51 protein-coding genes are annotated in these 50,553 nt (G+C 45.6%); 30 read left to right on the top strand and 21 right to left on the bottom strand.

Going from position 1 to position 50,553, the window contains the following annotated elements:
* The 3 genes from QHH00_05780 to QHH00_05770 form a co-directional block, all read left to right on the top strand.
* Nucleotides 1-704: uroporphyrinogen decarboxylase family protein (locus QHH00_05780; protein MDH7508891.1), on the top strand; the 704-nt coding region annotated here is incomplete at its 5' end.
* 294 nt (nucleotides 705-998) lie between these two features.
* Complete coding sequence (locus QHH00_05775; protein MDH7508890.1) at nucleotides 999-2,660, top strand: methylamine methyltransferase corrinoid protein reductive activase; 1,662 nt, start codon at nucleotides 999-1,001, stop codon at nucleotides 2,658-2,660.
* Entirely contained in the window at nucleotides 2,651-3,508 is an 858-nt protein-coding gene (locus QHH00_05770; GenBank protein MDH7508889.1) for an MBL fold metallo-hydrolase, read from the top strand. The genes QHH00_05775 and QHH00_05770 overlap by 10 nt, the downstream gene beginning before the upstream one ends.
* Before the next feature lie 118 nt (nucleotides 3,509-3,626).
* On the opposite strand, the gene mtrH is transcribed toward QHH00_05770, so the two are convergent.
* Nucleotides 3,627-4,517 carry a tetrahydromethanopterin S-methyltransferase subunit H gene (gene mtrH, locus QHH00_05765; GenBank protein ID MDH7508888.1) on the bottom strand — a complete coding sequence of 297 codons (891 nt, stop codon included), beginning with the start codon at nucleotides 4,515-4,517 and terminating at the stop codon, nucleotides 3,627-3,629.
* 1 nt (nucleotide 4,518) lies between these two features.
* A complete protein-coding gene (locus QHH00_05760; protein ID MDH7508887.1) occupies nucleotides 4,519-5,289 on the bottom strand; it encodes a hypothetical protein in 771 nt (256 codons plus the stop codon).
* Nucleotides 5,290-5,569: 280 nt separating this feature from the next.
* Between QHH00_05760 and QHH00_05755 the strand changes: the two genes are divergently transcribed.
* From QHH00_05755 to QHH00_05715, 9 genes are all read left to right on the top strand, one after another.
* Nucleotides 5,570-6,271, top strand: a complete 702-nt coding sequence (locus QHH00_05755) for a DUF169 domain-containing protein (GenBank protein MDH7508886.1) — start codon at nucleotides 5,570-5,572, stop codon at nucleotides 6,269-6,271.
* A 361-nt stretch (nucleotides 6,272-6,632) separates the two neighbouring features.
* Nucleotides 6,633-7,103 (top strand): Lrp/AsnC family transcriptional regulator, encoded by a 471-nt coding sequence (locus QHH00_05750; GenBank protein MDH7508885.1) that lies wholly within the window; start codon nucleotides 6,633-6,635, stop codon nucleotides 7,101-7,103.
* A gap of 112 nt (nucleotides 7,104-7,215) precedes the next feature.
* Nucleotides 7,216-8,421 (top strand): YcaO-related McrA-glycine thioamidation protein, encoded by a 1,206-nt coding sequence (locus tag QHH00_05745; GenBank protein ID MDH7508884.1) that lies wholly within the window; start codon nucleotides 7,216-7,218, stop codon nucleotides 8,419-8,421.
* An 8-nt stretch (nucleotides 8,422-8,429) separates the two neighbouring features.
* Nucleotides 8,430-9,068: a TfuA-related McrA-glycine thioamidation protein gene (locus QHH00_05740; protein ID MDH7508883.1), complete on the top strand. Its 639-nt coding sequence runs from the start codon at nucleotides 8,430-8,432 to the stop codon at nucleotides 9,066-9,068.
* Between the two features lie 199 nt (nucleotides 9,069-9,267).
* On the top strand, nucleotides 9,268-10,596 hold the full coding sequence (gene mcrB / locus QHH00_05735; protein MDH7508882.1) for a coenzyme-B sulfoethylthiotransferase subunit beta: 1,329 nt from the start codon (nucleotides 9,268-9,270) through the stop codon (nucleotides 10,594-10,596).
* A gap of 2 nt (nucleotides 10,597-10,598) precedes the next feature.
* On the top strand, nucleotides 10,599-11,021 hold the full coding sequence (mcrD, locus tag QHH00_05730; GenBank protein ID MDH7508881.1) for a methyl-coenzyme M reductase operon protein D: 423 nt from the start codon (nucleotides 10,599-10,601) through the stop codon (nucleotides 11,019-11,021).
* Nucleotides 11,022-11,026: 5 nt separating this feature from the next.
* On the top strand, nucleotides 11,027-11,800 hold the full coding sequence (gene mcrG, locus QHH00_05725) for a coenzyme-B sulfoethylthiotransferase subunit gamma (protein MDH7508880.1): 774 nt from the start codon (nucleotides 11,027-11,029) through the stop codon (nucleotides 11,798-11,800).
* Nucleotides 11,801-11,803: 3 nt separating this feature from the next.
* Nucleotides 11,804-13,462, top strand: coding sequence for a coenzyme-B sulfoethylthiotransferase subunit alpha (gene mcrA, locus QHH00_05720; GenBank protein ID MDH7508879.1), 1,659 nt, complete (start codon nucleotides 11,804-11,806; stop codon nucleotides 13,460-13,462).
* Between the two features lie 4 nt (nucleotides 13,463-13,466).
* Nucleotides 13,467-13,742: a DUF2098 family protein gene (locus QHH00_05715; protein ID MDH7508878.1), complete on the top strand. Its 276-nt coding sequence runs from the start codon at nucleotides 13,467-13,469 to the stop codon at nucleotides 13,740-13,742.
* 169 nt (nucleotides 13,743-13,911) lie between these two features.
* Here the strand turns inward: QHH00_05715 and QHH00_05710 are convergent, their stop codons facing one another.
* A complete protein-coding gene (locus QHH00_05710) occupies nucleotides 13,912-14,478 on the bottom strand; it encodes a hypothetical protein (protein ID MDH7508877.1) in 567 nt (188 codons plus the stop codon).
* 51 nt (nucleotides 14,479-14,529) lie between these two features.
* Between QHH00_05710 and QHH00_05705 the strand changes: the two genes are divergently transcribed.
* Complete coding sequence (locus QHH00_05705) at nucleotides 14,530-14,838, top strand: carboxymuconolactone decarboxylase family protein (protein MDH7508876.1); 309 nt, start codon at nucleotides 14,530-14,532, stop codon at nucleotides 14,836-14,838.
* A 4-nt stretch (nucleotides 14,839-14,842) separates the two neighbouring features.
* On the opposite strand, the gene QHH00_05700 is transcribed toward QHH00_05705, so the two are convergent.
* Nucleotides 14,843-15,178, bottom strand: a complete 336-nt coding sequence (locus tag QHH00_05700; protein MDH7508875.1) for a hypothetical protein — start codon at nucleotides 15,176-15,178, stop codon at nucleotides 14,843-14,845.
* Between the two features lie 90 nt (nucleotides 15,179-15,268).
* Nucleotides 15,269-16,234, bottom strand: a complete 966-nt coding sequence (locus QHH00_05695) for a DUF2111 domain-containing protein (GenBank protein MDH7508874.1) — start codon at nucleotides 16,232-16,234, stop codon at nucleotides 15,269-15,271.
* A 127-nt stretch (nucleotides 16,235-16,361) separates the two neighbouring features.
* Between QHH00_05695 and atwA the strand changes: the two genes are divergently transcribed.
* The gene (atwA, locus tag QHH00_05690; protein ID MDH7508873.1) at nucleotides 16,362-17,987 is read left to right on the top strand and encodes a methyl coenzyme M reductase system, component A2; all 1,626 of its coding nucleotides are present in this window, start codon (nucleotides 16,362-16,364) and stop codon (nucleotides 17,985-17,987) included.
* On the top strand, nucleotides 17,984-18,658 hold the full coding sequence (mcrC, locus tag QHH00_05685; GenBank protein ID MDH7508872.1) for a methyl-coenzyme M reductase I operon protein C: 675 nt from the start codon (nucleotides 17,984-17,986) through the stop codon (nucleotides 18,656-18,658). The genes atwA and mcrC overlap by 4 nt, the downstream gene beginning before the upstream one ends.
* 5 nt (nucleotides 18,659-18,663) lie before the next feature.
* Here mcrC and QHH00_05680 read toward each other — a convergent pair whose 3' ends face one another.
* On the bottom strand, nucleotides 18,664-19,245 hold the full coding sequence (locus QHH00_05680; protein ID MDH7508871.1) for a hypothetical protein: 582 nt from the start codon (nucleotides 19,243-19,245) through the stop codon (nucleotides 18,664-18,666).
* A gap of 153 nt (nucleotides 19,246-19,398) precedes the next feature.
* On the opposite strand from QHH00_05680, the gene QHH00_05675 reads away from it, so the two are divergent.
* The 12 genes from QHH00_05675 (at nucleotide 19,399) to QHH00_05620 (ending at nucleotide 30,316) form a co-directional block, all read left to right on the top strand.
* Nucleotides 19,399-20,958, top strand: coding sequence for a methanogenesis marker 3 protein (locus tag QHH00_05675; protein ID MDH7508870.1), 1,560 nt, complete (start codon nucleotides 19,399-19,401; stop codon nucleotides 20,956-20,958).
* Nucleotide 20,959: 1 nt separating this feature from the next.
* A complete protein-coding gene (locus tag QHH00_05670) occupies nucleotides 20,960-21,385 on the top strand; it encodes a methanogenesis marker 6 protein (protein MDH7508869.1) in 426 nt (141 codons plus the stop codon).
* Nucleotides 21,382-21,816 carry a methanogenesis marker 5 protein gene (locus tag QHH00_05665; protein MDH7508868.1) on the top strand — a complete coding sequence of 145 codons (435 nt, stop codon included), beginning with the start codon at nucleotides 21,382-21,384 and terminating at the stop codon, nucleotides 21,814-21,816. Before QHH00_05670 ends, QHH00_05665 begins: the two co-directional genes overlap by 4 nt.
* The gene (locus QHH00_05660; protein ID MDH7508867.1) at nucleotides 21,813-23,039 is read left to right on the top strand and encodes a methanogenesis marker 15 protein; all 1,227 of its coding nucleotides are present in this window, start codon (nucleotides 21,813-21,815) and stop codon (nucleotides 23,037-23,039) included. Before QHH00_05665 ends, QHH00_05660 begins: the two co-directional genes overlap by 4 nt.
* 3 nt (nucleotides 23,040-23,042) lie before the next feature.
* Nucleotides 23,043-23,621 carry a methanogenesis marker 17 protein gene (locus QHH00_05655; GenBank protein MDH7508866.1) on the top strand — a complete coding sequence of 193 codons (579 nt, stop codon included), beginning with the start codon at nucleotides 23,043-23,045 and terminating at the stop codon, nucleotides 23,619-23,621.
* The gene (locus QHH00_05650; protein ID MDH7508865.1) at nucleotides 23,599-24,567 is read left to right on the top strand and encodes a methyl-coenzyme M reductase family protein; all 969 of its coding nucleotides are present in this window, start codon (nucleotides 23,599-23,601) and stop codon (nucleotides 24,565-24,567) included. Before QHH00_05655 ends, QHH00_05650 begins: the two co-directional genes overlap by 23 nt.
* Nucleotides 24,568-24,629: 62 nt before the next feature.
* A complete protein-coding gene (locus QHH00_05645) occupies nucleotides 24,630-25,031 on the top strand; it encodes a metalloregulator ArsR/SmtB family transcription factor (protein MDH7508864.1) in 402 nt (133 codons plus the stop codon).
* Between the two features lie 3 nt (nucleotides 25,032-25,034).
* A complete protein-coding gene (locus tag QHH00_05640) occupies nucleotides 25,035-25,493 on the top strand; it encodes a GIY-YIG nuclease family protein (protein ID MDH7508863.1) in 459 nt (152 codons plus the stop codon).
* 83 nt (nucleotides 25,494-25,576) lie between these two features.
* Entirely contained in the window at nucleotides 25,577-25,804 is a 228-nt protein-coding gene (locus tag QHH00_05635) for a hypothetical protein (protein ID MDH7508862.1), read from the top strand.
* Nucleotides 25,805-25,930: 126 nt separating this feature from the next.
* Entirely contained in the window at nucleotides 25,931-26,839 is a 909-nt protein-coding gene (gene moaA, locus QHH00_05630) for a GTP 3',8-cyclase MoaA (protein MDH7508861.1), read from the top strand.
* Nucleotides 26,814-27,563, top strand: coding sequence for a molybdopterin-guanine dinucleotide biosynthesis protein B (gene mobB / locus QHH00_05625; GenBank protein ID MDH7508860.1), 750 nt, complete (start codon nucleotides 26,814-26,816; stop codon nucleotides 27,561-27,563). The genes moaA and mobB overlap by 26 nt, the downstream gene beginning before the upstream one ends.
* Nucleotides 27,564-28,741: 1,178 nt before the next feature.
* Nucleotides 28,742-30,316 (top strand): FAD-binding oxidoreductase, encoded by a 1,575-nt coding sequence (locus QHH00_05620; GenBank protein ID MDH7508859.1) that lies wholly within the window; start codon nucleotides 28,742-28,744, stop codon nucleotides 30,314-30,316.
* A 10-nt stretch (nucleotides 30,317-30,326) separates the two neighbouring features.
* Here the strand turns inward: QHH00_05620 and QHH00_05615 are convergent, their stop codons facing one another.
* The 7 genes from QHH00_05615 to QHH00_05585 form a co-directional block, all read right to left on the bottom strand.
* Nucleotides 30,327-30,470: a YHS domain-containing protein gene (locus QHH00_05615; protein MDH7508858.1), complete on the bottom strand. Its 144-nt coding sequence runs from the start codon at nucleotides 30,468-30,470 to the stop codon at nucleotides 30,327-30,329.
* Nucleotides 30,471-30,474: 4 nt separating this feature from the next.
* Nucleotides 30,475-32,979, bottom strand: a complete 2,505-nt coding sequence (locus QHH00_05610; protein MDH7508857.1) for a heavy metal translocating P-type ATPase — start codon at nucleotides 32,977-32,979, stop codon at nucleotides 30,475-30,477.
* Between the two features lie 260 nt (nucleotides 32,980-33,239).
* Nucleotides 33,240-33,473, bottom strand: coding sequence for a hypothetical protein (locus tag QHH00_05605; protein MDH7508856.1), 234 nt, complete (start codon nucleotides 33,471-33,473; stop codon nucleotides 33,240-33,242).
* A 308-nt stretch (nucleotides 33,474-33,781) separates the two neighbouring features.
* Nucleotides 33,782-34,162, bottom strand: coding sequence for a Rid family detoxifying hydrolase (locus QHH00_05600; protein ID MDH7508855.1), 381 nt, complete (start codon nucleotides 34,160-34,162; stop codon nucleotides 33,782-33,784).
* Nucleotides 34,163-34,198: 36 nt separating this feature from the next.
* Entirely contained in the window at nucleotides 34,199-34,915 is a 717-nt protein-coding gene (locus QHH00_05595) for an HAD family hydrolase (protein ID MDH7508854.1), read from the bottom strand.
* Between the two features lie 129 nt (nucleotides 34,916-35,044).
* Complete coding sequence (locus QHH00_05590) at nucleotides 35,045-35,281, bottom strand: Lrp/AsnC ligand binding domain-containing protein (protein ID MDH7508853.1); 237 nt, start codon at nucleotides 35,279-35,281, stop codon at nucleotides 35,045-35,047.
* Nucleotides 35,282-35,383: 102 nt separating this feature from the next.
* A complete protein-coding gene (locus tag QHH00_05585) occupies nucleotides 35,384-36,376 on the bottom strand; it encodes an NAD-dependent epimerase/dehydratase family protein (protein ID MDH7508852.1) in 993 nt (330 codons plus the stop codon).
* Between the two features lie 188 nt (nucleotides 36,377-36,564).
* Between QHH00_05585 and QHH00_05580 the strand changes: the two genes are divergently transcribed.
* Nucleotides 36,565-36,861, top strand: coding sequence for a hypothetical protein (locus tag QHH00_05580; protein ID MDH7508851.1), 297 nt, complete (start codon nucleotides 36,565-36,567; stop codon nucleotides 36,859-36,861).
* A 48-nt stretch (nucleotides 36,862-36,909) separates the two neighbouring features.
* Here QHH00_05580 and QHH00_05575 read toward each other — a convergent pair whose 3' ends face one another.
* The 4 genes from QHH00_05575 to QHH00_05560 form a co-directional block, all read right to left on the bottom strand.
* Complete coding sequence (locus tag QHH00_05575) at nucleotides 36,910-39,654, bottom strand: tetratricopeptide repeat protein (protein ID MDH7508850.1); 2,745 nt, start codon at nucleotides 39,652-39,654, stop codon at nucleotides 36,910-36,912.
* A gap of 623 nt (nucleotides 39,655-40,277) precedes the next feature.
* Nucleotides 40,278-40,730: a DUF835 domain-containing protein gene (locus QHH00_05570; GenBank protein ID MDH7508849.1), complete on the bottom strand. Its 453-nt coding sequence runs from the start codon at nucleotides 40,728-40,730 to the stop codon at nucleotides 40,278-40,280.
* Between the two features lie 1,237 nt (nucleotides 40,731-41,967).
* On the bottom strand, nucleotides 41,968-43,287 hold the full coding sequence (locus QHH00_05565) for a TrpB-like pyridoxal phosphate-dependent enzyme (protein ID MDH7508848.1): 1,320 nt from the start codon (nucleotides 43,285-43,287) through the stop codon (nucleotides 41,968-41,970).
* Between the two features lie 493 nt (nucleotides 43,288-43,780).
* Nucleotides 43,781-45,586, bottom strand: a complete 1,806-nt coding sequence (locus QHH00_05560; GenBank protein ID MDH7508847.1) for an adenosylcobalamin-dependent ribonucleoside-diphosphate reductase — start codon at nucleotides 45,584-45,586, stop codon at nucleotides 43,781-43,783.
* Between the two features lie 166 nt (nucleotides 45,587-45,752).
* Here QHH00_05560 and QHH00_05555 point away from each other — a divergent pair, with 166 nt between their 5' ends.
* Both QHH00_05555 and QHH00_05550 read left to right on the top strand, forming a co-directional pair.
* The gene (locus tag QHH00_05555; GenBank protein MDH7508846.1) at nucleotides 45,753-45,992 is read left to right on the top strand and encodes a hypothetical protein; all 240 of its coding nucleotides are present in this window, start codon (nucleotides 45,753-45,755) and stop codon (nucleotides 45,990-45,992) included.
* Between the two features lie 52 nt (nucleotides 45,993-46,044).
* A complete protein-coding gene (locus QHH00_05550) occupies nucleotides 46,045-47,220 on the top strand; it encodes a UxaA family hydrolase (GenBank protein MDH7508845.1) in 1,176 nt (391 codons plus the stop codon).
* A gap of 74 nt (nucleotides 47,221-47,294) precedes the next feature.
* Here the strand turns inward: QHH00_05550 and QHH00_05545 are convergent, their stop codons facing one another.
* The 4 genes from QHH00_05545 to QHH00_05530 all read right to left on the bottom strand — a co-directional run bounded on the left by QHH00_05545 (nucleotide 47,295) and on the right by QHH00_05530 (nucleotide 50,490).
* Nucleotides 47,295-48,005, bottom strand: a complete 711-nt coding sequence (locus QHH00_05545) for a radical SAM protein (GenBank protein MDH7508844.1) — start codon at nucleotides 48,003-48,005, stop codon at nucleotides 47,295-47,297.
* Nucleotides 48,006-48,068: 63 nt separating this feature from the next.
* On the bottom strand, nucleotides 48,069-49,127 hold the full coding sequence (locus QHH00_05540) for a hypothetical protein (GenBank protein ID MDH7508843.1): 1,059 nt from the start codon (nucleotides 49,125-49,127) through the stop codon (nucleotides 48,069-48,071).
* Between the two features lie 56 nt (nucleotides 49,128-49,183).
* On the bottom strand, nucleotides 49,184-49,654 hold the full coding sequence (locus QHH00_05535) for a DUF835 domain-containing protein (GenBank protein ID MDH7508842.1): 471 nt from the start codon (nucleotides 49,652-49,654) through the stop codon (nucleotides 49,184-49,186).
* 506 nt (nucleotides 49,655-50,160) lie between these two features.
* Nucleotides 50,161-50,490 carry a cupin domain-containing protein gene (locus QHH00_05530; GenBank protein ID MDH7508841.1) on the bottom strand — a complete coding sequence of 110 codons (330 nt, stop codon included), beginning with the start codon at nucleotides 50,488-50,490 and terminating at the stop codon, nucleotides 50,161-50,163.
* Nucleotides 50,491-50,553 lie beyond the last annotated feature (63 nt).

Here is a 50,553-nt window from a genome sequence, read left to right as displayed (position 1 = left end):
CGTATGAAGCTTCCAGCGAGGTGGAAATTCCAAAGGATTTTGCGAGCCGTGGTCGTGCGAAAGTGGTTATCGAAGCGACAAAGATTTTGAAAAAGAAGGCCGAGGGTAAATTACCAGTCGTTGTTGGGACGACAGGGCCATTTACGATCGCCGGACATCTTGTCGGGACTGAGAACATCCTGTTGTGGATCATCACAGATCCTGACTCAGTTCACAAGTTCCTGAAAATCGCGGCCGAAATCGAACACCAATATGTCAAGGCCATTGCTGCCGCAGGTGCCGATGTCATCGTGATGAGCGATCCATCAGCGTCAACCGATATGCTCTCAGGCGAGATGTTCGATGAGTTTGCTGCACCTTACATCAAGCAAGCGTTTTCAGGGGTTGAGGCAAAGAGGGTTCTCCACATCTGTGGAGATACAACGATACTCTTGGAACACATGATGGCGACAGGCGTTGACGGCTTGAGCATTGAAGAGAAGGTTGTTCCAGAGAAGGCAGTCGAAATTGTGAATAACAAGGCAGCACTCATTGGGAATGTCGGCGTCGTGAAACCGTTGCTCCAAGGAACACCTGATGACGTGACAAGGGACGCCAAGAGAGTTGCGCAGGCAGGATTCCACCTTGTTGCTCCAGGTTGCGGCCTTGCCGCGCGGGTACCGAAAAACAATATTCAAGCCCTAGTAAATGCGGTAAAAGGTTAGAGCTGGAAGATGGGAATCCGGGATTCCCTTCTAAATTTTTTTATTATTCTATCTGGTCGATCTATAATGCAGATCGATGACTGCGCAATAAGAAGGATGATGTGGAGATTTATTGAAACGACATGGTCCGCTGATGAAACGATGTGGATATTTTTTCCCTATGCCCGGTAAAATCTTATTATAATTCTCCTGCGAATGCTTAAATATGCCAGATTTTTTGTTTATTTCGTTCGGCCAGAATCTCAGGATGTGCACTTTTAAATAGGGAAATCATAATTACCGGTGGTACTTCCTATGGCTTACGGAATAGCTCTTGATCTGGGAACTAGTGGTTACAGAACGCATCTAGTGGATTTATCGAATAAAGGAAAGATCATATCGACGGCCATTACGATGAGACATCCATTGCCAGGTGCCAATATAATGGATCACCTTCATTTTTGGATCGAAAATGGTGCTGAGGTGGGCCATAAGATTATTCTCGAGACTGTCGATAAACTCATAGCACTTCATGGCGTTGATTGCAAAGAGATTGTAAGGATTGCTGTTTGCGGAAATCCAGCCCAGCTCTCAATGTTTGAAGGCATTGAGATTCGGGACCTCGCATACGCTGGTGAATCGATTCTCAGGCGTTTCAATATAACAAGACCCAATAGAAGGGGACATACGACAACAGCTGGGGCGATTGGACTGACGGCTGTAGGGCCTGAGACGGAGGTCGCTATCCCGCCAGCGATCAGGCACGAGGTTGGCGCGGATGCCCTTGCAATGATCATTAAGTCAAAGATGCTGGAAAAGAAAGAGACATGTATGGTCACAGACTATGGTACGAACGCTGAGATGGGGCTATACCATGATGGTGAATTATACAGCGGGAGTGCCGCCGCAGGTCCCGCTATGGAGGGGCAGCATATCTCACATGGAATGCTTGCAGCGCCATATGCTATATCTGATCTCAGTGTAGAGAGTGATGGGTACTGGGCTAATTTTGTTCTCGACGAGCGTCTGGGCCCACGAAGAGCGTCATTGATTAACCCTTCAACTGGAGATTTTAAGAAACTCGACAATATAAAAGCAAGAGGAATTACGGGAACAGGCGTCGTCGCAGCTGTGGCTCTTGGTCTCGAAACTGGTTTGATCAAATTGCCTGGAATTGCAACGAAGGATAGGATTCTTCATTTCCAGGATGGGATAACATTCAACGAGAAGGACCTTCATGAGGCTGGAAAAGCGATGGGAGCGATTCGAGCAGGACATAAGACTTTGATTGAGGAGGTAGGGATCAGGGATGCGGATGTTAAGACCATGTATTTGGCTGGCGCATCTGGTACTTACGTCGACCCATACAAGGCACAGACATGTGGTCTGGTTCCCCGTGTTGTCGAAAAAACAGTGCAGGTCGGGAACACTTCATTAATGATGGCTTATGACCTATTGGTCGATCCATCGGTAATGGATATGATGCAGTCTGTGGCTGATTCGATAGCTTCCAAACACATTATGTTTGCGACATCAAAGATCTTCGAGGACATTTACATCAACGAGGTCGCCTATTGGCTCGAGGGTATGCCGATGGAATATTACAACAAAATGCTGAGACTCTCAGGTTTATCTCCTCTGCCTGATATCGTGAGACCGAAGGAGACGCTTAGAATTGTTGATAGAGATATTCCAGAAGTTGGATCGAAGGGATTGAAGACTCTTGAGCATGTCGGTGTCTTCCTCATCGGTTCATTCGAGGGTTGTGCAGGTTGTAAGAGGTGCGAGATGGAATGTCCCGAGCAAGCGCTCAAGGTCGAGAAAATCGACCGGAAAGAGTACAGGATTAGAATCGCAACTGAGTATTGCCTAGGGACAGCGTGTAAGAACTGCGAGCAGGTCTGCCCAAACAGTGTCTTGAAATTCAATGAACTGAAGATTGTGAAAAGGGAGGAGTTGAACAGTAAGTGCGCCTAATCTCTGTTGTTGACAATACATCAGCACCTCCCTACTCGCCCTCGGGATTGGTGAAGCGATTAGACTCACCAGCAACACATTTTCTTTCGGAACATGGCTTCTCGATGCTTATAGAAACGGACAAAGGACAGCGCGTGCTTGTCGATACGGGTGCTTCAGAAGAAGTACTCCTTCATAACCTTTCACTCCTGGGATTGAGTGTAGACAAAATCGATGCTGTTTTCATCACACACGGGCATTACGACCATGCAGGGGGTCTTGCTGCGTTCGCAAAGGTGGGCGTTCCTATATTCATGCATCCGAAAGCTCTAGTGAGACCCCGTTTTGCAGTCAATAATGAGAAAATGATTGATATCTCAATTCCTGAGAGGGTAGCCGAGAGCCTCGCCACCTGTAACATCAAGTTCGTATCAACGATGACCGAGATCGTTGAAGGGGTAAGGGCGTCTGGAGAGATCACTCGTCAATTCCCCTTCGAAGCACCTGGGAATTATGTGATCAAGCAAGGCGAAAATCTCGTTGGCGATAATTTCAACGACGAGCAGGTTCTTTACGTCAGCTCAAGAAAAGGGTTGATCATCGTCGTCGGTTGCGGGCACGCGGGTATCGTCAACATCGTGCACCAGGCAAAGAAATCGACTGGATCGAAGATATTTATGATCGCAGGCGGTTTTCACTTATATTGTGGTGATACAGATAGGTTACTTAAGACGATGGACCACTTGAAGAACTTAGGAGTCGAAAGGGTGGTCCCAATGCACTGCACTGGATTTGAGGCCATGAAACTCATCTCGGACAGATTCACTGGTTTCGAGTTGATGTCGGTCGGAAGTGAAATAGTTGTTTAGAATTGCAATCTGGTGAAAGCACAGCATTTTTTATTTAGTTAGCTAAATGATTAATCTGATCGAAACTGGGAACCAATGTTGTGAGTGGATCGAAAATCAATTAGCGATAACAGCTCTACTAAATGTCTGAAGTCGCCTGCCTCACGAGTTCATCTGCCAGCGCAGCAATTGGAAACACCGTTCGGGCATATTCGATCGGACCGTACATCACAAAGTCCGCACTGGCCATGATCGGGATTGCCGCGGATGCGATGTCAACGTGCCTGTATATCCGTGCATCTTTTTCTTTCAATCTTACAAGCATCGACCAGGACTCAACAACGTTATGAAGCGCACAGCCCGTTGGGATCCCCCATTTCGCTTTTGAAACGATCAGTGCCCTTAGAGCAGAACCCGCACTCTGGTCCATCGACATGACAGCGACATCAATAAGCGGCTTTTCGATGCCATGACGACGTGCCAATTCTATTAATCCATCTTCCAACATGCCATCGCCATTTTCCAATAGGTAAATCTTACCCTTGACACCGAAGTTGCGCGGGTTGAACGCGAGAAGCACTGCCGCTTTGATACCTATCTGGCTCACCATTTCAAATTCTTGTTTCGAAGTTCCAACGCTTAGGGTATTGTAGACTAGTCTTTCAGCAAGACCCATTTCAGTAGCGCTCTTTGCACCTGCCAATTTGACTTCCGGGCTTGGTGAGTCGATGAAAAGTGGCAAACTGGAGCGATCTGAAATAATGTTAAGATACGAAACGATCGATTCAGCCGTTTCCCCGTAGATCATGAGAGCTGCTGGTGTTTTTGTCTCATCAATCGTATCTTCGAGGCCATTGATTATTTCCTCTAACCGATCAACATCGACTTTTCCGTGCGCGCGATCTTCAACGATGCTGTGACCTGGATAGAATAGGGAACCGATCATTACGGTCCTCCTTATCCCGGGCTGGCCACCAAACGGAATGCCTCCGATCTCAAAAATATGCTGTGTATTTTGAAATCTGAACACTTTATGCACCACCTGTCAAATATGATCTGATTTTTATGGCAAGAGAAACTGAAGGAACGAGAAATATCTCATGGTCGATCGGATCGAGCATGACACCGAATTCTTCTGACACCACGGCGAGCGATGCCGATGTGGCTAGTTTTTCACTCGAAAGTCGGAGCATATGGGAGGCGAACTTATCTGATGCTAGGTTGAGTGATTTTCCGATCCAGGATCCCCCCATCATGAGCGCCGGGCTGTCCACTATAAATGGTTCGACGTCCATGGGGCCTGGATCACGGTTGTTGCATTCTTCAATCGTCTCAAGAAGTTCTTCTGTTCTTTCCTCGTCAAAATGGTACGCAGGATCGTATGCGATAATCTCTTCGACTTCTTTAGGATGCACGAGATCGATCACTTCCACCTGTTTCATGAACCGATCAACGGCTTCCTTTGGTATATTGCACAGATACGGAATTGCAGACTTTGTCCCCTTGATCCTCATTCGTTCGTCAACGCCATTTCTACCCAAACTGACTAGTGCATCACCAGGGAAATGTCCGAACTCATCTTTTCCACAAACAATGAGGAAACGGATTCTAGGGTTACTTATGACGTTTGCTATGATTTTCTCTATTCCGATATTCTCAGTCTTTAATGTGCCTTTGATATTGAATTGATCAGGAGGCAAATCCACGATGCCCCTGCCGATGATCACGATGGCAACTGGAGAATCGTTCGATCCTAGTTCGTAATCACCAGACACGAGCGGCCAATTAAGTTTATTCTCCATGATCTCAACAATCCAACTGTGATCCCAAATTATTTTGTCCTAATACTATTTGTCATTTGAGGTGTAATAATACTCGCCTTTTTTTCAAGGTTATTTATGACGAAGAATCTTCCCCCCCCCATACCCCCTTATTTTATAATCTGTAATCCAAAACAATCATTTTGTAAATAAACCATGCATAGGATTGCATGATTACAAGTCGTAATAATCCAGATTCACGAATTTGATTTCGACATCTATAAATATTGACTTCAAGGTAACACGACATGGTGAAGAATATATGGATTATTCTGAGATTTCAAGAAAGTTGGTCGACATACTTGGACTCAAATATGAACCAGTAGCCGTTACGTTGATCAAAAGCGGACAGTCACCGCCGGAAGGATACAAGGAAGTCGAGAGTAATCTGCGGCATTGCCAGTCTATTATGAGGGCAAGAAAGGGGGAAGTCATGTGGATACCCGCTGCCAAACATGCATGCCCTGTTGGTGCTTCCGCCCTTGGTATTGTCGCAACGCCAGAGAAGGTCGCTTCTGGAGAATTTCATTATAATCTCGGGATGTTTAGTAGTGCGGATGCAGCAAAAAGGATGATCGATGCGCGTCCTACACTCCCTCTAGGTAGCGTAATTGGGACGGTCGTGAGTCCGCTGAGCAAGGCGAAAGTCCCGCCGGATGTCGTCGTGGTGGTTGGGACGCCAGAGCAGTTATATTGGATACTCCCCGTGGCCGCGACCTTCGAAAAGGGCGGGAGAGTTACGATCAACACTGCATCGATGCAAGCTACGTGCGTTGATTCAACGATTATCCCGTATCTGACTGGTGATATTAACATCTCGCTTGGATGCTTTGGGTGTAGGAGGAGCACGGACGTAGCTCCCGAAGAAATGTATGCTGGTATCCCAGCTGCAAAATTAGAGGAAGTCGTGAGGATTTTGGAAAAACTTGGATCGGGACCGATTCCAAAATCAAGAGCGAAGTAGTCCTTGTCTGCTGCAAAAAGATTGGGCGCATCCTTAATGAGATGCTCCCATATCCAAACTACAAAACGTTTTTCGCGGTCAATTTTCATCTATTTTTTTCAACAGGGTTCAGAATGCTGATGGGTCGATGTGAAATTATTCCTTCATCAGAATATAAAACAAAATTATTATTCAGTTGTATTGTTGTTACGCTGATAGGTCTTATTTTAGTGGTTTCGTTTCATTTTCTCGATATCCTTTAGTATAATGATAATCAATTATTAGTCGATGCAAGTTTCAAATCAGAAAACCTCAGTGGCTGTAATGGATTGTAAAAAACAGAGATCAATTTTCCGAGAAGAGTTTGCTCGGAGGAATTCTTGTGGACAAATTGGATATTGAGATATTGAGAATTTTGAGGTTAAATTCGAGGGAAAGTCTGGGAAATATCGCAGAAAAACTCGGCGTTTCAAAAGCGACTGTGAGCCGAAGAATCTCACGGATGGAGAAAGAGGGATATATATCAGGATACACGACTGTGATGAACCTATCGAGAATGGGAGTCATGAGGGCGCTCATTCTCCTAGAAGTGGTTGGTTCTGCAATTAATTCAGTCATCGAGGAACTCAAGAAATTTGAGGAGATTGAGTATATCCACAAAGTATTTGGGGACCACTCACTGATATGCGAGGTTTACACTAAGAGCGTCGACAGCCTCTACCTCTTAATCCAGGGGAAAATACTTACGATACCGCAGATTCAGAACGTTGAGGTCGATATCCTCATTGAAAGGATCGTTTTGAATCCTGATGCTGATTTTGACATGGTATGTGGGAAATCAGGGGGCGCATAGACCCCAGAAATTGACATCGAAATAGGTCAATCTAAAGATCAATATAAGAATACTGGAAATAACAAATCTTTAATAAGGGTGCGCTAGATGTTCAAGAGAGAGGCATGAATCCATGAGGTTGGGCCCCTCTCCAAAAAAATACCTGTTTGATGGACATCGTATCGTCGATCCGAAGACGACGCTCCAGCGCGTTGAACCGTTATGCAAGATTGCTGGTATTACCCGCATCGCTGACATCACGGGCCTCGATAGAGTGGGCATCCCTGTCTATTCGAGCATCAGGCCATCTGCCGAATCAGGTGCGGTGAGCGTTTACAATGGAAAGGGGGCAACAAAGGAACAGGCAAAGGTTTCAGCGATAATGGAAGGACTGGAGAGATACAGCGCTGAACAAAAAGATCGCGAGGTCGTCAGGGCAAAACCTGATGAAATGCTGTCTTCAAGATATGCAATTCATCCGAGCGATCTCATTTTACCTAAGACGTCCCTTTTCCATGTTGATTTCCAGTCGATTGCCTGGGTTGAGGGGGTTGAACTCAACGAAATGGAGCGTATCTGGGTACCAGCAAATGCTGTTTTCCACCCATATACTTCGCGCCTGGACATGACGCTTTTTAGATCCAACACAAATGGTCTTGCCTCAGGGAACTCGTTGGAAGAGGCCGTTCTACATGGGCTTTGTGAGGTGATTGAAAGAGATGCATGGTCTATATGTGAGGTCAAGCGGTGCGTAAAGTCGGATTTATCTTTTGATGCTGAGAATGGACTCGTTTATGACTTGGTGCAAAAGTTTGAGTCGCAAGGCATTCGCATCCATATGAAGGAGTTGACAAGCGACATCGGAATCCCGACGATTGGCGTAGCGGCTGATGACTGGCAAACGAAAGACCCGACACTGCTGGTCATGGGCATCGGAACGCATCTGAATCCTCATGTTGCAGCGATCCGTGCACTGACCGAAGCTGCACAAAGCAGAGTGACGCAGATCCACGGGGCGAGGGAGGACACAATCAATGCCAGGTTCCGACAGAAACTCGGATATGAAAAAACGAAATCGATCAACAGGATGTGGTTTTCGAATTCGGGAAATGAAAAAAAGGTCTCCGAGATCGATAGGCTTGATTCAATGGATATTTATGACGACATATTATTCGTTCTTGATCAACTCAAAAAAAGAGGATTTAGAAAAGTGATTGCGGTCGACCTTACGCGAGAAGAGTTGGGAGTCCCAGTTGTTAGGATTATAGTTCCAGGACTGGAAGTCTTTGCAATGGATGAGGAACGTGTAGGCCGTAGATTAATGGAGGCGACGACCTGAAAGCCATCATCTTCCTTGGTCCAAGCTTATCGCACACCGAAGCAAGGAACATCCTGGACGCAGATTATAGGCCTCCGGTGAAACGAGGGGATTTGGTCTCGATTTATGGTGAAAAGAACGTCGTCGTTGGCATTATCGATGGAATATTTTTCAGTGACTCAGCTGTAGGTCATCGTGAAATCATTGGCTTATTGGAAAGGGGTATCACCGTTGTAGGGGGTGGCAGTATGGGCGCCCTACGGGCTTCGGAACTGAAAGACTTTGGAATGATCGGTGTTGGGAGGATATTTGATATGTATTCATCGGGTGTGATTGAGGGTGATGATGAGGTCGCCATTATATTCAATCCTGAAACGCTGGAGCCCCTTTCAGAGGCGCTTATTAATATTCGGTACAATCTTGAGCGTGCTGTCGATCGAGGCATCATTACGGAATCGCAAAGCAAAGACATTATCAACGAGCTAAAGGCGGTTTATTTTCCTGAAAGATCCTATGAAAAGGCCCTAGAAATTGCATGCGAGAAATTGAAAAGAAATGAATTTATCAGGCTCCGAGAATACTTATTAAATTGCGCAAGGGACCTCAAGAAGGCGGACGCGGAATTGGTTATCACAACCATAAAAAATTTAATTCAGCAAGAAAAATAATAAATGCACGTTAAGTCGTCTATTCGGTCTAACTGGATCGATCTATGATTTAATCGATTGTTTAGTATGGATGGAGTATCCATCCATAATCAAAATTATAAGCTAGCTCGTTTTAATGAAATAACGCAAGGGGACTGATTTTCATCGTCCGAGGAAGCTTTCCAAGGTCGGTGAAAATCTAGAAAAAGGGAGGTATTGAATGGCGAAATACAAGGACAAAGTAGACTTGTATGACGACAGGGGCAAGCTAATTGAAAGGGATGTGCCACTGGAAGCCATCAGTCCTCTGTATAACCCTGCCATCAAGAGAACGGTGTCCTTGGCCAAGCGAGTTGTCGCTGTCGACCTTGCTGGGATTGAAAAGTCTCTAAAAACCGGGAAGGTTGGCGGCGGACACATCAAGGGCAAGGAGATCGATGTCCCGCTTGTCGCGAATGCGGCAAAGATTGCGAGGGCTGTCCGCGATATCCTAAAAGTCGCTCAGAACGACGATACGGAGGTCAGCATATTGGCGGACGGCAAGAGGATGATCGTGAAAGTACCCTCGGTGCGGCTGGAGGCTGGCGCTGAATACACAACTGGATTTACTGCAGCCGCCGCAGCGGTGACCCAAGCGATTATCGAGCTTTTCGACATCGATATGTTCCGAGCCAACATGGTTAAGGCTGCCGTATGGGGGAGATATCCCCAGACTCTGAACTTTCTGGGAGCCAACGTTAAGTCGATTTTGGAGGTTCCCCAGAACAACGAAGGCGCAGGGTATGCATTGAGGAACATTATGGCAAACCACATTGTGGCATTGACCGGTAGGAATGCAATGAATGCAGCGGCTCTTGCGTCAATATTTGAGCAAACTGCGATGTTCGAGATGGGCGATGCGATCGGACCATTCGAGCGGATGCACTTGCTAGGGCTCGCATACCAGGGTCTCAACGCGAACAATATGGTCTATGAAATCGTCAAGGAGAACGGAAAAACAGGCACAGTAGGGAGCGTAGTTGAATCAATTGTAGGGAGGGCGATTGAGGACAAAGTTATCAAGGTAAAGGAGAAGTTGCCCTCTGGATATAAGGTCTACACAACCAATGATTTCGCACTGTGGAATGCGTACGCAGCTGCGGGTATGCTTTGTGCGATCATGGTTAACTGCGGTGCAGCGAGAGCGGCGCAAGGTGTACCGTCAACGATATTGTACTACAATGATCTGCTCGAGCATGAGACCGGATTGCCGGGTGTCGACTTTGGTCGTGCGATGGGTACATCTGTGGGGATGTCCTTCTTCTCGCACTCGATCTACGGTGGAGGTGGGCCAGGTCTCTTCCATGGGAACCATATCGTCACGAGGCACTCAAAGGGCTTTGTGATTCCTGCGATTGCTGCTGGTTGTGCATTAGATGCTGGCACACAGATGTTCTCCGCTGAAGCAACATCAGGGCTTGTGAAAGAGGTATTCGGTGACATACCTGAGTTTAAGTCACCTATAAAGATGGTCGGAAAAGAGGCAAAGAAGCTGAAGGAAATGGTGTGAAGATGCCTGCCGAATCCATGCCGGAGCCGGTACCGCTACCGGAGATCATGATTTTCCCGTCGAGGCTTTTGTCGGCTGCGACGACAGAAAAATTGTTGAACAAGTTGTATACAGTCAAGCACGTGAGACAGATCAATATTCAGGGCGAATCTCTCCCAGAGAAGATCACTATGGGTCCAGGAGCAGGTCTCGACGTGGATCACAGTGAAAGGAGAGTGATCGAAGTAGCGGGAAAGAAGACGGAACTCAAGGTCCAGGTTGGCCGTATTTTCGTTGAAATTGACGATATCGATCATGTTGAAGCGGCCTTGAAGGACATTGAGGAAATCTGTAAAGAGATCTTGCCGTTTGGCTTCGACTTGGAGGTTGGAAGGTATTCGAAATATAGGCCTACTGTTTCCGATTATAAAAAAGGAGTGAGGTGATTTAAATGGCGTATAAGAGGCAGTTCTATCCCGGGACAACAATTCCGGCGAAGAACAGACGCCGATACATAGACCCGAACGTCAAGCTCGACAAGCTACGCGAGCTTTCTATGGAAGACGTCGTGAAAATACTCGGTCACCGGCAGCCGGGTGAAGAATACAAGAGCGTTCACCCGCCACTGGAGGAAGGAACTGAGCCAGATTGCCCGATCAGGCAGTTAGTTGAACCAACGCCAGGTGCAAAGGCTGGGGACAGGATCCGATATGTCCAATTCACTGACTCGGTGTACTTTGCGCCGATTGTGCCTTACGTCAGAGCATGGATGAACGTCAGCAGGTTTAGGGGCGTCGACACTGGTACACTCTCTGGAAGACAGATTATTGAGATGAGAGAGCGTGACCTCGAGAAGGTAGCGAAGGAGCTCATTGAGAGCGAGACGTTCGATCCTGCTAGGACGGGTATCAGAGGTGCGACTGTCCACGGACATGCGTGCCGTCTTGATGAGAACGGCCTTATGTTCGATGCATGGCAGAGGTACCGCTGGAATGCAAAGAAGGGCGAGGTTGAATACGTAAAAGACCAGGTTGCCATTCCTCTGGACAAGCCGATTTCGGTTGGCAAGCCGCTGCCGGAAGAGGAGTTGAAGAAGCGGACGACGATGTTCAGGGTCGACGGCGTCGACATGAGAGAGGACAAAGAGGTTATGATGGTCAACCTGAGGATCCACAGGTTGAGAACGCTGGCTGGATTCCAGCCATTTGCACTGAAGGGGGTATAATCAATGGCCGATGAGAAGCTTTTTATAAAGGCTGTAAAGAAAAAATTCAAGGAAGACCCCACTGAGGTCCACACGACATACTATTCCTTTGGCGGCTGGAGGCAGTCAAAGAGGAAGCGGGAATGGGTCGAGCAGGCTAATAAGATCGCGAAGGAGAGAGGCATTCCTGCGATGAACCAGGACATCGGTGTTCCTCTCGGTCAGAGAGTACTGATGCCCTATCAGTTGTCTCACACGGACATATTTGTGGAGGCCGACGATCTGCATTTCATAAACAACGCCGCGATGCAGCAGGCTTGGGACGATATACGAAGAACGGTTATCGTTGGTCTGGACACGGCCCATCAGGTCATCGAAAAGAGGCTTGGGAAAGAGGTTACACCTGAGACGATCAACACTTACTTGGAGGCTGTTAACCACACGATGCCTGGCGGTGCTGTCGTCCAGGAGCACATGGCAGAGTGCAGCCCGGCATTGACGGCTGACTGCTATGTGAAGGTCTTCAGCGGAAATGATGAATTGATTGATGAGATTGACAAGTGCTTTGTCATTGACATCAACAAGGAGTTCCCGCCAGAGCAGGCAAAGCAGCTCAAGGAAGCGATTGGGAATACCCTATGGCAGGTCGTCAGATGCCCAACGATCGTTGGTCGTACCTGCGACGGTGCAACGATGTCGAGATGGAGTGCGATGCAGATTAGCATGGCATTCATTACATCGTACAAACTCGCTGCCGGAGAAGCGGCGATCGCCGACTTTGCGTTCGCTGCGAAGCACGCAGCTGTCGTCGAGATGGGTACAATGATGCCAGCGAGGAGGGCACGAGGACCTAACGAGCCAGGAGGTATTCCATTCGGATATCTTGCGGATATGACACAATCATTCAGGAAATATCCTGATGACCCAGCAAGGGCTGCGCTCGAGGCCGTAGCACTCGGTGCTGTCATCTATGATCAGATATACCTAGGATCGTACATGTCCGGTGGTGTAGGGTTCACCCAATATGCGACCGCTGCATACACTGACAACATCCTGGAGGACTACACGTACTACGCTGTAGATCTGATCAAGAAGAAATACGGCGGTCTTGCGAAGGCAAAGCCCTCTATGGATATGATCGAGGAGCTGGTTACTGAGGTCAACTCCTACGCACTGGAGATGTATGAGCGATATCCAGCCGTTATGGAAACGCACTTCGGCGGGTCCCAGAGAGCAACTGTTGCTGCGGCTGCAAGTGGTATTGCGGCGGCAATGGCAACGGGTATTGCAGATGTAGGTGTTAACGGCTGGTATCTCTCGATGCTGCAGCACAAGGAGCGCCTAGGCAGACTCGGGTTCTACGGATATGACCTGCAAGATCAGTGCGGTTCTGCGAACAGCTTCTCCTATAGAAGCGACGAGGGCTTGCCCTTTGAGCTGAGAGGACCGAACTACCCGAACTATGCGATGAACGTCGGACATCTGAGTGGATACGCTGGGATTGCCAACGCTGCTCATGTAGCTAGGGGCGACGCGTTCGTGTGCAACCCGCTGATCAAAGTTGCCTTTGCGGACAAGCACCTACCATTTGACTTCGCAAATGTCACGAGAGAGTTCGGCCGTGGTGGGCTGAGGGAATTCAGACCCGCTGGTGAAAGGACATTGATCATTCCTCCGGCGTGATCTCATGAAAATCGGCGACTATGCGAAATACAAGAACACCGGCACGGTAGGGAAGATCTTGGACATCAAGGTGGAAGACGAAGTAACATGGGCGCTACTGGACACGTACAACCTCTATTATGATATAACTGCCCTGGAGGAAGCCGAGCCTGGTGAGTATCGTGTCGTCGCCGATAAGGAGAAGGGACTGGAGGAACAGCTCGAGGAACTTGAGAAGATGAAACAAACCCTTGAGGAAGTGGAAAAGGCGATCAGCCGGATCACGCCCTCAGGGACTTAAACTATTTTTTTCTTTTTTTAATTCGTTTTATCGATCTTTCTGATATTTCATTAATTTTTACAATTCAGAATTTTCTTGATTGTAAGATAAGTCGGGTAATTTTTGACCTAGCCACAAGTTCAAACGAAATTGTCCTCTCTTCAAAATTGAGTTATGTGAAATTCTGCTTCTATTTATCATCGTTCTCGATATCAAAGCCAATGAGCACACTCGCCAATCTCGGATCGTCTGTGATGTTGTGCGCCTTGCGGATCAGCAAATCGCCAAGTGGGGAGGGACTACACGAGACAACATTTCTCACGCCATCGATTGCCTCTACTTCTGGGAATCGAACCGGTGGCATAAGGAAATATTCCTTACAACCAGGTTTAGGTCTTCTATCAGCGAAAACGACAAAGTCGTCCGAAAGAAAGATGACGTGATCGGCGCATTGGAATTTTGGTTTATCACTTTCAAGAACTTCCTGTCCTAGAATCGTCCCATCATCTGCGACCAAGTAGATCGTCGGTTCGGGTGGAGGCCTAAATCGTTTGTCCTTGATGATGCAGATAATTTGATCCCTCTTTAGGCATTCTTCAACACCTGTATTTTTAACCTCGATCCCCAGTGTTGCTCTAATTTGCCTTTCAATCTCCCTCAGTTGATCTCTAATGCTTGGTGCGATCTCAAACGCGTAGAGAACACCATCTAATTGCCTCAGTCTCTCTACAACTGTTGAAGTTGAAACTTTCGGCACACCCTCCAGAATAGCATCGGATATAATATAGATGATGCCATATCCTTATTCATGAGTCTGGAATTGCTTGCGAAACAGAAACCTGAGGTTATCCAAGCTCTTTACAAAATGAAAGCTGAGGTGTTTAGGAGTGGCGCCCTGACGACAAAGGTTAAAGAACTAATCGCTGTCGCAATCTCTTGCATGTTGAAGTGTGAGACCTGTCTTGAAACTCATGTTCAGGCGGCATTTAACGCTGGTGCGACGAAAGAGGAGTTGCAGGAGGCAATGATCGTGGCGATGTATCTCACCGGGCCGAGTGCAGTAATCTGGACAAAAAAGATCGATGAGATCCTCGCAGTCTCAAATACGACATCTTAGTCGCCTAAGTCCTGAATTTAACGATGACATCTCTTCTCAGTGCAAGTCCCGCGGCTACTTCAATGCATTTAAGAATCGCCATTGGGACGGGACAGGTGCTGTGTTTCAGGATTTCACCAGCTTTCAGGTAAATTGGATTTCTTGAAAACGGCATGGCGAGCGCTACAATCGGATCGATCTCTCCAATGCATTTTCCTAAGGATTCTACCGCTGGGCAATCGCTTTTGATGGCGAGGACAATTCTTTCATCGTGCAGGCGAGCGCGTATTTCAGTATTGAACCTGCAAACGCCAGGATCGACATCGACGACTACTTCTTCACAATCTTGATTGTATATCATCTTGCATCATCTCAATGACTTTGTATCCCGATCTAGAGTTGCCTGTTGATATGCAGCTCCCCCTAATCTTCAGCTTGCCGAATCATTCGTTCAAAGTTGCTCCTTTCTCATCCTATTGAGGATCTCGAAAACCGCTCCCTTCGTGATGTCAACGACACCGATGACCGCGACGGCCTCTCTCTTCTTTAGTATAGGAACTGCAACGATAGGAACGCCTCGATAAGGGCCGCTTGGAGCGATCTTTCTGACGATCTGATTCTTCCTGAGGGCTTCTTCGAGTACAGGCCCTGTGTAATTGGTATCGATGACCTCTCCGTCCTCGCATCTCACACCATAGTGATTCTTACTTCTCATTGTAAGCGGAAGCCGCCCCACAAGTTCATGGATAGCAAGCGCAATACATTTAAGATCCTCGGCCTCGGAATCTTGAGAAATGAACGTCCCACTGTCCTGCCAGCATGGATTTCGTTGGTCATCGAGTGCGAGAGCTGCGCTCACTGCACCCCGCTCTGCAGCCTCATAAGAGGAAGCAGTCCCAATGATAATTGCGTCACCATCTTCCACGAAGAAGAGACTTCGTAAAGCATCTTCAACTTCTTTTGATGGATACTTTTCATCGCCGGGAAAAACAATTCTTCCGTTCTTACAGACAAGCGTTGTCGCGCCCATCGCTCCAGCTCTGACCGCTTCATCCCTTTGTTCACAGCCCAGATTTATCAAGTACGCACGTGCCTTTGCAAGAACCCCGCAATGGTACTTACCAATTGCTATCCCTTTAATATCGACCTGTTTGGCAATAATCCCGCAATTGTCAAATTTTTTCTTTCCCTTTTCGGTAAGTATTACCCCTCTATTCGTGTTTTCCGCACATCCATCTCTTACCATTTTCTCGAGGATGGTTCTCGTGCTGCCCTCCCCGATTCTTAATGCGCGTGATAGCGCCTTTCTTCCGATCGGTCCATTATTCCTTATCAACCAATATGCCTTCCAGACATGATATGGTGAAAACTTCGGTGTCGGTCCTCCAGTGCTATATGAATAAAGGGTCGTGGGCATCCAGGATGGATAATACATCCATCCTATTAAATTTTCTTATTAACAGATAAAAAGAATCAATTCGTAAATAACAATCGTAATATGTCTGGCAAAGCATTTATATGCTGATGTTGGTAACCCTACCGATATGTCGGAACAATCAAATCCCCTGATAATCGTTGACAACATTTCAAAAACTTTCAATGGCACAACGGTTCTAAGAGATATAAGTGCCGTCATCAACGTCGGGGAAGTTCTAGGCTTGATAGGGAGGAGCGGTTCTGGTAAATCAGTATTCATTAACATGTTGAGGGGAAACCCTGATTACAAGCCTGACACGGGTAAAGTCATTTACAGAATTAGTTGGTGCCCAAAATGCGGTTGGGTCGATCGTCCAATTCCACAGATCAAATGTAAAGCCTGTGGGACTGACATGAAGATCATCGAAGTTGATTTTTGGAGCCTCCCTGAAAGAGATCCCCTGAGGATCGCAATCAGAGAACGAATCGCGATCATGCTCCAGAGGACTTTTGCCCTCTATGGTGATTTAACCGTGGTAGAGAATATTTTTGAGGCCCTCGGAAATCGATATACTGAAAAAGAAAAAGTCGAAAGGGCAATCGAATTGTTGAAGATGGTCAATCTTTCACACCGTGTCACTCATATTGCGAGGGATCTCTCCGGGGGAGAGAAACAGAGGTGCGTATTAGCTAGACAATTAGCGAAAGATCCAATATTGCTCCTTGCTGATGAGCCGACGGGCACACTCGATCCTCAGACGGCTGATATCGTTCATAATACGTTGATTAACGCTGTTAGATCAAATGGCATGACGATGGTTGTAACATCTCATTGGCCAAAAGCGATCAATCGCCTTTCTGACAGAGCGATCTGGCTCGAATCAGGAGAAATGGTAAAACGCGGATCTCCAGAGGAAGTCACGCGGGATTTCATGATCGGTTACGGCCCGAAGGAAACTGAGATTATTCCAATCGGCCAACCGATTATTCGTGTCGAAAACGCTAAAAAGTATTTCTATTCCATAGTAAGGGGGGTTGTCAAAGCTGTTGATGGCGTATCCTTTGAAGTTGGTGAAAAGGAAATCTTTGGCCTCGTCGGTTTAAGTGGGGCTGGGAAGACGACATTGTCTCGGATGATAGCCGGTATCACGCCAGCAACAGAAGGAAAAGTTTTGATCAGAATTGGCGACGATTGGGTTGACATGGTAGAATCTGGACCAATGGGAAAGGGTCGCGCAACTCCCTATATAGGCGTGCTACATCAGGAATACAGCCTCTATCCTTTTCATACGGTACTTCAGAATCTTACGGTATGCATCGGCATGAAGATGCCAGCGGAACTCGCGAAGATGAAGGCCATTCAAGTGCTGGCCGGCGTAGGCTTTGACCAGAAAGAGATTGACCGGCTACTTAAATCATATCCAGAATCGTTGAGCGTTGGGGAGAAACAAAGGATTGCACTAGCTCAGGTGTTAATCAGAGAACCGAGGATTGTCATCCTTGATGAACCTACAGGGACGATGGATCCGATTACGAAAATTTCCGTCGCTAAATCAGTTCTCAGCGCAAGGAAGGAACTAGGCGAGACTTTCCTTATCGTCAGCCATGATATGGACTTTGTTGTCAATTGCTGTGACCGAGCGGCATTCATGAGGAATGGCAAGATCGTCGCCCTTGGCGATCCCAAGGACATAGTTGCGGAATTTGGTGATCTCGGGGAAGAGATGCTGGCTCATGGCGGTGTTGAGGCTTGAAAGAGAGGATCGGACGTCATACTAAGTTCGTAGAGTGTAGGGAGTCAAGAGGATTGGGTGTCGGTGGCGGTCTCGCACAGAGGGCGACGATTTCGGAAAGTGGCAGGGATGTCGTAGCAGTCGCCATGGGACCAGGCAAGAGACATATCACAAAACCAGTTTGCGAGATAACATATGCACTGAGGGAAGAGGGCATAGACACAAGTGTCATTGTGATCAACGCTGGTTCGGGTGTGCCGGCAGATGCCCCCGACGTGAGCACAGGATCGATCTTCGGATTGGATCCCATAGAGGTCGAGCGAATCCAGCAATTCAAATTAGTCCTCATACATCTTGGAAATGTGCGGAACCATATCATTTACAAAGCGCGCTTAATCCTCCGCAATGTCAATCTTCCAGCGGTCATTGTCTGTCAAGCCCCAGTTGACTTTGAGGATTTTGCGAGAATCGGTGTCAAGACACGCCTCGTCATGCCAACGAAGGAGAACATTGCGACGAAGGGGAAGATTGTTGATATCGTTACTGGCGTAATCCGGGGTGTCACATGTCCCCAGGCAAAACTTGATGAAATCGTTTCAAAGGTTAAAAGAAATCTTGAGGGGAGGAGGGTGCCTCCGACGTCCCCCTTTTCAATTGGGACACGGGCCTCTCTGGGTCTTGAAAAGACATGAGTCTATTAAGGTTGATCCTCCACGATGTCAAATCCTACGAGATGCGTCCAATGTTTTGATTCAAGATAACCTTTCGCGTACCTTACGAAGAAATCCGATAGGGTGGAGATACTGCCCGAGGTCACTCTCGTTATTCCCTCGATCCCATCAAGACCGTGAAACTCAATCTCCGGGATTAAGAAATACGGTTCGCCTACGATTTCGATATCTGAGTACAGCACAAAATCGTCGCTGAGAAAGCATACATCTTCTCTGTCTTTAAGTTTCGCCAGCCTATCTTTGGACACGTATTCACCTAAAATTTGTCCTTTTTGATCGACGAGGTAGATTGTATGGTCCGATGCTACCTCTGGAATGCTGACCTTGTTTATAATCATGATAAAAGATACATCTCGATTGAGTGCTTCCCATACCCCCTTATTAACAAAGGGCATCAAACCACCGACTGCACCATTCTCCTCCGCTTTCTTTTCAAGGGCGATGATGTTTTCCTTAAATTCATTGTCGAGAAAGACCATATCAACAACGCCAGGTATTCCTCGGATTTTTCGTTCTACCCTCTCAAGGATTATATTTCTATCGTTCATTTGATCGGTCCTTAAATCTGTAATCCCTCATACCATTATAATTGTTACACGCTTTTTCCCGCGCGAATCAAGTATCTCCTGCTGGAAATGCTGCAAACCGATTTATGAAGTGAAAAATTATTTATTTCGGCTAGTCATGACAACGAGGACCAGATGAAAATCGTACTCAATGGTGAGGAAATCCAGATCAATGATGGATCTACGCTAGGGCAGGTCTTAAATAGAGAGATCTATGAAACTGGATCGATCGTTGCAATCATCCGGCCTTCTAAGATCTTGCGGGAAGAAACAAGAGATTTCTCGATAAAAACAACGAAGGGAGAAATGGTTCTTCATCTGAATGATTCGGAATGCGCCTCCCTTTTCCAGGAAATTTTCGGACATATTGCTGGCAAAAATATCCGGTGGAAGACGTCAAAGGTGATTGCAATTGGTTCATTTCCTACCTCACTGCCCGTTGATAGATCACCTTGCCGGTACTCAAAGTTCGACTGTTTCTTTGCCCTAGGTGGTTTTGATAACAGGACGAGTTATTTGATGGTCTCGCGTGAGGACCACGAGGGGGTTTACGGAACTAGGGCTGGTCTCGTAGGTAGGATCACCCGCGGTAGGCATTTGCTCGATCACTTAGAGGAAGGCGACAGGATCCTCAGCGTCGACCCTGTCTTCGTCGAGAAGAGTGAACATGATGTCATCGTTACGAGCGATCTTGATTTCAGACTTGAAGATGGAATGATGGTCGAAAGTTACGTTCATGTTCTTTTGAATCGGAATTCACCTGTGAGCGCCGAGCATTTCTTGGTTCTCACAGAAAGAGGCGTCCTTCCGATCACTGAGACGACGTTCACATATGCGGCGTGTTCAACAAGAATGAACGTGTCCCTAGTACCTGAGGACTCAGCGATCAGGGATGCTGATACTGTTACAGTTCGCCATGAGGGAACTGGTACGGGGCGCATTTATTTTTACAAGATAAGGAGGCAGATCTTACCTGCTCATAATCTTGTCGGAACGATTAAGAAAGGAAGAAATCTCATACGGGCTGTTAAAGCTGGATCGAAAATTACAATCACTACAGAACCAAAAAGAATCCTCACCATTGGGTTGACACAATCTGCTGGGGAGGAATTCTTAGCTAAGAGGGGATTTAAGCAGGTCAGAACTGGCGACACATCGGACGATGCGATCATCGTGGAACAGGAGCCAGAGCTGACAATGGAGGTTATATCAGAAAAAGAAGTTGAAACCTTTGGGATTCCTCCTGAGAAACTTCATGAAATCGAGCTTTACGACACTCTCTCTCCGAAAACGGCCTACTACATCCGGAAGATGACGGGTCTTGATCACAAGCCGATCGGGACAATGAAGGTCCACTTCACTTATGAGGGACTGCCTATGGTCACATTCGAGGGCAATCCAAGGGAAGCAGCTGATCTAGTCCCAGAAGCGACTTTTGATGCAGTCTCAGCAAGAGGTGATTTGGGTGTCACCAATATGTCAAGGCCGCACCGCGGCCTCATTGGTATTAGACTCCAGGAAAGTGATGAGTTTGGCCCGACGGGAGAAGAGCGTTACGGAACAAATCTTGCCGGCAAGCTCGTTAGTGACTTAGATAGACTAATGCACGGGATAAAAGATGGCGATATCGTTTATTTCAGGGAGAGAAAGGGAGAGAAAAGGAAGATAACTAGACGACGAAAAAAGGGGAATTAGTGTGAGCGAAAAAAATGAAACAAGGATGATTGTCATCGCACCCAGTTCTGAGATAACACCAGATCAAATTGTTCGATTTTTGCTCAGCCTTGGAAAGAATATCACAGTAAAGGAAACTTGTTATGGCGCAATGATCGAAGGGAAAAAAGAAGATGTACAACTGGCGATTCGTGAAGTAAGGAAGCTTGACCCCAACCGCATCTATTCAAAGTTGAGAGGATTTCCCGTTGGCGACCAGCGCCGGTGCAGGGCACTTCATGGCTCAAGGCCTGGGTTTACGCAGCTTGAGAAGGAATGGGAAATGTTGTCACTCATAGAGAAAGGTCTGTGTGCAGCGGAGAGGAATGAGAGAGTATCTGAAAGAAAAAAGAAAGGAAGACTGTCGGTGGACGCTTTCAAGCGGATCGTTGAGGAGGTGATTAGATGAAAGTATTTATCATGCCTCCAAATAGCCTCATACTTTTTGATCTCGTCGAGCGTTTTGGACACGAACCACTGAGTGCTATGAAAGCAATTGCAGAAAAGGTCACAGATCTGGAGATTGATTCCCCCCCAGTCAATGTCACATCTGAAGACGTGAAGAAAGGTCTCAAGTACGCGGGCATTGAGGTTCCTTCGGGAATCAGAGGTCGTCTTGCATTGTGGGGACCTTTGATTGACGAGGCCGAAGCCGCCATTATCATGGAGGATGCTCCATACTACTTCGGTTGTGTTGGGTGTCACCGGACAAACGAAATGGTGAAGTACTTATTGCGCAAAAAGGGGATCCCTATCCTTGAAATTCCTTATCCCACTGATGAAGAAGAAGCGAAACTCATGGTCATCAAAATTAAAGAATTCCTGGAGGGGCTGAAATGATAAAGATCGCGCAGCTTTCGTGCGGAACAGAATATAGCGGTGTGCAAGCGGAAATCGAAAAGGCTGCGAGTATCGTCGGCGCAAAGATGGTCGCTCCAGATGTTGATCTTAAGGATATCGATTCTGCTGTCGAGGAATTCGGTTTTTCACCATCAAGCCCCCAACTCAGGATGATGATCGCCAGAGCAGTACAGCTCGCTCACCGGAGATACGACGCCGATGCCGTTTTTATCGCAAGCTGCTTTCGATGCGCTGAGGGAGCACTGGTCAGAAACGAGGTACGGCGGTACATACAAAATCATACGAGACTACCTGTTGTAACTTATTCCTTCACGGAAAGAACGAAATCTGGCCAGCTGTTGACGCGCATGGAAGCACTGGTAACTATCGTTACTCGAAAGGACTTGCTCGCCAGGGAAAGGCAAGTTGGATTGACCGTTGGTATCGATTCGGGTTCAACGACCACGAAGGCAATGGTCATAAGAGATAACGAGGTTATCGGGAAATACTGGCTCCCAACAGGCGAGGTCATCGCTTCGGCAGAGGAAGCGCTCGAAAAAGCCCTAGAGGAGGCAGGTGTGAAGTTAAGCGAAGTTGAGGCTATCGGTGTGACTGGTTACGGTCGATATATCATTGGAAAGAAATTGAAAGCGAAACTCGTTCAAGAAGAATTGACAGTCAATTCAAAGGGTGCTGTTTGGCTGGCAGACAGGCAAAAGGGAGAGGCAACGATAATCGATATTGGAGGAATGGACAACAAAGCTATCACCGTCCGCGACGGAATTCCTGATAACTTCACTATGGGCGGTATATGCGCAGGTGCGTCGGGAAGATTTCTCGAAATCGTGGCGAAAAGACTCAAAGTAGATATTACGGAGCTTGGAAAACTCGCGGATGCAGGTAACTACAAAAAAATCAACATGAATTCATACTGCTCGATTTTTGGAATACAGGACCTTGTTACTTCGCTGGCTGAGGGCAATTCGATCGAGGATGTTGCCTCTGCCGCATGCCACAGTGTTGCGGAACAGATCTATGAACAACAATTGCAGGAGATTGATATCAGACAACCAGTTATTCAAGTAGGGGGAACATCACTTATCAGTGGTATGGTGACGGCGATGAAGGATATACTCGGCCAGGAACCCATCGTTCCTAAAAATTCCCAGTATATCGGATCGGCCGGTGCGGCGTTGCTCGCATCAGGGTTCCTCGAGGGTTGAACAATGATAGTCAAAGTGGAAGGACCTGAAGAGTTTGGAAATGAGAGTTATGTGGAGTTGTTTAACAGCATCCTTCTCGATATAGGCATCACGAGACATGTGGAGGCAGTGAGATTTGTCATCAGACCATCAGATCCCCTCTTCCTCATTTCGGTGAAGACGAGGAAAGCAGCCGGCAAAATTCGAATTAATGAGATTGCCGAGATCTCTCAAAGCAAGGAGGGAACCTACATTAACATCACCGATGAGAACTATGCGCCTTCGCTAATGTCGTTGCTTTGGCAACTCTACGGAAGGGAACGAATCGAGCAGCTTTCAAGACTTGAAATTTTCTGTAAAGGAATTGATGAAAAGGAGATTTCAGAAATCGCGATTGATCGCGGGGAGGAGTTGAGGAAGAAGGTCCTCGATGCCCTGTGGAGGGTATTGCCAGAAGGTTTCAAGATCCGATATGATCTTTCTTCGGAAAACGTCATCACGATTTTGGCAACAGAATATGAAATGAAAGAGGAATGGAAGCGGCTGGCTGAAAAGGCTCACGCTGATATGGAGGCCCTTGATGTACAAAGTGCTTCTCTTTGATGGTGGCGTCTACCGTGTGAATGAGCTTTATGAGCTCGTCGAGGATGTTGGCGGTTTCATCATCCAGAAGACCCAGACACATGTGCAGATATTGGTCACTCTCGCGATTCCGGAGGAAGAAAAAGATGTCATTGAAAGAAAGTCTCAGGAGCTCGGAGCAAAATTGACGGAAATTCCCCTGGGTGGGACGGAGATCGCCGTCGTGGCACCGACGCTCGGACGGCATCACATGCCTCATCCTGTCTGCGACATCGCCGAGCACCTTCGTAGATATGGAGCGATCACCGTCGTCATGGGCCTTGCCCGCGGAAAAGGTAGAAAATCAGCGCAGATTAGCGCCGAAGAAAAGGCGTTAATCAATGAGTATGATGCGGCTGTTTTTGTCCTAGGTAACTTTGAGGACTGTATTAAGACGGAGAAGGTACGCCTTTTCGAGGACATTAAGGTGCCAGTTGTCGTTGCGTGCGGTCCGTCGATTGATGCTCTCCCAAATTGCAAGGCCATTGTATCTGGTGTCTGTAGAAGAGTTGAGCGAATGAGACGTGCCGAGGACATCGCGAAGCTCGAGGAAGTCGCTGAAAAAGTTAGCAAGGTGATTGAAGAACGGAGGAGGATCATCGATGAAGACCCGCTATTTGTCCATCCAGCTGAGGTGAGACAGCGTATCGAAACGCTACCAGTCGTACAAAAGAGTCTGAGGCCGGCGCCGATCGTTCTACATCTCGATGGATTAAGAGTGAAAATACCTTATTATGAATGGAAAGATCAGCTGGAGTCGATTGAAGTCTACGGACGCAAACTTAGAGAGATCGCCGAGCTTTCGGATTCAAGACTCGACGGAAGCACATTGATCAGAATCTATAGCGCATCAAAAGTCGAATCGATGAATCAACTCGGATCAGTGAATTCGTTGGGCGATCGATCAGCCGCTTCTGCGAAAGAATAATTACAGTGGCCTCTTATGCTCATATCAATTATGATCTAATTCATGTTTTTTGGGGGCTAACAATGGTAGCCGAAGAGGAAAAAAAGATGGAGATTCCCGATCCCATAAGGCAATCTCTTGAGGAGATAGGCGGTTTGGAGGGCATTTCATCTTCACTCCCCTCTGATGAAGAAATCTTGCGAGTGAGCAAAACATTTCACGCAATATCCGATCCTCTGCGCGTAAAAATCCTTCTCATACTCCGAAAACAACCTCTTTGTGTTTGTTTGATCAAAGCGCTCACTTCGGTTCAAGATTCTAAGCTTTCATATCATTTAGCTATTCTGAAAGATGCTGGCCTTATCATCGGAAAACAAGAGGCAAACTGGATTATCTACAGCGTGACTGAATTCGGGGAGAAATTACTGTCAGCACTTCCTTCAATTTTTCACGAAGAAGCCGATCTAAATCGATCAAGAGAGTGAGTCATGGAGAATGTCCAGACCGGGGCATATATTCTGATCGTCAAACTCCCGAAAACCAGCGAAATCTCCATAGGTCGACTCGGGAGGTTCAATTTCAAAAAAGGGCTTTACGCTTACGTTGGTTCCGCGATGAACGGTCTATACCCCCGCGTCACGCGTCATTTCTCAAAAACAAAAAAGAAGCATTGGCACATCGATTACCTTCTAGAATACGGCGCTCCCATTGAGGCCATTCTTATCCCTTCACCAGTAAGAATAGAATGTGAGATCAACGCCTATCTACAGAGAATTATTGATTCTAGACCATTTTTGGAAGGGTTTGGCTCATCCGATTGTGATTGTTTTTCCCACTTGCATAAGATCACTGGAAGAATGCTTATGCATATCAAAGAAATCGCCAGAGAGAATAATTGGCTTTCGTACACTTGGGTTAGAGAGTCAGAGCAAGTTCCTAGGCAGTGAGATTCGGTGTCATTTGTAGTATTGTTAATATCTCATAGTAGCTATTTATCCCTATAATCGACCAGCAGAAAGGAGCGATTTTAATGCTGACGCCAAAGATCGAGCGTCTCGAGAAGAAAATAAAAGAGATCAATGCAATCAAAAGTGAGTATCGTGCAGAGATCGATGAGGCTTTTCGAAAATTTAAAGACAGAAAAATTGGGAAAGAAGATTATGAGAGGATCAGACAGAAGAATGAGCAGAAGATTGAAAAACTAAATGAGAAAATTAAAGAGATCAGGTCGCTCATAAGATCGATGAGAGAGTCTTGATAATTCGGCGACAATTTCAGCTAGCTTATTTTAATCCATTCCTTTGGGAATTCAATCGGATCGAAGTGTGAAAAAACTATTTATCGTTATATCTGAATTGACATATCGCTATTCGTGGCGATCGATATGTTAATTGATTCTTATGGGCGTCAACTGACAAATTTGAGGATTTCCGTGACTCAAAGGTGCAATCTCAATTGCCTTTACTGCCACAGAGAGGGCGAGAGATCAAGTGGAGATGAGATGTCTCCAAATGAAGTTGCTCGGATAGCGACGATCGCCTCGCTATTGGGAATGAATAAGTTAAAGATCACCGGTGGTGAACCACTTATTAGGGACGATCTTGTTGAGATCGTCTCGAAATGTGCCAATAAGTTTGAAGAAATCTCAATGACGACAAACGGAACGCTCCTCGCGGATTATTCTGAGGCTCTAAAAGCTGTTGGGTTAAAGCGAGTGAATGTGAGTCTTGATACACTCGACCACGAGAAATATAGAATGATCACTGGTAGCGATGTATTAGACGATGTGATCGATGGCATTGAAAAAGCGATAAGTGCAGGGCTCACTCCTCTCAAGATCAATATGGTAGTTATGAAAGGGATTAATGAAAATGAAATTGACGACATGATTCAGTTCTCAAAAAAAGTCGGTGGAATTCTGCAGCTCATCGAACTCGAAACCCAAAAGGAAAGAATTAACGAGGGTTTTTATGCGGATCACCACTGTGATCTGACAAAGATCGAGAGTTATTTGGAATCCAGAGCATTAAAGATCGTTTCAAGGAGCTTGCATAATCGAAAGAAATATTATCTCCCAGAAGAAGTGGAAATAGTCAGACCGATGCACAATAGCAGTTTTTGCGCAAATTGCCACCGCTTACGTGTGACGTCTAGTGGACATCTAAAGCCGTGTCTTTTGAGCGAAAATGGAAGCGTCGATATCCTATCTGCGATCAGGAGAAATGCATCGGAAGCAGAATTGATCAACTTATTCAAGGTTGCAGTGAGTGCTAGAGAGCCTTACTGGAGGTGATTCCCTGATCATCGGGATAGTCGGCAAATCGGGCACAGGTAAAACATCTTTAATCGAGTCGCTTCTAAGAGAGTTGACTGCCCGTTCTTTGAAGGTCTCTTCGATCAAGCACGTTCATGATGGCAATGTGCTTATACCAGCAGGGAAAGACACAACACGTCATCTTCTCGCTGGGAGTGACCCTGTCATTGGGATTTCATCAAATGAATCAGTTATTTATTTTAATGATCCGTATTCCCTGGACGACGCGTTGTCCCTCTTGAAGAAAATTGCTTCACCCGATGTCATCATTGTTGAGGGATTCAAGCAGTCTAACATTCCCAAAGTTGTCATCGGTGACGCGGAGGTCAATGGACCGGTCCTCCTCCGCTGCGCGGAACCGGAAGAATGTATTCAGGATTGTATAAGCTTGATTGAAAAGGGAGTAAGGAAGGAGCGCATCCTAGAAAAACTCCCGGGGCTGAACTGCAAGAAATGCGGTTTTAATGGATGCGAAGATCTAGCAAATGCCATTATTGACGGAGTTGAAGATCTCTCTAAATGCAAAAATATTGGCGATGCAAGGGTGAAGGTTTTTGTAAACGGGGACGAAATCCCGATAAATAAATTCGTATCTGAACTCGTAAGTAACGTGGTAAGCGGTCTGGTCAAGTCATTAAAGAACGTCAGTGATCCCGAATCCATCAGGATCTCAGTTGATTTTCCAAGACATATTGAGGAATAATGATTGGACATGATGTATATTTCGTACGGCCTCCCATGATTTACTGCTCAATTCATCCTTTCTCGCATGCGTTGATTCATTTTTTGATCCATGATGTGTTCTTTTATCTGATTTGAAAAAAATGAATCAATAATCTATATATAGGACTGGGTAACTATATTTAATAATTGGGGCAGAAAGAAGCCGGTAAGACCACCTAGACATTCCCCATTGGATGGGAATGGATCGCAGATTCGTCCGCGGAGAAATGCCGCAGTTTGAATCAATCCCTCTTAGAGGTTCGATACAAACTTTCTCGCGAGCCTGGCTGAGCGTCTCGAGACGCGGTTAAGGGCCCGAGGTGGACGATTTGTCGGCCGCCCGCGAGGTCATGAGGTCATTTTGTGGAATGACCGGCCCCGGGCCGCCGGTGGCTGTTTCGGCTTCCTGCAAACCCCATTATATTGTACAGGTCTTCTTTTATTGATAAGTCTCGTTGCATGTATTCTAATTGAACACGCAATTCGATTCATGTAGATCGAGTTATTAGAGTGAAAAATCGCGTCTATAATGAACTCTTTTCGCCCTTCACGGACAATTCTTTTTTTTACGTGATTATATCGATTTTAAATGGAAACATAACTTGCTGATTATGCCACAATATAAAACACGTAAATCAACAAATTTGCGGAGACAACTTATAAATACACCGCCATGCGTATAAAAATTGCCCAAAGGCGGAATGCACCTGGGGAAAACGGATCGATTACATCGTCTTTGGACGGTGTAAAGACGTCCGGGATCCATTTGCGGCTTAAGCCGCGATCCGCGCGTCATAACCAGTTGCCATGGAAACTGGAATGAGCTGCGGATTCGCCAACGGCCCTCTGTCCTCCAAAAGAGGATGGACACCGTGGTAGGAATGGACGCTCGAATGTGAGCATCTATGACTGCTTTGCGGAGCAGTTATGGAATGCAGCAAACGAGTTGACGCCCAGTGCACCGTAATCTTTGGGCATCGAATTTTTTGCACTGTCGCATGGTGGATTTGCTATCATTTATGAGTGGTCATTTGGACAGTACAGATTCCCTCGATTCTAATAGACTTCGAAATGATCGACTGTCGTGTGATAGATTTAAAATAGCACGAGGAATTATCGCCTGAAGAACTCAGTAGTCCATGCCTTGGAGGAGATAAAATGGATCCAGCGAAGGATGCAAAGACGAGCACCTTGCCTGCGTATATTAAAAGGCTCGAGGAGGCGCTAGGAAAGGAGAATGTCAAAACAAGTGAATTTGAAAGACTTCTCTATAGTCATGACCTCGCTCCACTTCCTAAGGAAGCACAACTGGCTTTCAAGAACATTCCAGATGTTGTTGTAAGGCCCAGATCAACAGAAGATGTCCAAAAGATTGTGAAAATTGCTGCTGAAGAAAACGTACCAATCACACCTCGTGGCAGTTCGACTTGGGGTCTAGGCGGAAGTATCCCAGCTTTTGGCGGGATCTTAATCGACATGAGCGGAGGGATGAACAAGATTCTTAAGATCGATAAAGAAAATCTCTGTGTTACCGCCGAGGCAGGGGCTACGTGGAAGCAGGTTTACGAGGCTTGCTTGAGTAAAGGTCTCCTCCTCGGTTCGTACCCAAGCAGCTTTCCAAGCGCGACGCTTGCTGGGTGGATCTCTACAGGCGGTATTGGAATTGGTACTTATAAGTATGGATCTGCGGGCAATAATATCAGAAATCTGGAAGTTGTGATGCCAGATGGCGATGTTATTAACACTGGATTTGACGAAGTCTGCGATAATAGCTCTGGTTATAATCTCAATTGGCTGATGGTTGGCGCAGAGGGGACGCTCGGTGTCATCACTAAGGTGACATTCAGGCTAGTTCCCGCACCAGAAACGATGCGGCCGCTCTCCTATGCCTTCAACGATCTGGCATCAATGGGACCAGCGTTGATGGAGGTATGCCGGTCGAGGGTGGAGCCACTTCATATATCCTTTGGAGACGGAAAACATTATGAGCTCTTGAGAAAAGCCGGAAAGCATGCGCCCGAAGTTGGAAGCATGCTCAGTTTCATGCTCGAAGGCGATGCTGAAATAGTCAAGCACGAAGAGCAGGTAATTGACAAGATCATGGAGAATCATGGTGCGAAGAAAATGCCAGATGATGTAGCAACGCATGAATGGGAGGAGCGCTGCTATGAATACCGCTCAAGGGAGATTGGTATGGGTGCGATCCCAGGAGAGGTCGTCGTGCCATTAGGGAAGTTTTCAGCGATGGCGAATGATACCTACGACCTTATGGAGGAAATGAAGATGGAGGGCGCAGTCATCGGCATTATGGCTGACAGGAATACTGCGATGTTCATGCCATATTATCTTTTTGACTCTGAGAGTCTTCTAAAGAGCGTTACCTCTCTCTCATTCAACAAAAAGTATTCGGACCTTGCATTCAAGCACGGTGGACGTCCTCTCGGTTTCGGCATCTTCTTTGCATCTAATCTGAAGACAATTCGGGGAAATGGAGTGAAATACATTAAAGCAATCAAGAATGCCATTGATCAGAAAGGAATTATGAACCCGGGCAAGCTCATTGAGACGGTGACCCGACAGGGAATCCACGTCGCTCCAACACTTTTTGAGCTCGGAATGGATGCTCTTGCAGTTGCGAAAAAGATGTTGCCGAAGGATCAAGATATCGATAAAAAGGCGGAGGAATATAAGATAGAAAAAGCGGAAAAAGAAAAGAAAGGGCCTACGCATTGAGAGGCCCTTTTTATTTCACATACTTTGAAGGGTCTGCATCGAACTTTTTCTTACAACCTGGGGCGCAAAAATAGTATTTCTTGCCTCTGTATTCTGAAATCCACTTCGCGCTCTTTTCATCGACCTCCATTCCACATATTGGGTCCTTTGCCACACGATCACCTCGCCTTCCTTATTTCAGGGACATATCTCTTCAATAATAGCGCATTTGAGACAACGGAAACGGAACTCATTGCCATTGCCGCCGCCGCAATGACTGGCTGGAGCAGTATGCCGAAAAAGGGGAAGAGAATACCAGCTGCGATCGGTATCCCAGCCGTATTGTACGCAAATGCCCAAAACAGATTTTGTCGGATCTTGCTCATCGTTCTCTTGCTCAATTGAATCGCTGCGACGACGTCCAGCAAATCGTTTCTGATCAAAACAATATCGCCCGTTTCGATTGCAACATCCGTGCCACTGCCGATCGCGATGCCGATATCTGCTTGTGCCAGAGCCGGCGCGTCGTTGATACCGTCACCAACCATTCCTACGATCTTCCCCTCCTTTTGGAGTTTTGTAATCTCTTTAGCTTTGTCTTCCGGAAGAACTTCTGCCAGTACCCTATCTATTCCAAGTTTTTTCGCAATTACATTGGCAGTTCTCCAGTTGTCACCTGTTATCATCGCAACTTCGATCTTCATCTTCTTTAACTCAGCGACTGCTTCTTTCGAGGTCTCTTTCAAAACATCTGCTACGGCGATCAAGCCGATGACTGTTCCGTTGAGTGCGAGGATCATCACAGTTTTTCCTTCATCCTCGATCCTTTGCATCGAGTCCTCGATCCCCGATATATCGATTTGCGCACTTTTCATTAGGCTCCTGTTCCCAAAGAGAATCTTTGATCCACGAAAACCCACGACAACCCCTTTTCCAGGTAAAGTCTCGAATTCATCCGCGTCGGGCACTTCGATTCCCATTTCCTTTGCGTGCCGGATAATCGCCTCTCCAAGGGGATGCTCTGATCCCTTCTCTGCAATTGCAGCGTACCTTATGATCTCTTCCTCCCCCTGTGAAAAAGAGATCACGTCGGTTACCTCTGGTTCTCCCTTTGTGAGAGTACCTGTCTTATCGAAAACAATTGTATTGATCCTACCAGCCAATTCTAGGGCTTCGCCATTCTTGATCAGTATTCCAAACTCAGCACCTTTTCCTGTTCCTACCATAATGGCAGTTGGTGTTGCAAGCCCGAGTGCACAGGGACAAGCAATCACGAGGATTGTAATGAAAATTGAAAGGGAAAAGATGAAGCGTGGTTCGGCGATCTCGAATACGTCGTATCCGATGAAATACCATAGGAGTGCACTAACAAGGGCAATGACAATAACCGCGGGGACAAAATAGGCAGAAACGCGATCAGCAATACGTTGGATTGGTGCCTTGGAACCCTGTGCTTCCTCGACGAGCCTGACGATCTGTGCAAGTACTGTGTCCTTTCCGACTCGCGTAGCGCGCACCTTGAGCAACCCATTTTTGTTGATCGAACCGCCGATAACCTCGGAGCCCACCTCCTTCTCAACTGGAATGCTCTCACCTGAAATCATCGATTCGTCGACAGAAGAGTGCCCATCGATAACAATCCCATCCGTTGCGATCGTCTCCCCTGGCCTCACAACAAAAATATTGCCTATTTCGAGTTCATCAATCGGTATCTCGACCTCTTGGCCGTTTTGGAGAACACGGGCGGTCTTGGCCTGGAGATTCATCAATTTTCTAATAGCTTCTGATGTTTTCCCTTTCGCCCTCGCCTCCAAGTACTTTCCCAAAAGTATTAGAGAAATAATGAGGGCTGATGTGTCGAAATACACATGTTCGAACGATATGATTGAGGGGAAAAAGACGACAGCCGTACTGTAAAAATAAGCGGCTGATGTGCCAATGGCGATAAGAGTATCCATGTTTGCCCTCTTATTGCGCAGAGCCTTGTAGCTTCCGATATAGAATTGATAGCCTGCAACAAACTGCACTGGCGTTGCCAGAAGGAACAGGACGATGTTACCGATTTTCATCATTTCCTCAGTGACTTTGATTAGAGAAAAATCAAGAACCATTGTGAGGACAAATGTAGGAATACTCAGAGAAAGGCTGAAGATGAGCAGATTCTTCTGTCTCCTCATCTCTTTCTGCCTAGCCAACTTCTCCTCATCAATAGTTTCCGCTTCAAGAACATCATAGCCTGCCTCCCTGATCGCTCTTTTGATGTCCGAGAGCTTTACGAGATTAGGATCATATTGTATTCTTGCCTTTTCACTTGCCAGATTGACAACTGCGCTGTTCACCCCTTCGATGCGATTTAACGCAGTCTCGATTGTCTCGGCGCAGGTGGCACACGTCATTCCAGATATCGAAAGGGTCACATCGTTGAGTACGATATCGTAGCCAGCTGCTTTAACAGCCTTCTTCATCTCATCGATTTGAACCTTCTTGGGGTCGTAGACTACGGTCGCCTTTTCTGCTGCGAGATTGACTGAAGCGGATTCAACGCCAGGTAATCCGGATAGGGTATGTTCAATTGTCTGTGCACAGGTCGCGCAAGTCATTCCGATAATGGGTAATGTGGCCTTTTTCTTTTGTTCGTCTTTTCCAGCAGCTGGGGGTTGCTCGTGCCTGTGGTCGTCTTTCATAATGATTAACAATCATAAAAGGACAACAGAAACCATATTAACTTTATTCCGAAAAAACGGGTAACCTCCTGATTTGTAGTTTATTCTATGTATATGTTCATCGAAAAGCCAATATGTCTTTCATTTGAGCGTGATTTATTCTAAACTACCTTTTGAATTCAAAAAGAATATAGCGAAGGAAGACTCCCTTACATTACAATAGAACTTAGTGTCAGCAAGTCTAGAGCCATTCAAGAAAATAGTCGACTGTTTTTTGGCAATTAGCTAAGTGAGGTAAGATAGGTGTTCCGACATCCAGTCATAAAATCATGGGTATAGAGAATCTCAGAATGATCCGGAAATACCGATCGACTCTGGATGCCGGAAGGCTCAGCGAGCTCATAGCCGTTGTAGTCCACAAAGCAAAACCCTCTGAGTGTGACTCTATCTCGTGGTGATTCCCGAATGATGAGAATATAAGGGAGCTCTTCATAATGGGCAACAGCTATGTCCATGTGATCTATGAATTTGACAACCCTCATCTCGTCAATGATTTTATCAACTGTGTCGGGAGCTCCCTAGGCTTATTGAATGTGGAATTTCATATATTGTTCAGATCGCAAATGAAAACCAGATGGCGATTGTCGGCCAAAACCCTAGAATTGTCTTCTAATGTCAAACATGCAAGAAGAGTGTTCAGAGCGAATATATTCGGATCAAATGCGACAGAAGATAGCATTGCTTCTGTAACAACGCTTGCGCGCAGCGGTTTTCCAAGTAAATTGATTAAATTCAAGGTGAAGCGTTAAAGTTTGGCAATTCACTATTTCACTGCGACGATCAGGTCGATTTCTACCCTCGCACCCATAGCGAGATTTGAAACTTCCACTGTGGCTCTTGATGGCGGAGCATTCGGGAAAAATTCTTTGTAGACTTCATTCATTTCCTTAAAATATTCGAGGCTTGTCAAATAAACTGTCGCCCGTACGGCATTTTCGAGTGAGGATCCCGCTGCTTCCACAACTGCTTTCAAGTTCTTGAGAACCTGTCTCGTTTCATCGGCAATACTTGATCTAACAAGCTGATTCGTCTCAGGATCAATGCCGACCTGACCAGAGCAAAAAATAAAACCGCCTGAAATAACTGCCTGGGAGTAAGGTCCAATTGGCTTTGGAGCACGATCGGTGCTTACTATCTCTTTCATGAGTGATAATCGCTTTTTTCTGCTAAAGAGATTTTTCTATTGCATCATTTTTGCGTCAGCGATATCGTCTGTGAAGCCAAGGACTCTTGGAAGTTCAGCAACACTTCTAATGACAATGCTACACCCTTTTGATTTCCACGTTTCGTCATCATATTTCCCTGATGAAATTCCGATGAAATTCGATTTCGCGTCAATAGCGCACGCCAGATCTAGAGGATGATCTCCGATCATTACACATTCCGATGCGTCAACACCGAGTCTAGTCGCTATTCTCTTTAGAGCGATACCATTTGGTTTAGCCTCGTCGATAGGGAAATCATCCCTGCAGATGATTGCGTCAAATTCTTCAGCGGAAAGACCGACGACATTGAACGCCTTCATCACATACACTCTCGAACCTCTTGTTAGGATACCTACCTTGTATCCATTTTCTCTCAGAAATTTGATTACTGGCTTCACACCATCAATTAACGTTGTGTTCTCAACATTTCTCAATTCCGCCTTCAAAAGCACCTCATCAATGACCCGGTTCAATTCTTCCAGGAGGAGGGTTTTACCACACTTCTCGCATACATCTTTCACACGGGCCAGGCTTTGATATATAGTATCGCTAGTCGATATTGCGTTAGGTTCTATTCCTCTGTTGACAAGTGCGGAAAAAAATTCCTTCTTCATTGCATCGAAATCGATTGCACTGTTAACCAGCGTGCCATCGAAGTCGAAAATAATGGCCTTCACCCGTTCCAAATTCATCGATTCACCAATTAGCCACCACATTTGGTGATGCGCATAAATTTCTTAAACTCAGCGATCACATCTTGAAATTCATCACCAGATTGGTTATATCAAATCGTAGCACTTACGTCAGGTTGACCCGAGGACTCAGAACTCCTCAATGACCGTCAGAGTCTCAGTGTGTACAACACCTGGTAATGCTCCAATTTTATACAGAACGACCCTTCCCAATGCTTCTACGCTCTCACCTTCTATCTTCGCAATGAGGTCATAATCGCCGAAAAGCGGGTATACCTCAACGACTTCATTCATTCTTTTCAGTTCGGAATATATTTGATGATCCTTCTGAGGTGCTGTGATAATCAAAACATATGCGATGGCCATTGCAAACACCAGCAACGGTATATTGGCATGCCATTACTTATCAATATCGATCTTCCATCAAATGCAAAGAAGAGCCTGTATTATCATTCAGTTCTCGAAAAATCACCTCACTCCCTTATACCACTCTGCAGTCTTCTTAATACCTTCTTCGAGACTTGTTTTCGGTGCAAACCCTAGGTCTTCCTGAGCTCTCCTGCAATCAGGTTTGGGTTGATCGGTTCCAAATAATCTCACGACAAAAGGCGAAATGACGACGCTGCGATCGTCCCCAGTTAATCTCACTTTCAATTGGTTGAGTTTTGCAAAAAACATTGAGAATGTGTAACTGTAGTATCGGTAGTCTGGAATCTTTCCAAGTTCTTTCGCGATTAGGTCATATATTCGTTTAAGTGTCGCTCTATCCGGGCCATCTAGATCATACGCATTTCCAGAAATTCCTGATCGTTCTGATGCGTTAACAAATGCCTCAACTAGGTCTGCAACATAAATCAGCGGAAATCTGGCATTACCATCACCAACTATGGCCGTTTCACCCTCATCGACGGCTTTAAACCAGTAGTATGATGCAGTATAATCTCTCGGTCCATAAATAACTCCAGGTCTTAGAGCAACTCCCTCAATGTTTAATTCTGCACATTTCTTAAAAAAAACTATTTCCGCTTCGGCCTTAGAGCGGCAGTAATTGTCCTTTATTTTTGAAGGATTCAACTCTTTGCTCCCGTCGTTACCGATTTCTCCGCGCGTCCCATAAACGCCAAGCGAGCTCGCGTACACAATTCTCTTCACACCGTTCTTCGCTGCGGCGATTGTGATGTTCTTGGTTCCCATGACGTTCGTTTCATATAACTCGCCGTACGGTGCGATATGTTTGACTGAACCAGCACAATGGAAAATTGTGTCGACATCAGCGACAGCTGTCATAATGCTATCGACATTATGGAGGTCTCCATAGACGACCTCGACGGGAAGGTGTCTAACTGCAGATAGGTTGCTGGTCTTCCTTGCAAGAATTTTCACATGTTCGCCTCGTTGGCAAAGTTTTTCAACGACGTGACTTCCGAGAAATCCCGATGCTCCGGTTACTAGGCTAGTCATGTTGCGAACCGGATACCATTATCGGAATAAAATAAGTTTCCATGTCCGAGAAGGAATTAATGAGGAATTTACACGGTTGGTCGTTTTTTTTGATTTTTTGATATTTAAAATTAACGGTAGCATGCTCAAGCACCCTTTTTATATTTTTTTGTCGAACCCATAAGATAACAATTTTGGAGGTAATAAGAATGAAAAAGAGAGTTGTTGCGATTGCCGCCACCGTCGCCCTCTTTTTGGCAGCATTTGGAGTCGTGTTCTCGGCATTTATTCCTTTGGGCATCCCAGGGAACGACCCTCATAAGATCATGTCGGGGAGTAATCTAGGAATCCCTGGCAATGACCCACACAGTTGGGTCAATGGTTCGAATGGATCTGGAGCCATTTCAGGTGTATACGCATATAGGATTCCTGGCAATGACCCACACAGCTGGGAACCCCTTCTGGGTGTCCAGATATTGGGAATTCCTGGCAATGACCCACATTGATTCTCGCATCTTCCCTGAATTTCCTCCCTTTTTTTCTTATTAAAATGATTAAGCAGGCAGATTGGATTCAGAGTTTAAATCATTAGTAGTATTTTCTGGCAATAGATCCATTGTTGCTTCAATTTCTTTCTTGAGGTTTTCATAACCGTGGGTATTAGCTAATTGGAAAGCCTCGTTAAGGAGTGCCCTCGCCTGCAAATATTCTCCATTCTCGATGAATACGTGGCCGACTTCAAAAAGCCAATGACTGAGTTTTAGAGGCACATTTAGTGATCTCAGGGACTCGAGGGCCTTTTCAAAATGGTCTTTTGCCCATTCCCAATTTTTCCTATATGCGAATAGATAGCCCTTGTATAGATTCATCGTAGCAATCATGATCTTGTCATCCAACTTTCTGAAAATCGCAATTGCCCTATCCAAGGTTTCTTCAGCCTTGACAAAATCCTTGGTCTCAATATATAACGCTGCCGCATTTGAAAGGGAATAGCCAATTGTGTTTAAGTCTCCAGAAGATGTTGCAAGATCTATTGCCTTTTCATTCATTTGTAAGGAACGATCAAATTGTTCGGTTAGTCTGTAATCATTGCCTAGACTTGTGCAGACCTTTGCTATTTCTCTTGCATCTCCTGTTTTTTCAAGAACTTCAAGCGCCTTTTTTTTGTATTTTATTGCATTATCATAATCAAGAAGCTGGCTATAAACACGGCCAAGGCCGTAAAGCGCCTTACCAAGGCTGATATCTTCCCCAATTTCTTCAGCGATTTTCTTGGCTTTCGAAAATAGTTCGATTGCGTCACGATAGAGGCCCTTTCTTTCTGCGATTCCGCCGAGGTCGTAATAAATGATCGATAGTGCGTGCTTATCGTTGTTAAGTAAGGCTATCGAAAGGCCCTTCTCGAGGAATGGCTGAGCTTGATCAAATTGAGCTCTCTTGAGGTAGATCGATCCGATTCTTCTGCAAGTTTCCGCGATCGCGTGCCTCCCAATAACTTCCTCGTTAAATGAAAGAATTTCATTGTAGAAAATGAGAGCGTCATCCCACTCACCTTGCATTTCTCTAATTTCCCCATATATCAAGAATAGTTCGACTTTATCGTGAAGATTCATGTCAATGCGTTGAGCAATGAGTGTATCGATGAGTGGCGCGAGGTTAGAGGCATAACCTTTCGAGACTATTTCTCTTCCAAACCCAACTATGATTTGAACTGCTGTCTTCCACTCGTCTGCCATCAAACTGTGATAAAGTGCCTCGATACAAGATGGCGGAGAAGTGTCCCTCAAATATAGTCGTGCGGCCGCTCTATGATAAACCGCTTTCTGTCTGGGCGTTAGCCTGGAGTAAAAGAACTCCCTGAGGAGGTCATGCATACCGATCATTCGACCGATGGATTCTTGCAAGAGGAATTTCGAAAGGAGTTCGTCAAGTGTGTCGTGATCGACGACATAATCAGTGTATCTCATCTGCGTGGAACTCATACCAGACTCCTTCGCAATTTCTTCCTCCATAATGAAAAACGCATCAACTGGTACAGGATATCTAAATACAGAAGCGATCTCTAGGATGCGTCGCTCGGCAAGATCCAGTTTTGAATAGACTTCTTGTTCAATGAACATCCTCATGTTCTTGTCAAGAATCCCGCTCGGTTCATCGACCAACTCGAGAAAGAGCGGGTGGCCTTTTGTCGCTTTGACGAGATCATCAAGATATCGATCTGGAATCGATCTGCTCTTGAGTATTTTTATGCTACTCTCTTTGTCAAGTCCCTCAAGTGCAATCTCTTCAACAAGTCCGCTGAAGACGTCTTTCCGCGTATAGAAGTTAGGAACTTCACGGCTAGTGCACGCGACCTTGATCCCAGGGAGATGATCGATAATCCCTAAGAATGCTCTCAGGAGCTCAATGATCCTCGCATCGGCTTTATGAACGTCGTCGATAAGTATGAGCGCATTGGCATCTTTGAGGTCCGTCTCGAGTATGTGGCATATCTCGCCGATTGACGGATTTTCTGTTTGTGAGATGAATCTCTCCAACCCCTTTTTTCCCATCTGAGAAAGAAACTCGGCGAGCGGTGTTAAGAAGATCTTTTGGGTGACCCAGTCGTTCAAGCGATACCAGAAGACATTAATCTTATTCCTCACTTCTTGTGCGAATTTAGCCAGGAGCGTTGTTTTGCCGATACCTGGAATTCCATACACTACGATGACTTTGGTCCGACTGGATTCCAAGAAGTCATTCAACTTTTTCAGTTCATTTTCCCTGCCAACAAAGGTTCTGATAGTCGGTTTTCTGTCCGTGTAATCGACGAATCGTCTCTCTTCTTTAATTTTCATATTATGGAACGCCGTGCAGTCAAATCTACCCCTAATGACGCCCATCGCCAGTTCGAGAAGTGTGTAACTTTTTGGAAGAAAGATGTTGAGATTTCCAACAGATTCGTTCGTTTCATTACCGTTGAAGTCAACAACAGTGACTTCTGTTTTTTCGATTTCTTCCTTTAAGGCAAGCGCTCTTTTGAATCCCTTTGGTGTGAGAGCGTAAACGCGTCTCACACTCGGTAATCCTTTGACGTGTTTTGTTCGAATCTCCACATCACCCTGATTTGCAAGCGAGGTGACGATCTTCGAAACATTATTTCTGCCGATATTTGTGGCCGACGCGATTCCCTCCTGCGTGATCGCCCTCGGAGCTGTATCATCCTGGTGGAACTTGTGGTATGCAAGGAGGTGGAGTATGACTCTCTCATCACTGCTTAAGAGATACTTTCTGTTGCAGCGGCGCACGGAGCGATTCACAAGATATCATTAACATTAATGGAAAAAAAGTTTCGTAATAGGCGGTTGGAAATGAAAAATAGCATGCTCAAATTGGGTTTAAATATCTTCAAGATTAAAAAAAGGGAGCAGATAAGGAAATCTGAAAGGAGGACATTAAATGCCAGTCTCTGGAGAGAGGTTGCGTATATCCCTTGTTGTTGAGGGTTACCCCCGAAAGGGTTTTCATGTATTAGCTAAATTGATGGAGGGATATGAGCGCGGATTATGTATTACCCGTCTTCATCCCGAATATGTGTGTAGCAAATTCGATCTGAAGAATGTAGAATGTTACTGGCTCAGCGGGTGTAAGGGAAAGCATGTTATCTCGCCAAGATCTCTTGGTCAATTGACGAGGATAGTCAAAACGTGGCTAAAGGAGAATAGAGATACTGTTGTTTTCTTGGATGGCCTTGAATATCTCCTCATTTGGAACGACATGGGAAGGATTATTGGCGCATTAAACGAGTTAGACAGAGTACTCTCGTATTCGAATTCCACCATGTTGATCTGCATAGACCCGCTGACATTGGAACAGAAAGATCTCGAAAAGATCTCGTCGGTATTGAAAATGAATAGCGCTGAAGAACTAATCGATCGTCTTTCTAAGATACAATCTCAGCAAATCTGCGAAGCTTTGCCAATGAGCGCTGATCAAACAATCGGGGATCCACTGCAACCACGAGAATTGCACGTGATTCCATAGTAATGTCGTTAAGGTGTTCAACGAACATCTGGAGTCTCTGAAAATCGTTGAACAATGAAAGGTACTCGAGACCATCGAGGAATACGACAGCTGAGCTCTCTTTCTTTACAAATGTGGTGATCCTTTGTAACAGTCTTCCTAGCTGCTGTGGCGAAACGCTTCTCTCGCCGGGTCTCTCGCTCAACCATATCGCTTCTGCGATCTCCCCGATAATTTTCTCCCTGATAAGATCAGGGTGGAGACGAGAGATGAACATCACTTTTTTCTTTAGATTTAAAACAGATTCTGCTATCCTATGGATTTTTGTTTGCTTCTCGTCGAAAACAAGATAAGTTCTACAACTATCCAGCATGATTGTCTTATCATTTAATGATATGGTAAGGTATCCAATTCTTCCGTGGTTGGATTCCATGGATACTGCACTTTGCAGGGCTAGCACCAACCTCTTGTCGTCTATTTTTCTATTAACAAGTTTCCCCTATTTAATCGTTTATTTGATGGTCGTTTAATTGAAAGTGTGTATCATTGTAAAGACACGGTACTACTGGTGTCTATGTGAGCGTCATCCTTGCATGCTCATTTGATACCAAACCCCATCGCAACCTATCCGCCTAGAATCGATCTATTTGTCCTGCTATTTCTTTCTTAGATACATTTTGCATGTTTAAATTGTCATGTAGATAATATCGTATGTCTTCCCGAAAATGATAAGATTCTCATGAAATTAGATCCAGAACTTGAATGAATCGTAGGGCAACACGTCGTCTTCATCGGCCGATGACATCGCCAGTATTTCACAGATCTGCCGTTTCGAGATAGTATACCGCACTCAAAGCGTATCTATAGCCCTCATAATTGTTCTTTTGTTGATGTACTCCTCCGGCTAAAGGATAATTGCTGACCAATCAATATTTCCGATACCAAGAGCTGCTCAATTCATTCCTTTTGTATCGGTAGCTCTATTATTTTTCTCGGCCCTAAACTCTCGTTTTAGACATTCCTAATAATTGCACCCCTGGCAGGATTCGCTTCCTATTCATTTGATTGAAAATTGTCCTGCCGATCGTCTTTGACGATCACTCAATTCTAATTACCACTTCAAAATCGAAGATTTTTATTGCTAAACGCTGGAAGGAAGCGCTACGTCGCAATGCTTCGATAGATCTGAACTGCAATTGAGGGGGGATTATTTCGTCGTCATTATCTCAATCGATCGATCAATTTTGAATAATGATTCGAAGTCGGCCTGGATAACTTAATCATTTTCTTTTCGACCGAGGCACCTATCCTGGTTGCAATAGGAGAACAAATGTTTGATCAACAGACACAAGTTACTGCGAACAGAATTCAGTATCCCTTTCATCTCTATAATCCTGTCAATGCTCGAACTGCGACATTGAATATTAAAGGGTAATTGCATATATCCAGACTCTTTTTGTTGCCAGATTTGTATGAGCTTTCTGAGCATCAGCTGCTTAATATGATACTTGCGTCTCCACCTATTTTCAAATTGGATATATGATAGAAAAGAAAGTGACCTTTGCATCCGATGCAAAGGCACCCAAGCATAGGTGAACAACTTCCTAGGGCTATGAGCTGTTCATTTTTCCACTGAGATATGTCGCATATCCCCCTAGATCGAGGAGCCCATGACCAGATAGATTGAAAACGATGACTTTCTCTTCTTTTTTCTCCTTTGCTTCCAGAGCAAGATCGATTGCGGCCTTGATAGCATGATTTGTTTCTGGAGCTGGGATAATTCCTTCTGCACGCGCGAAGGTGACGCCTGCAGCAAACGTTTCCTTCTGGTCGTAGGCCACTGGTTTAATTATACCCATCTTCGCCAGGAGGCTGACCGTGGGAGCCATCCCGTGGTATCTCAATCCACCTGCATGAATTGGGGATGGCACAAACTCGTGTCCCAGGGTGTACATCTTTAAAAGTGGTGTCATCCCAGCTGTGTCGCCGAAATCGTATTCGTATTTTCCACCAGTTAGTGAAGGAACTGATTTTGGTTCAACGGCGATAAACTCAGTGTGGATTCTTCCCTTGAGCTTCTCCCCAATCATGGGGAATGCGAATCCAGCGAAATTACTCCCACCACCGACGCATCCTATCATATAGTCTGGGACAACATCGAGCATTCTCAACTGCTGCATCACCTCGAGCCCGATGACTGTTTGATGGAGCATGACATGATTCAGCACACTTCCGAGACTGTACTTTGTATTCTTACCCTTTACAGCTGCTTCGATCGCCTCGGATATTGCAATGCCGAGGGAACCAGGATGATTTGGGGATGTCTGGTTGAGCTTTCTGCCATATTCTGTTTCCATGCTTGGCGATGGAAACACGCGCGCACCGTAAGTTTCCATAACGTGCCTGCGGTATGGTTTTTGTTCGTAGCTAACACGAACCATGAACACTGTGCAATTGAGATTGAAGATTGAACATGCGAGGCTCAATGCTGAGCCCCACTGACCCGCTCCAGTCTCAGTCGTTAGATTTTCAGTGCCGTCCTTCATGTTATAGTATGCCTGAGCAACAGCTGTGTTTGGCTTATGACTGCCGCAAGGGCTCACGTCTTCCCGCTTGAAGTAAATCTTTGCTGGTGTCTTCAGGTATTTTTCCAGGCGTCTAGCCCTCTGCAGGGGAGTTGGTCTCCCAAGAAGGATGAAGGCTTCCCGAACCTCATCAGGAATATCAATATACCTTTCTTGTGAGACTTCCTGCTGAATTAGACTGATCGGAAAGATCGCCTTCAAATCATCGAGTTTCACAGGTTCCATTGTTGCTGGATGAAGTGGAGGTGGCAACGGCTCCGGCAGATCCGCGACGATATTGTACCATTTCTTCGGTATGTCCTCTATTCCAAGCATAATCCTTGAATCATTGAGCACTTGAGTCATTGGGGGATTGATAATATCCCGGGAATATTTAACATTTGTGCGAATTGATGTACATATACGTACTATAATTTTGACCCGTCTTTAAATAAAAATGACAGCAATGAGAATAATGCATCAACAATCGAAAAGGATAATTGCCGACTTCACTCCGATCCCAAGGGGGGAGGAAACTTTCTTAAGAAGGCTAACTTTTTTTTGGGGGTCATAGATAGTGAAGTCGGCACAGGGAGTCATCGTCAACCGTTCTGTTGAGCGATGATTCCTCGTAATCTCTGTTAAATTGTTTGATATCGCCGAATATAAACGTGTTGTAAATTTTATCATTTTTGATAACATCCTTCGCTAAAGGATGCCTTTTAGAAAAGGATAGCCGTGATATTTGCTAACGAAGTACTGGATTAGAAGTGTACACCTGTTCGCGTCAGGTTCTCCGAATTCGCGCGAAGTCAGCACTTTTTAACGGCATTCGATTCCAAGTTCCTCATATTCGAAATCACAGATTTGATAGCCCGCATACACTGCATACAAATGTTCCTTCTTCAACTCTGAGGACTCCCCCGCAATCGGGACAAGTAATACCGCCTTTTGCGGTCGTGAAAACCTGTCCTGGCTTAGATCCCTCGCGGTAGACAGTAATCCCTTTGCATTTTAGCGCAAATGCGAGCTTGAAAATTTCACTTACATCCCTCACGGTGCAAGTCGAACGCATATTGATTGTTTTTGAAACTGCATTATCAACATATTTCTGAAAAACAGACTGTAGTCGAACTTGCTGCTCTGGAGGCACGTCATGTGAAGTTAAGAAAAGCTTCCTCACGTCCTCTGGAATTGAGTCGAGATGCTGAATTGATGTCGTTGTAGATAGTGAATTAATAAGCTCAGCGCTATAAAATCCCCTTTCCTTTGCAATCTTGACAAATTCTGGGTGTATTTCTCTCAGATGCTCACCCTCGAGGACGTGTCTTACGTAGTAAATCGCATACAGTGGCTCGATACCACTTGAACAATCTGCGATGATGCTTATCGTTCCTGTTGGCGCAATGCTTAGGATCGTTGCATTGCGCCTCGGGTGTCTATAAATGCTCTTGTCAATATTCGGAAAACTCCCGCGTTCTTCTCCGATTCTTCTGGTCGTCTCCTCCCCTTTCTTCCTAATGAAGCTGATCACCTTTTCAGCAAATCTCATCGATTCGTCTGACCCGTATGGAATCCCCAATTTTAGCAGAGCGTCCGCAAAACCCATTACTCCCAGGCCAATCTTCCTGTTACCCCTTGCGATTTCGGTTACTTGGGGAAGCGGATATCTGCTCGCGTCAATCACGTTATCTAGAAATCGAATACCCGCATCAACGAGCTCCTCGAGTCTCTCCCAATCGAATTCGCGATCCCCCCTTTTCTCTCTTACGAGACGCGAGAGGTTTATTGATCCAAGGTTACAAGCCTCAAACGGTAGAAGTGGTACTTCGCCGCAAGGATTCGTCGCTTCAATGGGTCCGAGGCCAGGTGTGGGATTTGCCTCATTAATCGTATCATAAAAAATTAGTCCAGGATCGCCTGTTTTCCAAGCATAGTAACAGATCTCATTGAATAATTCTGATGCGTTAAGCGTCCCCATCACTTTTCCGTTGCGTGGATTAATGAGGTCAAAGTCCTGTCCTAGCTCCACTTTTCTCATGAACTCATTTGTTACACTCACTGAGATATTGAAATTCGACAATGAATGGAGATCCTCCTTTGCGCGGATGAATTTCTTGATGTCTGGATGGTCAACCCTCAGGACACCCATGGAAGCCCCACGCCGTCGACCACCTTGTTTGATTGCTTCAGTGGCAGCATCGAAGACTTTCATGAAAGAAACAGGCCCAGATGCAATTCCACCAGTCGATTTGACGATGTCCCCCTCAGGCCTTAACTTTGAAAAGGAAAATCCCGTACCGCCCCCGCTCTGATGAATGAGTGCAGCGTACTTGATAGCATCATAAATGCTCTCGATTGAGTCTTCAACGGGAATAACGAAGCAAGCCGCGAGTTGTTGGATCTCAGTTCCAGCGTTCATAAGGGCTGGGGAATTAGGCAGAAATTCGAGCTTTCTCATCATCAGATAAAATTCTTCAGCCTCCGCCTCAACGCCCCTTCCGTCATGGTATAGTCTATTAACTGAGGCGATATTTTCCGCGACCCTCCTGAACATCTCATCGGGGGTCTCAATAACTTTGCCAGTTTCATCTTTTCTTAGATATCTTTTTTCTAATACTCTTAACGCATTTGTGCTAAGTTCTGGAAATTCATGAGGATTCATATAACCCAATCAATTCAATTAGCGACTTATTTAATCTTTCTTTGTTGGAGAGATTAGAGGTCGAGATATTGTTAGTTTGATTAAACTTTGATTTGATGGTGTTGAGTCAAGTGAGGAAGATGGTATTTATAGAGTCATGGCAATCCTGACTTAAGAAGGGGATTTGATGATGAGATTCGGAGCACACACAGGATTATCTCCCGATCAAGTCGTTGAGAAGGCTATCGATTACTTCGGGAAACTAGGCCTCGCGATTGTGGAACGTGGGGATAATTATGTTTTGCTTCAGGGTGGCGGAGGTCGGGTGAGAGTCAGTGCATGCAAGAACGGCAGAACAGATGTTGACATTATTTCAGAAGAATGGGACTATCACGTGAAGCGATTCATACAACAGATCTCCGAATGAATTAGAGAATGAATTAATTTAATTTGAATCCATATTGAATGGATGTGAGATATTGACAGTTGAAAAGAAGACATTTAAAGGATATGAACGACCAGATGGGACATTTGGGACGAGAAACTTTATCGGTGTAATATCCACGGTTGTATGTGCGAATGAGGTCTCAAAGCGGATCTCATCGGCGAAAAGAGGAATAAAATATTTCGTTCACGGACAGGGATGCGCCCAGGTCTCGACCGATTTGAAAGTAGTCGAAAAAACTCTCTCCTCCTTAGGGCAGAACCCGAATCTGGCTGCAGTTATTCTCGTCGGGTTAGGTTGCGAGAGCGTTGATATCCAGAAAATTGCCGACGAAATATCACATTCTAATAAACCTGTCGAGACAATCGTGATACAGGAAGTGGGTGGAGCAAAGCGCGCAGTTGAACTTGGTAAAAAGATTTCGTCGAGATTATATGATGAATATTCGATGATGAAAAGAAAGGATACCGACATCACGAACCTCGTACTCGGTCTCAAGTGCGGTGGATCCGATACAACCTCGGGTATCACTGCAAATCCTGCGCTAGGAGTTGTTGTCGATCAGTTGATCGATCTGGGTGCAACGTGCGTCTTCGGTGAAACGACAGAGTTCATCGGGGCTGAAGAACATCTTGCCGCTCGCGGACGGACACCTGAGTTGAAGGATCTGATCCTGAAAACGATACTCAATATTGAGGGGAGGGCTAAGGCCACGGGCGTTGATATGCGCGGAGGACAACCGACTCAGGGGAACATTAAAGGAGGACTCTCAACAATTGAAGAGAAGTCCCTCGGTGCTGCTATTAAAACTGGAAGCAGGAAGATTGATGGGGTGCTTCAGTACGGTGAAAGAATCTCAGGAAAGGGTTTATTCTTCGTCGACTCGCCAGGAAGAGAACCAGAACTCCTGACCGCATTAGCGGCTGCTGGCGCAACCACAATTGCCTTCACGACTGGAAGGGGTGCGCCTCAAGGGTTTCCTTTTGTCCCCACAGTAAAGATAACTGGCAACCCGAAAACGGCAAAGATGTTGGCGGATCACATAGACATCGACGTCAGCGGAATTCTCTCGAGCGAATTAGACTTGAATGATGCCGCTCATATTATTGTCAAGGAGCTTTTTGCAGTGGCATCTGGAAAGGCGGTCAAAGCAGAAAAGCTGCGATATGAAGAGGCTATGAACATCTATATTACCGGTCCAGTTATCTGACCTAATAACGATCTATCGCGGTATCATCTTTAGGAATACGCGCTATCAATCAATCTCATTCGATGGAGCGTTCTCTAATCTCGCTCTGCCATGAACTCATTTGCAAAACCTTTCCCACGGACGATGACTTTTGGGACATATTCAAGCATAACACGTGCCATCTCTATTATCTCAGATTCGGAAGGGCTCGGCTCTTCAATTCCTGCAAATGGAGCATCGTTTTCTGGGTTGCTCAAGAACTGGTAAAGTAAGACTTCAGATGCAATTCCAGCAATTTGCTTCCCTATGCGTTCGACTGCTTCCTTTGTCACATATCCAGGAACGACCCTGATCCAAATCCTCACATTCTCCCCTCTAAGAACTTCCAGTGATCGTTTTAGAGCTTCTAGGTATTTTTGTGCACGATCCTCAGGGAGATTTGTGAGCTGGATCGTACAAAGGAGATCATCGAGAGGACACTTGATTTCAACAACATATTTTTTAACAAGTCCTTTCGTTTCAACGAGAAAATCTGGGTCATAACCACTTGTCTTTAAGATTACTCTCTTGTTCATGCGTTTCAGTCGTTGGAGTAATTCGATTAATTGTTTCCTTTGAAGTGTCGGCTCAGCACCACCCACGTAAATTTCTGAGATCTTTGGGTCGGAAACAAATTCGAGGACTTCTTCCATCTCAAACTCTCTTTTTGGTTGTTTTACATGCGTACAATATTGACATCGTAGAGGACATCCGTAGAACTGGATTATTGCATTGTCGCCCGTTCTTTTGAGTCCTATCAGCCTCATTAAATAGAATACAGATTGCAACCAATAACTAATTTACTTTTACCTTACCAATCCCTTAATCGGTCAGTTATTCTGATTTTCTTTCTCATCCCTGACACCAGGAAATCTTCTCGCAGGAGAAGGCTTAAGCACTTTGCTTCCATCACTTGTTATGAGCATGTTCGTGAGAGCGCTCAGGGAGCAGAGAGTTCCACGTCCCTGAATCGTCTCCTTGCCTGGAATCCTCGCTATTATGAGTCCATTTGCAGAAACTTCAATTTCTGTACCAATCTCACTGAGCCTATGAAGAACGATATTGCCCATCGCACCCATTGACTTCTCCATCCAACAATGCTTCATTGGACACAAATTACAGTAGGCTTTGAAGCGCTTGGCACCTTCGGGTGGAATGAATCCCGCGGCAATTTCCGCCTTTGTCGTACTATATGCAATGCAGCAACCGAGCACTCTGTCAGCCAATATGCGGTCACCCTCGTAGATGCTCGTCCTGACAGCACCGCCCTTTGCCTCGTATCGATTCTCCACATTTCGTTCGAATTTCAATCTTCCAGTGTTCCTAGCTCCGCTCAGCCTCTCTTTGACATACGATGATATCACTTCGCTTCTAGCTGCTGCCTTCGCAATTGCGCAGGTGGGACAGTATGAAACAGATGAGGTCACAATGAGCTGGTCATTCTTGTCAAACATCCGCGCGACAACACCGAGCCCCTCTCTCCTAATAAGCGTGCGGCCACCAATGTCATTAATGTATTGGAGAGCGATTACTGAGGGCGTCAGAACGCGACCGTAACCGAAAAGATCTGCAACAGCATCTATTTCATGGTCGTGAGTAAGTGCGTCTTCTCTCAAACTTTCTTTTAGATTTCTCGGGACAAGGTCAGCGTCAATTTCAGCTGCCAAGACAGCAGGCGACCAAACTATATCAAATCCCCTACCAATCTCATTTCCTGAATCGTCTTTGATAGTTGCCAAAATACCGTTTGGTCTCTCATAAGCAGAAACGGAACCACCTTCGCTAGTAATGGCTTCAAGCGTACCATGACAGATCCCGCACGCACCTTCAATTTCTCTCAATTGCTCCGTTTGCTTCCTGATTCGTTGGACAAAATCCCCTGCTGTCATCCACAATCTCTATCAAATGGCTCCATGATGAAACTTTCGAACAAAGATACGGCGATTCACGTATAACTGGAGATTACTTCATCAGAAATGCTCTGGAGTAAATTCAGTTGGTTTTCAAACTGCGTCTTTGGATCAATGCTGATGAGCATACTAATACAGTTTGTGTTGATTTTGTTCTTTACATTCTTTAGAATCTTCAAGACAGGGACGAATCCGTTCCACATCTGAAGGACTTCGATGCCATTCAAAACAACGATACAATTTTTGTTTTCTTTGATGAAATTGTCCACGTAGTACTCGAACAAGGCCAGATTCATTGGGGGAATGCAATCATTTCTTGGTCGCGGATTTAACCATTTTATGTGCAACTTCTTCGGCTCGAAGTTTAATTGAGAACGAAGCAACTCTGGAGCATTTTTCGAAATATAAAGAACCTTCTTGCCATTTGCCAGCTCCTTTCTCAGTATTTGATGGGTTCTCAGGGGAACTCTCTCGATAAAAAGATATAGCTTTCCTTTTGAAATCATCGCTGTGTTCCTCCAATTGATGTAGGGTATGATCTATTGATACTCGTTTCCCGATAAAGCGTCAATTTTACCCCTCACTTTATGATAAAAGAGCGGAATATTCGATTTTGTGTCGCTTAGAAAGAGATGTGAATGATTGGGTTAATGGATCCTCACCCGGGACTTCCTTAATCTGAATCCAGATCTCTCGCGGACCCTTGTTGCTTTCAAATCAACATTTCCGAGGGCACTTTTCCTTTCCTTTCAACATTTGAGAATCGCACTGTAATTTATCATGGTTTATGGGAATCCGAGGCCCAAATTTCATGAGGCCATGGAGTCAATTAGGCAATAGCATGGTGACTTCGCAAAGGGAATTTACATATTCATCATCCCGAGAAATATCTTGAACAACTCCGCAAAATCGGGATTTAAATTCCGTTCAAAACATATATTGCCTTTATCCAAAACATTACTCACCGCAAATAGATTAGGTAATCAGTTCTGCACGATGATGATCTGAAAAGTCAACGGTCCCTGTACTCATCCCGTGGAGGAGAGAAAACGTCGACGTTGATACAATCTTCAATCGCCGTTGTGGAGTGTTCTACATTCGGCGGGATATAGTAACCGTCTCCAGCGCTCAAAATATATTCCTGACCTGCTATAAAAACCCGAAGGACACCGCGTTCTACGAAACCCGTTTGCTCGTGTGGATGCGTATGTACGGGGAAAACTGTACCCTTCGGCAAGAAATATTCAACAATTTGCGCTCTCTCCCCACAAGCGAGCATTCGTCTCTTTACGCCTGGAACGGGCTCAAACTCCTTCGAATCCTGATATCTAAAAACCTTCATTTTGATTCCTCCGCAATCTGGACCTCTCTTATCTGGTTTGCTCGTTGATTTTCAATTTCGATG

The sequence above is a fragment of the Methanomassiliicoccales archaeon genome (assembly GCA_029907465.1).
Classification (GTDB): Archaea; Thermoplasmatota; Thermoplasmata; order Methanomassiliicoccales; family JACIVX01; genus JACIVX01.
This window is presented reverse-complemented; position numbering and strand designations above follow the sequence as displayed.

Coding starts and splice junctions, on each gene's coding strand:
- QHH00_05745 (MDH7508884.1), top strand. CDS start 7,216: ATGAGGTTGGGCCCCTCTCCAAAAAAATACCTGTTTGATGGACATCGT.
- QHH00_05540 (MDH7508843.1), bottom strand. CDS start 49,127: ATGACAGCAGGGGATTTTGTCCAACGAATCAGGAAGCAAACGGAGCAA.
- QHH00_05700 (MDH7508875.1), bottom strand. CDS start 15,178: ATGATATACAATCAAGATTGTGAAGAAGTAGTCGTCGATGTCGATCCT.
- QHH00_05675 (MDH7508870.1), top strand. CDS start 19,399: ATGAAAATCGTACTCAATGGTGAGGAAATCCAGATCAATGATGGATCT.
- QHH00_05680 (MDH7508871.1), bottom strand. CDS start 19,245: ATGAACGATAGAAATATAATCCTTGAGAGGGTAGAACGAAAAATCCGA.
- QHH00_05590 (MDH7508853.1), bottom strand. CDS start 35,281: ATGGCCATCGCATATGTTTTGATTATCACAGCACCTCAGAAGGATCAT.
- mcrB (MDH7508882.1), top strand. CDS start 9,268: ATGGCGAAATACAAGGACAAAGTAGACTTGTATGACGACAGGGGCAAG.
- QHH00_05655 (MDH7508866.1), top strand. CDS start 23,043: ATGATAGTCAAAGTGGAAGGACCTGAAGAGTTTGGAAATGAGAGTTAT.
- QHH00_05560 (MDH7508847.1), bottom strand. CDS start 45,586: ATGAATCCTCATGAATTTCCAGAACTTAGCACAAATGCGTTAAGAGTA.
- QHH00_05610 (MDH7508857.1), bottom strand. CDS start 32,979: ATGAAAGACGACCACAGGCACGAGCAACCCCCAGCTGCTGGAAAAGAC.
- mcrG (MDH7508880.1), top strand. CDS start 11,027: ATGGCGTATAAGAGGCAGTTCTATCCCGGGACAACAATTCCGGCGAAG.
- QHH00_05640 (MDH7508863.1), top strand. CDS start 25,035: ATGGAGAATGTCCAGACCGGGGCATATATTCTGATCGTCAAACTCCCG.
- QHH00_05600 (MDH7508855.1), bottom strand. CDS start 34,162: ATGAAAGAGATAGTAAGCACCGATCGTGCTCCAAAGCCAATTGGACCT.
- QHH00_05635 (MDH7508862.1), top strand. CDS start 25,577: ATGCTGACGCCAAAGATCGAGCGTCTCGAGAAGAAAATAAAAGAGATC.
- QHH00_05585 (MDH7508852.1), bottom strand. CDS start 36,376: ATGACTAGCCTAGTAACCGGAGCATCGGGATTTCTCGGAAGTCACGTC.
- QHH00_05645 (MDH7508864.1), top strand. CDS start 24,630: ATGGTAGCCGAAGAGGAAAAAAAGATGGAGATTCCCGATCCCATAAGG.
- QHH00_05530 (MDH7508841.1), bottom strand. CDS start 50,490: ATGAAGGTTTTTAGATATCAGGATTCGAAGGAGTTTGAGCCCGTTCCA.
- QHH00_05605 (MDH7508856.1), bottom strand. CDS start 33,473: ATGGACATAGCTGTTGCCCATTATGAAGAGCTCCCTTATATTCTCATC.
- QHH00_05660 (MDH7508867.1), top strand. CDS start 21,813: ATGATAAAGATCGCGCAGCTTTCGTGCGGAACAGAATATAGCGGTGTG.
- QHH00_05665 (MDH7508868.1), top strand. CDS start 21,382: ATGAAAGTATTTATCATGCCTCCAAATAGCCTCATACTTTTTGATCTC.
- QHH00_05580 (MDH7508851.1), top strand. CDS start 36,565: ATGAAAAAGAGAGTTGTTGCGATTGCCGCCACCGTCGCCCTCTTTTTG.
- QHH00_05715 (MDH7508878.1), top strand. CDS start 13,467: ATGAAAATCGGCGACTATGCGAAATACAAGAACACCGGCACGGTAGGG.
- QHH00_05535 (MDH7508842.1), bottom strand. CDS start 49,654: ATGATTTCAAAAGGAAAGCTATATCTTTTTATCGAGAGAGTTCCCCTG.
- QHH00_05545 (MDH7508844.1), bottom strand. CDS start 48,005: ATGAGGCTGATAGGACTCAAAAGAACGGGCGACAATGCAATAATCCAG.
- QHH00_05650 (MDH7508865.1), top strand. CDS start 23,599: ATGTACAAAGTGCTTCTCTTTGATGGTGGCGTCTACCGTGTGAATGAG.
- mcrD (MDH7508881.1), top strand. CDS start 10,599: ATGCCTGCCGAATCCATGCCGGAGCCGGTACCGCTACCGGAGATCATG.
- QHH00_05565 (MDH7508848.1), bottom strand. CDS start 43,287: ATGACTCAAGTGCTCAATGATTCAAGGATTATGCTTGGAATAGAGGAC.
- QHH00_05705 (MDH7508876.1), top strand. CDS start 14,530: ATGAGTCTGGAATTGCTTGCGAAACAGAAACCTGAGGTTATCCAAGCT.
- QHH00_05760 (MDH7508887.1), bottom strand. CDS start 5,289: ATGGAGAATAAACTTAATTGGCCGCTCGTGTCTGGTGATTACGAACTA.
- atwA (MDH7508873.1), top strand. CDS start 16,362: ATGTCGGAACAATCAAATCCCCTGATAATCGTTGACAACATTTCAAAA.
- QHH00_05555 (MDH7508846.1), top strand. CDS start 45,753: ATGATGAGATTCGGAGCACACACAGGATTATCTCCCGATCAAGTCGTT.
- QHH00_05570 (MDH7508849.1), bottom strand. CDS start 40,730: ATGCTGGATAGTTGTAGAACTTATCTTGTTTTCGACGAGAAGCAAACA.
- QHH00_05755 (MDH7508886.1), top strand. CDS start 5,570: ATGGATTATTCTGAGATTTCAAGAAAGTTGGTCGACATACTTGGACTC.
- QHH00_05620 (MDH7508859.1), top strand. CDS start 28,742: ATGGATCCAGCGAAGGATGCAAAGACGAGCACCTTGCCTGCGTATATT.
- QHH00_05775 (MDH7508890.1), top strand. CDS start 999: ATGGCTTACGGAATAGCTCTTGATCTGGGAACTAGTGGTTACAGAACG.
- moaA (MDH7508861.1), top strand. CDS start 25,931: ATGTTAATTGATTCTTATGGGCGTCAACTGACAAATTTGAGGATTTCC.
- QHH00_05595 (MDH7508854.1), bottom strand. CDS start 34,915: ATGAATTTGGAACGGGTGAAGGCCATTATTTTCGACTTCGATGGCACG.
- QHH00_05695 (MDH7508874.1), bottom strand. CDS start 16,234: ATGCCCACGACCCTTTATTCATATAGCACTGGAGGACCGACACCGAAG.
- mcrA (MDH7508879.1), top strand. CDS start 11,804: ATGGCCGATGAGAAGCTTTTTATAAAGGCTGTAAAGAAAAAATTCAAG.